Raw genomic sequence first — 57,671 nt, 5'->3', positions numbered from 1 at the left:
AGGCTCCGAGGCGGTGCGGGCGCGCTGCAGGCGCTCGGTGGTCAGTGTGCGCACTTCCGCCCTGCTTCCTTCTATGTGCCGCCCCAATAACTCGACTGCCCGGTCAGCCGCAAGATCGCGGATGGCGGCGAGAATCGCAATGTGTTCGTTGTAAGTGTCGTCGATGCAATCGCCGTATACGAGGTCGAGCCGCCGCACCACGCGGATGCGGTCGGTCACGCGCTGCATGGCGGCGCTCAATTCTTCATTGCCCGCGGCGAGCACAAGCGCCTCGTGGAACGCCTCGTCGAGCGCCACCATCTCCCGGCCGTCGCGAACGCGTTGTGCGCGAGGGACGTTCCAGATGCGGTCGAGCCGCTCAAGCATCTGCAAAGCAGTGGCGGATAGAGTTCCGTCAGCGCCAAAGAGCCTGGTGACAGAAAACGTCTCGATCAGCTTGCGCATTTCATACAGATCTTCGAAGCGCTTGAAGTCGATCGGCACGACTTCCCAGCCGCCGCGCACATAGCCGCGCATCAGACCGTCGCTTTGAAGACGTTGCAGCGCCTCTCGCGCAGGTGTGCGCGAAACGCCGAAGCGGTCGGCGATGCTGCCTTCAGTCATACGGTCGCCCGGAAGCAGGCGCATGTCGAAGATATCGTCTCGCACGCTGAAATACACGTGATCAGCGCGGGACGAGGGAGAGCGGGTTGTGTCTTTCACGCACGAGCCTGGGATTAACAGATCTTCCGGCAGTGACTATCGGTCACCGTCAAAAGATCCGTCAACAAGAATTTAATCTGCAGGCGGCGTTGTTGAACTGACGTTCGCAACTATATGCATGCACCGAACAGCCTGTCGACCAGATCTTCCTTATCCAGTTGTTCGATCCACCAATCCAGCGCATGTCCGCCTTTATCTTCGCGCCACGCGAGATAGCACTGCGTGTGCTCACGCACGCCGGCAATCCGTCTCCCGACGAGCTTCCCTTCACGTATGAGGCCGTCGGCCACGCGCTCAGGCAGCATGCCCACGGCGATTCCTTCGCACAGCGCGCCGACCTTGGCCGCCAGCGTGGGCACTACGATGACGGGTTGGCCGTCGTACGTCGCCACCGATTGAGGCTGCAACTCGCGCGATGTGTCGCTTATGACAGCGCCGCGATATGCGGCAATCGTGCCGCGGTCCAACGGCTCGGTTATCGCGGCAAGCGGATGATCCGGCGCCATCACGAATAGATGCCGCAACGCTCCAATTGGCCGCGCCGCGATATTCGCCGCGTGAGGCGGCTCACCGACTGCGCCCACGGCGAGATCCGCACGCCCTGTAATCAGCGCATCCCATACGCCGCCAAGCACTTCGGTGGACAGGCGCAACCGCGTGATCGTTTCCATTTCGTAGAAGCTGCGAACATACGGCCACAACGATTCGAACGGCAGGATTTCATCCAGACAGATGCAAAGTTCCGACTCCCAACCTCGCTGGATGCCTTGCGCTTTCATTTCAAGCTGTCGCGCCGCTTTGAGCAACTGACGCCCTTCTTCCACGAGTACCCGGCCGGCTTGCGTGAGTCTCGCGCGTCTTCCGCTGCGATCGAACAGTTCGACGCCCAGATCGCTTTCGATCTTCTGCACGAGATAGGTCAGTGCCGACGGTACTCTGTGCAGCAACTCGGCTGCTTCGGCAAACGTCTCTGTTCGGTCTATTACATCCAGTACTTCAAGCGCTTCAAAGGAGAGCTTTATCGGCATTCGGCATCCTCGGTCCCGCCCAGGTGTTGATACAGTGCATCACGATGCGCAGATCACGGCGGCACCGCTCATTGCAATTCGGAAAAGAAGACATGGAGTGCGACGTCCGTACATGCCGCTACGGCAGGCCAGACTGACTGCGACTCATGCGAGGGACGGGATTGTAGAGCGGATATAAAGAAGAAGCGACAAATACCGATAAAGCAGACAATTGCTGAAATAGCAGACAAATAGCCACGGCGGATTCCCGCTGCCGGAAACCCGCCGCCGGTGCTTCAGAACGAATGGCGCATGCCGATACGCACATCGGCCTGCGTGCTCGTGCTCGACGGCGTGAAGCTATAGCCGATCACCGCGTTCACGCCATCGGAAGCGCGCAGATAATCACCGGAGATATAAACGTCCGTGCGTTTGGACAGCAGATAGTGAAGCCCGAGCGAGCCTTGATTCCAGTGGTTTCCTTCAAATCGCGTGTGTTGATAACCGCCGTATAGCATCAACGCCGGTGTGAATGTGTACGAAGCGCCGCCCTCGTACACCTGCATATGCGACGTTTGTCCGAGCCCCTTGATCGTGGTGTAGGTGAAGTTGCCGCTCACCATCACGTTGCCGATCGTGTATGCGGCGCCGACTGCAAAGGCACCTTGCTTGTCGACGGGGAATGCGGAGGCACTGTACAGATCTGTTACCGCGCCGGTTGCAGGATCGACCGAGACGGTGGGCTGGCCGAGGAAAGTATGCGTGCCGATCATCGCATACGGATCGAACGCGTAGATACCGAACGGATTGTTCAACTGCGTATAGGCGGCGCCCATGTTGAACGCGCCGTGTTCATAGCGTGCGCCCACGCTCCATGCGCTTTTCTGGTGGAAGTCGCCCGCCGTATTGCCGAACGAGTACATGCCGCCAAAAGAAAAACCGGAGATGTCGTTGGAGAGATACTTGATCGAATTCGGCAGCCGGTCGCCGTTCATCCGGTCGAAGTCGCCCTGGTGAATCGCATAACCGCTCGCCCATGCCGATATGTTGTACAGGTAGGCGAATTCTTCCGTCATGTCGAGCTGGTTACCGAACGACAGCGTGCCCCAACTGTTCTTCAGGCCGACATATGCCTGGCGGCCAAACTCGGCACCGCCGAATCCGAGCTGTCCATTGCCCAGGTGGAATCCCGACTCAAGCACGAAGATGGCCTGCAAGCCGCCGCCGAGATCTTCGACGCCTTTGAAGCCGATACGGTTACCGTACGAAATGCCGTCGTCGAACTTGACCTGGTGGGAGCCACCGGCGTTGCTCACGTACGTGATGCCGGCGTCCAGAACGCCATACAGCGTGACACTGCTTTGCGCGTGGACAACCGTTGGCGCGCACACGGCGCTTGCTGCAATAGCGAGTCCCGAAAGACTGAAGGCATTTCTCTTCTTCATTGAATTCTCCCCTGCTCTTTGCCTGCGCAATTCGTTGGATAAAGCGATCCCTGCCGCGGCCAATAGCAGGCGCGCGGCGCTTCTCGCATGACGGGCAGTTCGAAACCGGCTGAGACCGATCGATATGGCCTGGCTGTTATTTGTTCAGCATGAAAATTCCGCCAAGCCCGCATCGACGCGTCAAGAATACGGTTCCAGATTTACGGCGAGTCGATTGGATGCGACATGAATCTGTCGCCTTGCGACCTTACGAGCGAACAACTGGCATTGCCTTTTCTACTTCACGCCAAGAGCCGTCTGAACGGCTTGCAGGCCATTCGCACCGCTTGCGGTATTGACGCCATCGAGCCACGACTTGAGCAGTTCGGGGTGCCGCTTGAGCGCTTCGGTTGCGGCTACGTCGACACTGGTCTTCTTTTCGAGTACTTCGGTGATTACTCCGTTCTCAATGTCGACGTTGAATGTCAGCTGCTTGAAAAGACGATCCACGTTAGGGCATTGTTGCGCATAGCCGCTGCGCGCAACGGTGTTGACCGTGGCGCCGCCGTAGTTCGGGCCGAAGTACTTATCGCCTCCGTCGAGATAAGTCAGCTTGAACTTCGTGTTCATCACATGCGGCTCCCACGCAAGGAACACGATCCACTTCTTCTCGCGCACTGCACGATCGACTTGAGTAAGCATGCCGGTCTCGCTCGATTCGACGAGCTTCCAGTTGTCGAGACCAAACGCTTTGTCATCGACCATCTTCTTGATGTTCTGATTGGCCGGCGCGCCCGGTTCGATGCCGTAGATCCTGCTATCGAACTTGTCGGCATTTTTGGCAAGGTCTGCAAACGAGTGAACGCCCGCCGCCGCCACGTAGTCGGGCACTGCGAGCGTGAACTTCGCATTGCTCAGATTCGGATGAACGACCACGATCGATTTTTCTTCTTCAAAGGGTTTGACGACCGGTGCTTGCGCGGGCATCCAGTTGCCGAGAAACACGTCGATTTGCCCTTTTTTCAGGCCCTGATACGTGATCGGCACAGAAAGGTTAGCCACCTTCTGTTTATACCCGAGCGCCTTCAGCACGATGCCCGTCATCGCATTGGTGGCGTCGATATCGGTCCATCCAGGCCCCGCCATGTTCACCTGCATGCACGATTGCGGCTCTGCGGCCGACGCGAAACTGGCTGCCGCGCATAGCAGCACAACGCTAGACATCGCCTGTTTGAATAGCTTGTTCATCATCGCGACTTTCCTGTGAGTGATTGAGTGAGAAGTAAGCATGTAGCGACCGTCAGCGCGCGACCGCCGGGAAGCGCGCCATTGCTTCGAGCGTGTCCAGATCGATGTGATTGCGCATGTAACGCTGACTGGCATCGACCCGAGGTTGCCAGTCCCATGAAGCAACTGTGCCTTGCGTGGTGGCGGCGAAATGAAAGCGGCGACGGCGCTGACTTTGCAGCACTTCATCGTGCAGCGCGGCAAGATCCCAGCGCGCGGCAATCTCGTCGCGCAATTCCTCTATCTGGGCGGAGTACTCGGCTTTCGACGCGAGGTTCACTCGTTCAAGCGGATCGGCTTCGACGTCGTACAGCTGGTCGGGGTCGGCAGGCGAGTGTATGAACTTGAAGCGCCCGCGCCGCAGCATCACAATCGGCGCAATAGCGCCTTCCGCAAGGTACTCGCCTACTGCTTCATCATGACCGCCATGCTCTCCTCGAAGATGCGGCACAAGACTGTGCCCGTCGAGCGAATCGGGCCATGCCGCCGGTTGTTCGCCGCGCGCCAGTTCGACCAGTGTCGGCAGCAGATCGAGATGCGACACGGAAGCCTTCACGCGATGCGCGTCGAATTGCTGCGGTGCGTGCACGATCAGCGGCACGCGGCAGCCACCTTCAAAAAAGGTCATCTTGTACCAGAGGCCACGCTCGCCGAGCATCTCGCCATGATCGGAAGTGACGACAATAATCGTGTCCTGTGCCAGCCCGGCCTGGTCGAGCGCTTCGAGAATCGCACCGAACTGGTCGTCGACATAGGAAATCGCGCCGTAGTAGGCGCGGCGTGCGTTGCGGATCTGCTGGTCAGTCGGCGGCGTGCGGTCGGTTTCGCAAACGTGACGCAAGCGCCTGGAGTGAGGATCGGCATCGTCGAACGAGTCGCGATGCGCGGGCATGTCGATATCGTCGTCCCGATACATGTTCCAGTACTTTTCCGGAATCGCGTAAGGATCATGAGGATGTGTCAGCGAGGCGACCATGCAGAACGGCCTCGCGTCTTTTCCCGCGTGCCGCTCACGGGCGATGTCGAAGAGCTTCTGGCGCGTCGTGAACGTGACTTCATCGTCGAAATCGAGCTGGTTCGTGCGCACGCACGGCCCGGCGTCGATAACGGAACTCATGTTGTGATACCACGTTGGGCGCGCCTCGAAATCGTCCCAGTTGGGCGTCCAGCCGAAGTCGGCCGGATAAATGTCCGTGGTGAGGCGCTCTTCGAAACCGTGCAACTGATCCGCGCCGCAGAAATGCATTTTTCCCGAGAGAATCGTGCGATATCCTTCAGCGCGAAGGTAATGCGCGAATGTCAGTGTTTGCGACGGAAATTCCGCGGCATTGTCGTACGCGCCGATTGCAGACGGCAATTTGCCGGACAGAAAAGAAAAGCGCGACGGCGCACACAGCGGGCTTGCGCAATATGCAGAATCGAATACCACACCCTGCTTTGCAAGGCGGTCGAGGTTGGGTGTTCTGGTTAGCGGGTGTCCATAAGCGGCGAGCGCAAATGGAGTCATCTGGTCGGCCATCAGAATGAGAATATTCTTTTTGCTGTCAAGCATGGAGCGCGCCTTGAATAGAATCATGGATGTCAGTGCAACTACCTATGCCGGTGCGACCGCAGACACAACTCGAAGCGCTGGTGGCGGTCCGCGTGCGGCATCTGCACCACTATTGCCGGTCAATTCGGCGCTGTGAAGACGGCAATTCGTTATGTGCCTATAAGGGGGCGTTATGTCGAGGCAGGACCGCTTGCCGCCAATGCAGGCATTGACAATGTTCGAATCCGCCGCGCGTCTCGCGAGTTTCACCGCGGCCGCGCGAGAGTTAGGTTCTACGCAGCCGGCAGTAAGCCAGCGCATCGTGCAGCTCGAAGAGACGCTGGGTGCCCCCCTTTTCGAACGCGGTCATCGCGGTGTCCGGCTTACCGAAGACGGCGAGCGGCTTTTCGATGCGGTGCGTCTTGCGCTCGACACCATCCGTCATGCCACTGCCGAAATCCGCGCGCGTCGCACGCCGCAAACGCTCACCCTATCCACCGACTTTGGTTTCGCCACCTACTGGCTGATGCCGCGGCTTTCGCAATTCAAGGCGCTGATGCCTGATGTCGACGTGAAGATCATCACGTCGCAGAGTGTGTTCGATCCGTCGCACGATCACGCGGACGTGGCGATTGCGTTTGGCGACGAACATGCGGACTGGAACGCGCGCAGCGTGATCAAGCTTTTTCCGGAGCGTGTGACGCCAGTGTGCAGCCCGGCGTTTCTCGCAGCACATCCACCGCTGATGTCGCCGTCCGAGCTGCTCGCGCTGCCGCTTCTACACCTTGAACCGACGCAGCCCGCGCGCTGGGTGTCGTGGGCCGACTGGTTCGCGGCGCACGGCCTCGTCGCTCCCGCTGCGCATCGCGGCATCACGTTCAACAGCTTCACCCTCGTCGCCCATGCGGCGATCATGGGCCAAGGCGTGGCACTCGGCTGGGCGCCGCTCATCCACGAACTGCTCGCCACCGGCCAACTCGTCGAGCTGTTCGACACCCCGGTGGTCACCGAGCGCGGCTACATGCTGGTCACGCAGCGCGCGGCAACGCCCGCAGTCGAAGCTTTCCGCCAATGGCTGCTCGGCGAATGCGGGCTCGACGCGGAATAGCTATCTGGCGTTCCGGTTCCATTGCCACGGCGATTCGCTTCTATCCGCGCCGCGTGTGAATTTGCTCTACTGCGACGATGCATGCCGCGCCCCGCGGCATCCCCCTTCGTTTATGTGGAGAGCGCATGTCCGCCGATTCCCGTCCTGATCAACTGGTTCTCACCGTCGCGTGTCCGAGCGCCGCGGGCCAGGTTGCCGCCGTTGTCGGCTTTCTCGACCGGCATCATTGTTATATCGACGAACTCACCGTTTTCGACGACGACCTCAGTGAGCGGTTTTTCGTGCGCTGCGTTTTTCACGGCGTGGATGCGAACGAGACGCGAAATATCGCGGCGCTCAAACGCGAGCTTGAGCCGATTGCCGAGCGCTTTCGTATGACCTGGGCAATGCACGACGTCAGCACGCGTCCCAAAGTACTCATCATGGTGTCGAAGCTCGAGCACTGTCTCGCAGACCTGCTATTTCGGTGGCGAATGGGCGAGCTCAAGATGGACATTGTCGGCATTGGCTCGAATCACCGCGATCTCGAACCGCTCGCCCAACAACACGGGTTGCCGTTTCACCATCTGCCCATCACCGCCGATACAAAACCGCAGCAGGAAGCGCGCTTGCTCGATCTATTCGAGACCTCCGGCGCCGAATTGATGATTCTCGCGCGTTACATGCAGATTCTTTCGGGCGAGACGAGCCGTGCACTCGCTGCACGCGCGATCAACATTCACCATTCGTTTCTGCCCGGTTTCAAGGGTGCGAAACCCTATCACCAGGCCCATGCGCGTGGCGTCAAACTGATCGGCGCGACTGCGCACTTCGTGACCGACGATCTCGACGAAGGTCCGATCATCGAGCAGGTTGTCGAGCGAGTCGATCATTCGTACAGTCCGGAGCGCCTGCTCGCCACCGGACGCGACGTCGAGTGCATCACGCTCGCTCGCGCGGTCAAGGCGTTTATCGAGCGGCGGGTGTTTATCAACGGAGATAGAACTGTCGTGCTGCAATAGTGCTGCAAGCACAAAAGAAAAACGCCGCTTTGATAAGCGGCGTTTTTTGTCTTCGATGCGAGGACAGCTAAAGCTCTGTCTACTTAACCCAGCTATCTACACGATCGCCGTGTGCGCTAATCCACGCGTCGGCAGCGGCGGTCGGCTTCTCGCCGTTCTGCGTGGCGAGCATCACGCTGTCGATCTCACCCGGCTTCCACTGGAACTTCTTCAGGAACGCGACGACGGGCGGCGCCTTCTTTTCCAGTTCCGGATTGACGACGCTGTCCACGTGCTCCGCCTCACCGAACACTTTCTTCGGATCTTCAAGGAACTTGAGCTTGTACTTTGCGAACATCCAGTGCGGCTTCCAGCCGGTTACGATGATCGGCTTGCTCGCCGCTTCCGACCGCGCGAGTTCCGCAGTCATTGCGCTGCCCGAACTCGGCATCAGCTTGTAGTCGAGTCCGTAAGCCTTGATTGCCTCGCTGGTTTTCTGCATCACGCCCGCACCTGCGTCGATACCGACAATGCGCGAGCCGAACTCCGCCTTTTTCGCTTCCAGGTCGCCGACCGTTTTCACGTCGAGATTGTCGGGCACGATAAGACCGATTTTCGCGTCGTTGAAATTCGGACCGAGATCGACCACTTTGTCCTTGAAATTGTTCCAGTACGCGCCGTGCGTGACCGGCAGCCATGCGGACAGCGTCGCGTCGAGGTCGCCCCGCGCCACACCCTGCCACATCACACCCGCTGCAACCGGTACGAGTTGCACCTGATAGCCCAGGCGCTTTTCGATCACGCGGGCGGCGACGTTCGATGTCGCGACGCTATCGTCCCAGCCTTCCACGTAGCCGATCTTGATGGTCGGCTTCGTATCCGCCGGGGCGCTTACGCTGGTTGCCGCCAGCGCTGCACTCAGAGTGCTCAACACCAGTATCTTTTTGATCAGTCTCATCGCCGTTCTCCCGTTTGCCGTCTAAAAACAACCCATTGAGCATTTAGAATCGCCAGCCAGAATTGCCCGGTAACGTTGTTTTGCGACACATAGTTGTCCGCACGCGACCTGGCTCTTCTGCTTGCTGCCGCGACTCACGGCAGTTTGTTCCTGACCGTTGGCGCCAGTCACTTCTCTACGACGAGATCGGTGAGCGGCTTGCTGCAGCAGAGCAGCACCATGCCTTGGTCGATTTCCCGCTGACGAATGCCGCCCGCGTGTTTCATCGCCACCTCGCCCGATACCAGCTTCACCTTGCAGGTTCCGCACATGCCCTGCGTGCACGATGCCGGCAGGCGCACACCCGCTTTCTTCGCAGCATCCAGCACATGCTGGCCGCTGTCGCACTCGATCTCACGATTGCTTTTCGTGAAGCTGACTTTGTAGCGTGTCTGCACTTCGGCCACGCCGGGTGCGGCAGCCGGCTCGAAAGCCGGTGCCTGTTCCCGGGCTTCTACAAAACTCTCGGCTGTTGCCGGCTCGGCCGCGTTTTGCAACACGTCGGCGACATGCACGGTAGCCAATTGTGCGGCGACCTCGCTGACCGTATCGAACGAAAAGCTTTCCTCATGATAATGGCCACGGTCGAAACCGCCCTCGTCCAGCAGGTTGCGTACTGCCTGCATGTACGGCGCGGGCCCGCAAGTGAAAATCTCGCGCTCGAGAAAGTCCGGTGCGATCAGCTTGAGTAAGGGCAACGTCAGAAAACCCGTGACACCTGGCCAGTTCGTGCGCGCGCCAACCCGCTCGCAAACAAATGCGGTACGAAAACGCGCGTGATTTGACGCGATCAGATCGAGTTCACGCGCGAAGATAATGTCGTCTGGCGTGCGGGCGCTGTGCACGAAGACAATGTCGCTGTCCTCGCCCAGTTCGTGATGCGCGCGACTCATCGACATCAGCGGCGTAATGCCTGAACCGGCCGACAGAAACAGCAGCTTGCGCGCAGGGTGGCGGGCGCACGTGAATTCGCCCGCCGGCCCCAGCACGCGAACTTCGCCGCCCACCTGCAGATTGTCGTGCAGCCAGTTCGATACTTTGCCGCCCGGCACACGTTTCACCGTAATGGAGATGGTGTGCGGACGCGTAGGCGGCGAGGAAATCGTATAGCAACGGTTGATCGATTCACCGTCGATATCCAGTTCGAGCGTGATGAACTGTCCCGGCTCGAACACGAAGGTCCGTTCGCCCGGCGCACGGAAGAAAAAACTCTTCACGTCATGCGTTTCCTGGCGCATATGGCAGCACACCAGTGTTTCGTCCACATCGCTGTTCCACCGCGCGGGCAGCGTGTCCCAGAAGCGCGGCTGCGTAACACGGCTTGTTGCGTATTGCGATGCCGGCTCGGTGCCGAGCTGAAACGTCGCCTGATCGCGCATCATTGTTTTCTCCCGCTCCTGGTTGCGATCGTGCGCTCAGCGCTTGAAGGACACGACTTTCTCGCCGAATGCGGACGGCTCCGCATCGTGCGCCTGCGGCGCGTTGCTGTAGTCTGCGATGCGGCCGATGTACCACTCGCAGAACTTCTCCACGAGACCCTCTGTGAACGGCGAATACGGACCCGGCTCGTAGGCGCTGCTCGTTGCGCCGCGTTGCGAGTATTCAACGAGCGCGCGGTCCTGATCATTGGTCGCGCGCCATACGGCCGTCAGGTTGTTGACGTCGTAGTCGATGCCTTCGCGCGCATCCTTGTGCACGAGCCATTTCGTGCGCACGAGCGTCTTGCCGGCCGAAAGCGGAATCACCGAGAAGCTCACAATATGATCGCTCATGAAGTGATGCCACGAATTGGGCTGCGTCCAGAACGACAAACCGCCAAGATCGGCCTGCTCGAAGCCGCCGAGCAATTTCTTCGACGCCACTTTCGCGTCCAGCGTCTGCGATTCGCCGTCCCGATCGAGCGGCAGACGTTGCGTGCGAAAACCGGTAACGAGATCCGCGAGCCGGTCGATTTCCGCCGACGGCAGCTTCATTGCTTCCCATTGCGCGGTACGGCGCGCAACTGTCTCTTCGAAAGCGGCCATACCTTCTTCGTTAGCCGGTGTACGTTGATAGCCGAAACCGTATTCGTAAAGCGAAATGGTCAGCTCAGGATGGTTCGCGACGCAGTGATAGCACTCGCGATTGTTCTCCATCGTCAGCTTCCAGTTGCCTTCCTCGATGATGTCGATCGACGCTGCGATCTTGCAGCCGGCCAGTTGATGCGGCGCCAGGTACGGCTCCATTGCCGCGCGCATGACGGAAAAGTCAGCGGGCGGATTGTCGGCCAGACAGATAAAGATGAGTCCGGCGAGGTTCTCGACGTGGACTTTCTTCAAGCTGTGTTTGCAGCGGTCGAACTGGTCGCCCATATGCTCGGCGAACATCAGATCGCCGTTCAGGTTATACGTCCAGCTGTGATACGGGCACACGATATTGCCGAGCGAACCCTTGTCGGTATTGCACAAGCGTGCGCCGCGATGGCGGCAGACGTTATGAAACGCCCGTACCTGCATGTCGTCGTCGCGTACGATCAGAATGGAATCGTGTCCGATTTCCACCGTGATGTAATCGCCCGGCTCGGGCACGTCCGGCTCAACCGCGACCTGAATCCAGTGCTTGCGGAAGATCACGTCCATGTCGAGCGCGAAGATGTCCTCGCTCGTATAGAACGGCGCTTCCAGCGTGTAATTCTTCTTGCGGCGTTCGATCATTGCGCGAACGTCTGCGGAAACTTTCATTGTGTGCTCCGTTGCGTGTCACGTCTGGCGCCGCGCCAGGCCCTCCTGGCCGCATGCTCGCCTGAACCGGAAATCAGTAATCCACGAGTTGATGCTCGCGCAAATACGCCAGAATCACTTGTGCTTTTTCGACGGAACTCCCTTCAATTACGACGCTGCCGCCGCGGCTTTCCGTCGTGGTTGCCGAGAGCATCCGGGCGTGGCCCGAGCGCTTCTCGGCTGCGGCGAGACGCACCGGCTTGCTGCTCGCGGGGCGAATAGTCCAGGCGAGCTCCGTTGCCTGAGCGGGTGCCGCACAGGCGACCGGGTGAATGGACCCTTCGCGCTGCCGTGCATAGGCATAGGTCGGCGTTGCGTTTGCCATCGGATGCACGGCGATCAGTGCGGGCAATTGCACCTCGACACGGCGACGCAAACCCTTGGGCATGAATTGCCGAACTTGTGCGCACCCGTCCTTCACGACGACATCGACAGCCGCGCCGACGAGCGGAATGCCCAACGCATTCGCCACCCGATACGGCAGCATGCCGCTGTCGAAAGCGCCTTCGGCTCGCGTGCCGGTCAGCACGAGATCGTAGCCGGGCAGACGCGCGGCAAGCAGCGCTGCGCCATCGGCTTGCGACCCGTCTGCGTTGGAAACGGCAAGCACTTCGACGGAGCGCGCGCCTAGAGCAAGATATTCCTGGAGCGCGGGATTCGCAGGGTCGCCGGCGTGCAGCACGTCGAGTGTCGCAGCATGCTGCTTTGCGAGCGTCAAGGCGAGCGTCAGTGCGGCCGCGTCGTTACGGCTGTAGCGCGCAACGCCGCTCACCGGATGTCGGCCCACGGAAACGAGAACGGCGATTTTCATGCGAGCGCTCCTTCCGCTACAGCCTTCGAGTTCAGTAATGCAGCACCTGTGCCGCGTGCAGTGCGCGCTGCGGCAGCCGCGTCATTGAGTGCCGCGATGGTTTCCTGCGCATCGGCAATGACGGTCAGGTTCGCACGCTTGGCGATGGGCGCGCTCGCATCCAGGTTCACCGCGATCACATGCCGGCAATCTTTGATGCCCTGCAAATGCTGCACGGCGCCGGATATGCCAAATGCGATATACACGCTCGCTTCAACGGTCTTGCCGGTCGCGCCGATCTGCTTGTCGCGTGTGAATTTGCCGTCGTCCACTGCGACACGGCTTGCACCGATCGCCGCGCCGAGCGTGGCCGCGAGACGCTCGAACGCAGGCACATCGCTGACACCGTTGCCTGCGGAGACGATGAAGTCCGCTTCTTCGAGCGCGAGCTGCGCGGCGTCCATCTCCTCGATACCGAGGTCGCGCACGATGCCTCTGGTGGCAGTCGGTTCGCCATCGAAACGCCATGCGACTCGCTCTCCTGCGCCGACGAACGGCAGCTTGGGATCGACCGCATTGGGCGCAAGCAATACCACTTCTGGCAGCGCACACGAAGCGAACGCGGTGTTCGCATGCGCATACGCGGCCACGTGAGACGCGTCGATTTCAACGACGTGTGTCGCGACGCTCGCATTTGCCGCCGCCGCATACCGGCGGCCAAGATCGCCGTCGCCGATCGCGTTGTCGGGCAGGAACAGATGCACTGGCGCATATGCCGCGACGCACGCGGCGAGCGCGTTCAATTCGTCGTCCGGTGCGAAATGGCGAGGATCGAACGAAGACAACTCGATCAGCTTGTCAGCGCCCAATGCGCCGGCGTCGCCCGTAAATTCGCCGAATACCAGCAGCACGACCTCGGTGGTGGCATCGGCGATCAATGCGGCGGCGGCCAGCGTCTGGCGCGCGTGATCGTCGAGTGCGCCACGGTCCGCGTGCGCCGCCACCAGCATCACATGCTGCGGCGTGGCGCTCGTGCGGCGCGGCTTCGGTTGTTCCCGATGCGAGGCGCCGGATGCGGCGAAATCCATTGCACCCGCCACACCGGTCACGCCCAGCGTGATGCGTCTGAGTCCGTCAACAGTAATCGTGAACGGGCGGCGCGGATCGATTCGTTTGATTGTGTTCATCGCGTTACTCCAGCGCTGCTGCAACCAGTTCGGCGACGTCCAGCACTTCAGGACGGGGCCCAACCACGCCTTCGAGCATCGCGGTGCAATTCGGGCAGCCCACCGCGACAATCTCGGCGCCGATGCCGCGCGCGTCGTCGATACGAATGTCCGGAATGCGCCGCTTGCCCGGAATGTCGGTCAACGGAGCACCGCCGCCGCCACCGCAGCAACGTCCACGCATGCCGTGGCGCTCCATTTCGACAACCTTGATGCCAATGCTCTTCAGCACGCGGCGCGGCGCTTCGGTCTCGCCGTTGTAGCGGCCCAGGTAGCACGGATCGTGATACGTGATCTTGCTGTCCGCGTAGGCGGCGAGCGCGCGCGGCGACAGCTTGCCGCTCGCAACCAGTTCATCGATCAGCGCCGTGTGATGCTGTACTTCATAGAAGCCGCCCAACGCGCGATACTCGTTGCGCAAGCTGTGCAACACGTGGGGATCGGAAGTGACGATCTTGCCGAACGAGTACTGCGAGAGCGTGCCGATCAACTTCTTTGCGAGTTGCTGGAACGTGGCTTCGTCGCCGAGACGCCGGGCCGTGTCGCCTGTATCGGTTTCGACGCCGCCGAGCACCGCATAATCGACACCCGCGCGGTTCAGCACCTTGACGAGCGCGCGCAGCGTGCGCTGATAGCGCATGTCGAACGCACCTTCGCCCGCAATCAGCAGCACATCCACGCGGCGCCCAGGCTGCGCGACCTGCACTTGCAGATCGACCGCCCAGTCATAACGTGCGCCGATGTCGTAACCGTTCGAACTGCCTGTTTCGCGCAGATTCGAGAGCGTGATCGGCCCCTTGCCCGGCACCGTGCCTTCCACGAGCGTCTGATTACGGCGCATATCGACAATGGCGTCGACGTGCTCGATCAGCATCGGGCACTCCTGCACGCAAGCGCGGCAGGTCGTGCATGACCACAGCGTTTCTGCCTCGATCAGGCTGGAAATCAGCGGCTTGCCAGGCGCACCGCCATGCTTGCCGACAGGAATGCCGGGCGTTGGGGAGCCTGCGTATTCGGCGTCCGTGCCGCCCACCATGCCCGTCACCAGATCCTGAATGAGCTTCTTCGGATTGAGCGGTTGACCCGCGGCGAATGCGGGACACGCTGCCTCGCATTTGCCGCACTGCACGCAGGCGTCGAAACTGAGCAACTGGTTCCAGCGAAACTCCACGGGCTTGCCCACGCCGTATTCTTTCGCGTCGAGCAACGGCGCCTTCAATGCGGTCGGCGGCACGATGTCGCGATCGTTACGCTCGGCAAAGCGCTCCTGACGCGGATGAAACGCGAGATGCAGCAGACCCGCGAGCGCATGTTTCATCGGACCGCCACGAGCGGCGCCGAATGTCATCGTGAACGCGCCCACTGCGATCAGCAGCGCGACGATGATCGCGAGCGCGCCCGACATCGCCCCGGCCGGCAATGCGATGAACAACAGGAGACCGAGCGCGAACGACCCGAGCAACAGCGGCAGATGATCCCACGGGCCGCGCGAAAGCCGCGCGGGTACCGCTTTCGCACCATGCCGGCGACGCCACACGAAAACCGCGCCGACCAGCATCACGAGCGCGGCAAGAAAGATCAGCTTGTCGAGCCACGGCGAATAGATCGCGAGACCGTAGTTGACGAACACGAGCGCCATCGCGAGGATCGCCCCGCCGGCAGTCGCCACGTGCGTTTTCGCAATGTACGGGTCGCGCGCGACCACATGATGCAGATCGACGAAGTAGCGTTTCGGAATCGACAGCAGATTCGCCCAGCCGTACGCGCCCGCCGCCGTGGCGCGACCCACGCGCCAATACGCGGCGCGCTTCGCGAGCGCGAAAGCCAGACCCGCCATCGACAACCACAACAGCACGGTGATGACAGACACGGGGCTCATTGTCAGAAGTCCTTGCAAAGGCGCAGCGCGTCGTAAATCGCGCCGTGAATGTTGTGCATGGAGATGCAGTCGCCGACGCGAAACAGCAGGAAGCGGCCATTACCGAGCTCTTCGGACAGCGACGGCTGCGGCTCGGATGCAAAGAGCTTATGCACGTCGACCTGCCCGCGATTGACCGACTCCGGCTTGAGCTTCCAGTACAACTCGTCGTTCGGCGTGCTGCCGTTCTCGATCACGACCTGATCGACCGCGCGCTCTTCCTGCTCCTCCGTGTACTCGTTGCGGATCACAGCGATCTTCTTGCCGTCTTCCTCGTACACTTTGTCGAGCCAGTAATTCGGTGTATGGACCACGCCCTGCGCATAGAGGCGGCGATAGAAAATCGGGAACGTGGTGCCGCCCACGTCGTCGGCCACTTTCACGTCGGGCGTGACGATCTCCACGTTCGAGCCGCGGCTCGAGATGAAATCGGCGACGCCGGCGCCGGCGTGCGTGCTCACGCCGTCGTACACGAGAACATTCTTGCCCGGCTCGACCTTGCCCGAGAGCACGTCCCACGAACTCACCGCGAGGCCTTCGTCGACGCCCCATGCCGCGACTTGCGACGTGAACGCCGAGCCGCCCGTGGCAAGCACCACGATGTCCGGTTTTTCGGCCATGATGGTTTTATCGTCGGCGGCAACACCGAGACGGCGGTCCACACCCAGGCGCTTTGTTTCCATATCGAACCAGCGGACAATGCCTGCCATCTGTTCACGCTGCGGCGCTTTTGCCGCGAGCATGATCTGGCCGCCCACATAGTCGTTCTTCTCGAACAGCACCACGTCATGGCCCCGCGACTTCGCGACCCGCGCCGCTTCGAGTCCCGCAGGACCCGCGCCGACCACGACGACCTTGCGCTTCGGCCCGTTCGTACGCGCAATGACATGCGGCATGGTCGCTTCGCGCGAGGTTGCCGCGTTCTGCACGCACAGCACGTCGAGCCCGTTGTACTGGCGGTCGATGCAATAGTTCGCACCGACGCATTGCTTGATTTCGTCCTCGCGGCCATCGCGGATCTTGATGACCATATGCGGATCGGCAATCTGCGCGCGTGTCATGCCGACCAGATCGACCATGCCGCTCGCCAGCAGACGCTCGGCCTGGCCCGCGTCGCGAATACTTTGCGCATGCATGACCGGGACTTTGACGACCGACTTGATGCCGGCTGCGAGATGCACGAAAGGCTCGGGCGGCAGCGCCATCGGCGGCATGCAGTTGGCGAGCGTGTTGTGCGTATCCGCGCCGGAGCCGATCACGCCGAGATAATCGATCAGGCCGCTTTCGCTCATTGCCTGCGCGATCTCTTTCAGTTGCTCGTGATCGAGACCGTCTTCGTGGAACTCGTCGCCGCACATGCGCAAACCCACGCAGAAATCGGGGCCCACTGCTTCACGCACTGCTTGCAATACTTCGACGCCGAAACGCAGGCGGTTTTCAAGCGAGCCGCCCCATTCGTCGGTACGAAAATTGGTGCGTGGGCTCCAGAACTGGTCGATCAGATGCTGGTGCGCCGCCGATATCTCGACGCCGTCCATGCCCGCATCCTTCACGCGTTTCGCGGCAGCCGCGAAGTCGGTGATAATGCGGCGAATCTCTTCCACTTCAATGATCTTTGCGTTGCCGCGATGCACCGGCTCACGCACGCCCGAAGGCGACATCAGATGCGGCCAGTGCTCGCCATGAAACGCCGAGCGGCGCCCCATGTGCGTGGCCTGAATCATGATCTTGGCGCCGTGCGCGTGCATGGCTTCCGCGAGCCGCGAGAGCGGATCGATGATCTTGTCGGTAGACAGGTTCACCGACTTCCACCAGCCTTGCGGACTGTCGATCGAGACCGGGCTCGAACCGCCGCATACGGCGAGGCCCACACCACCCTTGGCCTTTTCTTCGTAGTAACGGATATAACGGTCGCCGGGCAGTCCACCGGGTTCCGCATACACCTCCGCATGCGCAGTGCTGACAATGCGGTTGCGCAAAGTCAGCTTGTTCAGCGTAAGAGGCTTGAAAAGGTTCGGGTAACGCATCGCGATCGACCTCGGAATAAATGACTTCTAGTGCTATGCCGCGAGCGGCGACACTTCGAACACGCAATGGTCGTGGCCTTCCGCCGCGCATCGCGCTTCTTTCGACTGCGAAGGCGGACCCTTGCGTTGTGAATCGGGCGCCGTGTCGTTGACCCAGTCCATTGCTCCCGCGAACCAGCCGGCGAACATGTAGCAGAGCTTGCCGACTTTGCCCGGTTGCGCGAGCACGAACGACGAGTGATGCAGTTCGATACGCGCATGCGACGTGGACGGATCGCTCTCCGTGATCGTGAAGATGCCCCAGCCGCGTTGCGAAAGCCGCTTCAGGTAGTGCTCGAACACGGCCATGCCGGCGATGCCGTGCTGCTTGGCCTCCTTGTCGCACCAGAAGTACGCGGACTTATAGCCCGCCTTGTAGAGAATCTCGGCATACGTGTCGATGCCCAGCGCTTCTTCAACGGCGGTATGGTTGTTCGTGAAGAAATGGCGCGGCACGTACAGCATCGGTAGCGCGTCGGTGGTCCAGACGCCGGTGTTCGCATCGACGTCGATAGGCAGTTGAGGTTGCATGTGGAAGACTCCTTGTTTTGTGGGGCGAATCTGCGGGCTATGCGCGCGTGAAGCTCAAACCTTCCACACCTCACCGAATACGCGGACCCAGTTCTCACCCATGATCTTTTTGATGCGCGTCTCGCTCCAACCCGCGCGCTCCATCGCGGCGGTCAGGTTCGGAAACTCGCCGATCGTGCGGATGCCTTCCGGATTCACGACCTTGCCGAAGTTCGTCAACTGGCGATAACGGCCCTTGTCGTGTGTGATCCAGTCGAAGAACTCGGTGCTGTAGCCTTGCGTGAAGTCCGTGCCGATGCCGACCTGGTCTTCGCCAATCAGATTCACCACGTAGTCGATTGCCTCGATATAGTCTTCGACGGTGGCGTCCGGACCGCGCTTCAGGAAAGGCGCGAACATGGTCACGCCGACAAAGCCGCCAGCGTCCGCAATTTCTTTCAGTTGTTCGTCGCTCTTGTTGCGCGGGTGCTCTTTGAGTCCCGACGGGCAGCAATGCGAGTAGCACACCGGCTTTTTCGACGCAGCAATCGCTTCCGATGAAGTCTTTCCGCCGACATGCGACAGATCGACCATGATGCCGACGCGATTCATTTCCTGGATCACTTCACGGCCATAACCGGACAGACCGCCGTCGCGCTCATAGCAGCCGGTGCCGACCAGATTCTGCGTGTTGTAGCAAAGCTGAACCACGTTCACACCGAGGTCTTTAAATGCCTCGATATAGCCGAGGTTGTCCTCGAATGCATGCGCGTTCTGGAAGCCGAAAATGATGCCCGTCTTGTTCTCTTTCTTCGCGCGGAAGATGTCGTCGGTCGTGCGCACGAGCGTGAGAATCTCGCTGTACTCGCGGATCTGCTGCTTCATTTCGGCGATGTTATCGACGGTCTTCTGGAAGCTTTCCCACACGGACACCGTGCAGTTCACCGCGGTCACACCGCCCTTACGCATATCTTCGAACACCGAGCGCTCGAACTTGGAAATGTTCAGGCCGTCGATGATGATGCTGTTTTCGTGCAAATTGCTCATCGTGTGCTCCAGGTGTTCTCAGTAGATGGGGAAGCGTTCGCACAGCGCGAAAATTTCGCGGCGCACGCGTTGTTCGGTGGCCGCATGGCCTTCGGGGTGATCGCGCAGCGAATCGAGCACTTCCACGATCAAGCGGCCCACGTCGCGGAACTCGTTCACGCCGAAGCCGCGCGTCGTGCCCGCGGGTGTGCCGAGGCGCACGCCCGAGGTGATCGTCGGCTTTTCCGTGTCGAAGGGAATGCCGTTCTTGTTGCACGTAATGCCTGCGCGCTCCAGCGCCTGCTCGACCTGATTGCCCTTGAGGCCCTTCGGCCGCAAATCGACCAGCAGAAGATGGTTGTCGGTGCCGCCCGTCACGAGATCCACGCCACCCGCCTTCAGTACTTCGCCGAGCGCCTGTGCGTTGGCGAGCACGTTGTCGATGTAGGTCTTGAAGCCGGGTTGCAACGCCTCGCCGAACGCGACAGCCTTGCCCGCGATCACGTGCATCAGCGGGCCACCTTGCAAGCCGGGGAACACAGCAGAATTGATCTTCTTTGCGATGTCTTCGTCATTCGTCAACACAAAGCCGCCGCGCGGACCGCGCAAGGTCTTGTGCGTGGTGGAGGTCACTACATGCGCATGCTCGACGGGATTTGCGTGACGTCCGGCCGCGATCACGCCGGCGATGTGCGCCATATCCACCATCAGCTTCGCACCGACGCTGTCGGCAATCGCACGCAGCCGCTTGAAATCCAGCGCGCGCGGATACGCCGAGAAGCCGGCGATCAGCAGCGCGGGTTTATGCTGCTGCGCAAGTTCCTCGATCTGCTCGTAGTCGATCAGCAGCGTGTCGCGGTTGACGCCGTACTGCACCGCGTTGAACCACTTGCCCGACATGGCCGGCTTCGCGCCGTGCGTGAGGTGCCCGCCCGCGTCGAGCGACATGCCGAGCACCGTGTCGCCCGGCTTCACCAGCGCGAGCATGACCGCACCGTTCGCCTGCGCGCCGGAATGCGGCTGCACATTAGCGAACTTCGCGTTGAACAGTTGCTTGATGCGTTCGAGCGCAAGGGTCTCGATCTCGTCGACGTATTCACAGCCGCCGTAGTAACGCTTGCCCGGATAACCTTCCGCATATTTGTTGGTCAGCACCGAGCCTTGTGCTTCGAGCACCGCGCGTGACACGATGTTTTCCGACGCGATCAGTTCGACTTGCGACTGCTGGCGCTCGAGCTCTTTCAAAATAGCGCCGCGCACCGCCTGATCGCGCGTGGCGAGCGATTCTTCGAAGAAAGGATTCGGGTTCGACATGGAAGGTCCGTGGAATCGTTGACGGGAAGGCCCGGAAGCCGCGCTGACGCTTGGCTTGTGCGGCGCTTGCGCCCTGCTGCTACCGGCTTGCATTGCGTCTATTCTTGACGCTTGCATCGCGCGTCAATTTATGAATTCAGACGCGTTCTTTGCCTTTTCCGCCATGAGCGACCTTTTTCGACAAGTCGCCCGCGCGAGCCTGCCGATCTCGTGACCGGCGCCTCGGTAAGTACCCTGAGAGATGTCGCTCGCGCGGCCATGCCGAGGTCGAACGACCGTTCGATGCTGAAGGAATTCTGAACAGCAGCTAAACGCGATGCGCGGTTAAGGTGCGGGTTTTCAGCGTCGGTGGTGCTGCTGTGGTGCTGCTGTGTGCACTCGTGGTGCCGTTTCGCGAGCGTTCCGCGCACCGGCATCGACAACCAAGGGTTTAGCCTGATGGCATGGTAGTTGCGCTAGTACGCAAAATTGAAGAAGTCGCCGCTCCCCACGGCGACGCGACACTATAGATTCCAAGGAATCACTCCTCACATGTCCACCGATCGCACGGCGTCACTGTCGCATTTCGCCTTCATGCCCGTTCCGAACTTCACGATGATCGCGTTCACCAATGCGATCGAAGTACTGCGCATGGCGAACTACCTGACGGGACAGACGCTATATCGCTGGTCGATCGTGAGTCCCGACGGCGGGCCGGTGGCGGCAAGCAATGGTTTGTCGGTCGATACGGGTCCCGTCGAATGCGTCGGCCAACCGGATATCGTGTTCGTGATCGGCGGCATCGACGTGCAACACGCGACCACGCCGGCTCATTTGTCCGCATTGCGCCGTTTCGCCCGCATGGGTTGTGTACTCGGCAGCCTGTGCACGGGCACCTATGCGCTCGCGCGTGCCGGGTTGCTCGCGGGCTACGCCTGTGCGATTCATTGGGAGAACATGTCGGCGCTTAAAGAAGAATTCCCCGACACGCGTTTTCTGAAAGAACTGTTCGTGATCGATCGCGACCGTGTGACATGCACAGGCGGTGTCGCGCCGCTCGACATGATGCTGAACCTGATCGCTCCGCGCGTCGGCACCGCCCGTGTGACGCAGATCGCCGAGCAGTTCATCGTCGAACATGTGCGCGATACGAGCGCGCAACAGAAAATGCCGCTGGTCGCGCGACTCGGTTCGGCCAACAAGTCGCTGTTCGAAGTGATCTCGCTGATGGAGAACAACATCGAGGAGCCGCTGTCACGCGAGGAACTGGCGAGACTCGCCGGCATGTCGCAAAGGCAGTTGCAGCGCCTTTTCCGCGAGCATCTGGGGATGACGCCCACGCATTACTATCTGACGCTGCGTTTGCGGCGCGCGCGCGAACTGCTGCTGCAAACCGATATGTCGATCATGAACATCACGATGGCGTGCGGTTTTCAGTCCGCCTGCCACTTTTCGAAAAGTTATCGCGACGCATTCGGCACTGCGCCCACGCGCGAGCGTCGCAAGCAATCGCCTTCTCTGTCTTCGGCGCCGGTTATGGCGGCCTGAAAAACGCCCGTACTCGCCAGCGTCAAACAAAAACGCGTTGAACGGAGATCCGTTCAACGCGTTTCTTTATTGGCAGCCTCTAGTTTCTTGCGATGCTCACGCCGCCTTCAGCAAGCCGTGCGGATCGATAACGAATTTGCGCGGTGCGCCGCCGTCGAATTGACGGTAACCATCGGGCGCCTGGTCGAGCGACACCACAGTCACGTTGACGATGTCGGCAATCGGCAAGCGGTCCCACAAGATCGCCTGCATGAGGTTGTGGTTGTACTTCATCACCGGCGTCTGGCCCGTATGGAACGAGTGCGACTTGGCCCAGCCGAGCCCGAAGCGGATGCTGAGACTACCCTTGCGAGCGGCCGCGTCGACGGCACCCGGATCGTCGGTCACGTAAAGGCCCGGAATGCCGATCGCGCCGGCTGCGCGCGTGATCTCCATCAGCGAGTTCAGTACCGTGGCCGGCGCTTCCTCGTGCGAACCGCTGCTTCCATGCCCGTGTGCTTCGAAGCCTACGCAGTCCACCGCGCAATCCACTTCCGGCTTGCCGAGAATCTGTTCGATCTGTTCGCCAAGCGTCGCGTCTTTCGACAGATCGACGGTCTCGAAGCCCATCTTGCGCGCATGCGCAAGACGCTCCTCATTCATGTCGCCGACAATCGTGCAGGCCGCGCCCAGGAGGCGCGCCGACGCGGCCGCCGCCATGCCGACCGGCCCCGCGCCTGCAATGTAGACGGTCGAACCCGGCTTCACGCCCGCCATCACTGCGCCGTGATAACCGGTCGGCAGAATGTCGGACAGACAGGTAAGGTCGCGGATCTTCGACATGGCCTGCGCGCGATCGGGGAATTTCAGCAGGTTGAAGTCGGCGTACGGCACCAGCACGTACTCGGCCTGTCCGCCAATCCAGCCACCCATGTCGACATAGCCGTAAGCGCCGCCCGCGCGCGACGGATTGACGTTCAGGCATACGCCCGTGTGCTGCGACTTGCAGGTCGGGCAGCGACCGCAGGCCACGTTGAACGGCACCGACACCAGATCGCCGATGCTCAGCGTCTCGACGTCGCGACCCACTTCGATCACCTCGCCGGTAATCTCGTGGCCGAGCACGAGGCCCACCTCGGCGGTCGTGCGGCCGCGCACCATATGCTGATCCGAGCCGCAAATGTTCGTGCTCACGACCTTCAGAATTACGCCATGGCCGATCGCGCGGCCACGTGGATCGACCATCTTCGGATAGTCGATCGACTGCACTTCCACCTTGCCCTGCCCGAGATATACGACGCCGCGATTGCTGCTCATTGAATGTCTCCGTGTCTTGTGAGAGACGCGTGGATTGTGTGCCACGCGCCGTTCAACGAGCGTAGCGCCCGCTGCAAGCAATCACCTGCATGGAACGCGACATGGGTTTGGCCGTAACCGACATGGCCGCAGACGTCTGTTTTTATTGATTGACCGTTCAATATAAAAAACCTACCATGCGCCGATTGAATATGCGGCCTGCGCCAGTTGCGAGTCGTCCAATCTTCACACCATCACCATGCCCAAGCTCGGAATGCGCGAAATTCGCCGCGCCCAGTTGATCGACGCCACGTTGCTCACCATCGACCAGACCGGCCTGGCGGGCGCGACGCTGGCGTCTGTCGCCCAACGCGCAAGCATCTCCACCGGCATCGTCAGCCACTATTTCGGTGACAAGGACGGCTTGCTGGAAGCCACCATGAGGCACGTGCTGCGCGATCTGTGGCAGGCCACTTCGCGTCGGCGCCGCGCGGCGAAGGCCGACCCGCGTTCCAGGCTGCGAGCGGTAGTCGCCGCCAACTTCGATGCGGAGCAAACCAGCGCGCCCGTCATGAAGACCTGGCTCGCCTTCTGGTCGGAGAGCATGCACAAGCCGCATTTGCGTCGGCTGCAAAACGTGAATACGCGGCGTCTGAACTCGAATCTGTGCGCCGATTTTGCGAAGGCGATGCCGCGCGCAGCCGCAAGGCGAGCGGCGAGCGGGCTCGCTGCGCTGATCGACGGACTGTGGTTGCGCGGCGCGCTGTCGGGCGAACCGTTCGACACCAAAGCGGCGCTACGTGTGGCAAACGAATACATCGACCTGGTGCTGGCGGCGCGCGAATCGGCGTAGATCTGCCAGACAGGAACCAGCGATATCTTCACAAAGGAGCAAGTCATGGCGGTATTCGCAACGCAACGTCTCTATATCGGCGGCACCTATGTGGACGCGACCGGCGGAGAAACTTTCGACACCGTCGATCCCGCCAACGGCGAAACGCTCGCTACCGTCCAGCAGGCAAGTTCCGCGGACGTGGACCGCGCGGTGCAATCCGCTCGTGAAGGTCAGCGCGAGTGGGCCGCGCTCACGGGCATGCAACGTTCACGCATTCTGCGTCGCGCGGTCGACATTCTGCGCGAGCGCAACGACGAACTCGCCGCACTCGAAACGCGCGACACAGGTAAGCCGATTGCGGAAACGCAAGCCGTGGACATCGTCACGGGCGCGGACGTGATCGAGTATTACGCGGGCCTTGCCACCGCTATCGAGGGGCAGCAGTTTCCGTTGCGGCCGACGTCGTTCGTGTACACGCGGCGCGAGCCGCTCGGCGTATGCGCGGGCATCGGCGCATGGAACTATCCGATTCAGATCGCGTGCTGGAAGTCGGCGCCAGCGCTAGCTGCGGGCAATGCGATGATCTTCAAGCCGAGCGAAGTCACGCCGTTGTCGGCCTTGAAACTCGCCGAGATTTACACCGAGGCCGGCGTGCCGGCCGGCGTGTTCAACGTCGTGCAAGGCGACGGCCGCGTGGGCGCGATGCTCGCCGCGCATCCGGACATCGAGAAAATCTCGTTCACGGGCGGCGTGGAAACCGGCAAGAAGGTGATGTCGATGGCGGGCGCATCGTCGTTGAAAGAAGTGACGATGGAACTGGGCGGGAAATCTCCACTGCTCGTTTTCGACGACGCGAATCTCGAACGCGCTGCCGACATCGCGATGAGCGCCAACTTCTTCAGCTCGGGCCAGGTCTGCACGAACGGCACACGCGTGTTCGTGCAACGCAGTGTGCTCGAACGGTTTGAAGCGTTGGTGCTGGAGCGTGTGAAGCGCATTCGCGTGGGTGCGCCAGGCGACGCCTCCACCAATTTCGGCCCGCTCGTTAGCGCGGCGCAACTGCAGAAGGTGCTCGGCTATATCGATAGCGGCGTTCAGGAAGGCGCCCGGTTGATCGCGGGCGGCAAGCGCCTGAGCGAAGGTCATTTCGGCCAGGGCCAATATGTCGAGCCAACTGTGTTCACCGGCTGCCATGACGACATGCGCATCGTGCGCGAGGAAATTTTCGGTCCGGTCATGAGCATTCTGGTTTTCGACGACGAAGACGAAGCCATCGAGCGTGCGAACCGCACCGCTTACGGCCTCGCTGCCGGTGTTGTCACCGAGAATCTGGCGCGCGCGCATCGCGTGATTCATCGGCTCGAAGCCGGCATTTGCTGGATCAATACATGGGGCGAGTCGCCGGCCGAGATGCCAGTGGGCGGCTACAAGCAATCGGGCGTGGGCCGCGAGAACGGCATTACCACGCTCGAGCATTACACGCGCATCAAGTCCGTGCAGGTCGAGCTCGGTCCGTATCAACCGGTGTTTTGAGGAGCCAGCCATGACTTCGAACGAATACGACTATATCGTCGTCGGCGCGGGTTCGGCGGGCAACGTGCTGGCGTCGCGTCTCACCGAAGACGCCGACGTCACGGTGTTGCTGCTCGAAGCCGGCGGCCCCGACTACCGCTTCGATTTCCGCACGCAGATGCCCGCCGCGCTCGCCTATCCGTTGCAAGGGCGCCGCTACAACTGGGCGTATGAGACGGACCCTGAGCCGCATATGAACAACCGTCGCATGGAGTGCGGCCGCGGCAAGGGACTAGGCGGGTCATCGCTGATCAACGGCATGTGCTATATCCGCGGCAATGCGCTCGACTACGATGGTTGGGCCACGCGGCGCGGTCTGGAAAACTGGACCTATCTGGACTGCCTGCCCTATTTTCGCAAAGCCGAAACACGCGATGCAGGCCCGAACGCCTATCACGGCGGCGACGGTCCCGTGCACGTGACCACGAGCAAGCCCGGCAATAACCCGCTTTTCGCAGCGATGGTCGAGGCCGGCGTTCAGGCAGGCTTTCCGCGCACCGACGATCTGAACGGCTATCAGCAGGAAGGCTTTGGTCCAATGGACCGCACTGTCACGGCCAACGGCCGGCGCGCCAGCACCGCGCGCGGCTATCTGGATCGCGCGAGGGCACGCGCGAACCTGACCATCGTCACGCATGCGTTGAGCGATCGTGTGCTGTTCTCCGGCAAACGTGCGGTTGGCGTCGCGTATCAGCACAACGGCGCGACAGTGAATGCCCATGCGCGCCGGGAAGTACTGGTCTGCAGCGGCGCGATCGCATCGCCGCAACTGTTGCAACGCTCCGGCGTGGGTCGCTCCACGTGGCTGCGTGAACTCGACATTCCTGTCGTTCACGATCTGCCGGGCGTCGGCGAAAACTTGCAGGACCATCTGGAGATGTACATTCAGTACGAGTGCAAGGAGCCCGTGTCGCTCTACCCTGCGTTGCAGTGGTGGAACCAGCCGGCCATCGGACTCGAATGGATGCTCAACGGCACGGGCATTGGCGCGAGCAATCAGTTTGAAGCGGGCGGCTTCATCCGTACACGCGACGACGACTTGTGGCCCAACATCCAGTACCACTTTCTGCCGGTGGCGATCAATTACAACGGATCGAATGCGATCAAAATGCATGGGTTCCAGGCGCACGTCGGCTCGATGCGTTCGCCGAGCCGCGGGCGCGTAAAGCTCACATCGCGCGACCCGGCCGCACATCCGAGCATTCTCTTCAACTACATGGCCGATCCGCTCGACTGGCGCGAGTTCCGCGACGGCATCCGCATTACACGCGAGATCATGCGGCAGCCGGCGCTGGATCGTTATCGCGGACGTGAGCTGAATCCGGGCGCCGAACTGACCACAGACGCCGAGCTCGACAGTTTCGTGCGGGCGCGGGCCGAGACGGCGTTTCATCCTTCCTGCTCATGCAAGATGGGTTATGACGACATGGCCGTGGTGGACAACGAGGGCCGCGTGCACGGCTTGCAAGCGCTGCGCGTGGTGGATGCGTCGATCATGCCGATCATCACCACGGGCAATCTCAATGCCCCGACCATCATGCTGGCGGAGAAGATCGCGGACCGCATTCGTGGGCGCGAGCCGTTGGCGCGCGTGGACACACCTTACTTCGTCGCGAATGGCGCGCCTGCCAGGAAGCGTGAACGAGCGACCGTCTGACTTCCGCGTTCCGGATTCCGGTTTCCGGATTCAGGGTTTCCGCCCGGGCGGCGAGCTCTTGCCGCCCATAACTTTTTCTTGACCCTCTCGCAAGTTATCCTCGATTGTCAGCGCTCCGCGAAAGCCGGATAGTGCTGCGTCAGCACACCTGTCGATAACAATTCAAGGAAACCGCTGCATATGAAAGTAAAAGCCGTGAGCGTAATGGCGACCGCCGTCTTCGCGCTGAGCGCAATCGCACCGGCAAGCCATGCAGCCGGCGACACCGGCGACACCGACGACACCGATCACGCGATCAAAACCGTAGTGGACTCGGCAATCGAACCGCTGATGGCGAAATACCATGTGCCGGGCATGGCGATCGGCGTGATCGCGAACGGCAAGACCTATGTATTCGACTATGGCGTGGCGTCGCTACAAACAGGCAAGCCGGTCGCGCAGCGCACGCTATTCGAAATCGGTTCTGTCAGCAAGACATTTACCGCGACGCTCGCCGCCTACGCGCAACTCAACGGTCAACTGAAGCTGTCCGATGAGACGCAGAAATATTTGCCGTCATTGCGAGGCAGCGCGTTCGGCAAGGTGAGCCTTCTGAACCTGGGTACGCACACGCCCGGCGGTCTGCCGCTTCAGGTACCCGACGATATTCATGACAACGCCCAGCTGTTGCAGTACTTCAACGCATGGAAGCCCGCGTACGCGCCCGGCACTTACCGCACGTATGCGAATCCCGGTATCGGCACGCTTGGTCTGATCACCGCCAAAAGCATGGGCCAGGACTTTGCGCCGCTAATCGAGCAGCACATGTTTTCCGCACTCGGCATGAGAAGCAGCTATATCCACGTCCCCACGGCGAAAATGTCCGACTACGCGCAGGGCTATACGAAAGATGGCGCACCGGTCCGCATGAAAGGCGGCGTTCTCGCCGACGAAGCGTACGGCGTAAAAACCACCGCCGCGGACATGGTCCGTTTCGTTCAGGCGAACATGAACCTGATCGACGTGGACAGCAAGCTTCAGCGCGCGATTACGGCCACGCACACTGGCTACTTCAAGGCCGGCGTGCTCACGCAAGACCTGATCTGGGAGCAATACGCGTATCCAGTCGCGCTCTCCACTTTGCATGAAGGCAACGCGCCCGCCATGGCGGTCACTCCGACACCGGCCGCTGCGATAGATCCGCCGCTGCCGCCACAGCAGAATGTGTGGATCAACAAGACCGGTTCGACGAACGGTTTCGGCACCTACGTCGCCTTCGTTCCTCAGAAACGCTTAGGCATCGTGTTGCTTGCCAACAAGAACTTCCCCATCGAGGACCGCGTCAGCGCGGCGTATCGGATCATGTCGGCAGTCGTCGCGAGCGCACAGTAGCGACGAGAAGCGCGATGAAAAGTGCGATGAAAAGCGCGATCCCGCCACGGTGCAGCGAACAGGCAACCGCTGCGCCGTGGCGGGCGAACGCTGCTACTCGCGCGCCGGACTGAGCACACCATGCGCGTCGCTCTCCACGGCTTCCGACACAAGCGTCTCGAGCGCGAGTCCACGCGTTTCGATACCAAGTATCCACACGGCGGCTGCCGCGATGACGAAGCACATCGCGCCAAGCGAGAACACGCCGCCCTGGCCGAACACCGGCAACACGACGCCCACCACATACGGCCCGATCAGCGAGCCGACACGGCCAATTGCCGAGGCGAAGCCCGAACCCGTGGCGCGCGCGCCGGTGCCGTAGAGTTCCGGCGTATAGGTGTAGAGCACCGCCCACATTGCAAACAGAAAGAACTGCATTGCAAGTCCCGCGCAGATCAGCAACGTGGGCGTCTGGGCGTGGAGCGCGGTTTGCCCGTACACGTAGGCCATTACCGCACTGCCCGCAAGCGACGCGATGCAGGTCGGCTTGCGTCCCCAGCGTTCAACGAGCCATGCCGCGCAGATAAAACCCGGAATACCGCCGAGAGAGATCAGCACCGTGTACAACACCGACTTCGTCACCGCGAAGCCGGCCTGCTGCATCAGCGCGCCGAGCCATGACGTCAGACCGTAAAAGCCGAGCAACGCAAAGAACCACAGCGTCCACACCATGACCGTGCGACGCCGGTAAGCCGCGCTCCATATCTCGCGAAACGCGCCGGCGCCTTTCGTGGCCACTGGTTCGGCGAGCATGACCGGCGGGCGCAGGTGGCTCAGCCCCGCGGACTTCATGACTTTGACTTCGATGTCGGCGAGAATTTTGTCGGCGTCGCCGAGACGTCCGCGATGCTCGAGCCAACGCGGCGATTCCGGCACGATGCGTCGCACGACGAGCACGAACACGGCGGGAATCGCGAGCAACGCGAACTCAGTTCGCCAGCCGAAGGTCGGCAGCACGAAGTACGACACCACGCCTGCCGTGATGAAACCGAGCGGCCAGAAGCCGTCCATTAACGCGATCAGACGCCCGCGCGAAGAAGCCGGAACGAATTCCGACAGGAGCGTTTGCGCAATCGGGAACTCCATGCCCATGCCGAAGCCCAGCAGCACTCGATAAAAGATCAGCGCTTCGACACTCTGCGCAGTCGAACACAGATAGGAAGCGAGACCCCACAGCACCATGCTCCATTGAAACACCGGCCGGCGCCCGAAGCGATCCGCGAGCAAGCCGGCGACCGCCGCACCGCCCACCATGCCGAAGAAACTCGCACTCGCGACGAGGCCGGCGGTCGCCGTCGACAAACCGAACTCGGTCTTGATCGAACCGAGTACGAAGGTCATCGTGCCGAGGTCGACGGAATCGAAGAAGAACGCAATCGCGATAATGATGAAGATGGTCCGGTGATAGCCGGAGAACGGCAGCCGTTCGAGTCGCGCGGCGGCGCTCGCGCGAGACTGAGAAGCGGTAGGCATGGCATCCCCTGAATATTGCGGCGCGGCCGCGAGTGATGTTCCGATGAGCACATTCAGTAGACGCCGACATAAATCGGCTACATAGAAGAAATACGTCATCGGGATGGAACGGGGGCGTCGTTCAACAGGCGTGGCGCTGATAGGCCGTACCGGCCGCCGGCCGGGCGCGAGGCAACCGCTACGCGCTATACGCTATGCGCGCAGCCGCGCACGCGCCGCGCCTGCAACACGCGCGAGCGCGTCCGCGCTCAGCCGCGCGGCGATTTTCTGAACGTATTCGTGGTGGCGCGCCTGCAACGGCGCGCCCAGTTGCTGTGCGAGCAGATAGCGAATCAGCGCGATGCGCCGGTGCCGCAGCAGCATGCTCTGATCGAGCAGCGCGAGCGCGGCATCGGCATCGCCTTGCTGGCATGCGCGCTCGGTGAGGCGCGCAGTGACGACACGGGTCGACGTCATGTGAGACGGGCAGCGCGAAAGCCGCGAGCGGTCCACGGGAACAGCGCTCGCGGCGTTAACGCAGTCACGACATCAACGGCTCGGCTGCGTCGAGCATGATCTTCACGAAGTAGTCGGCAAAGCTGCGACGCACGATGATGTCGAAGCTGTCGGCGCCGGTGGGCACCAGCGTCATCGACGCCTTGAAGTAATGGCTTTGCGCACACTGCCCGTCGCCGAACAACTTGGGATGCAGATCGAGCGGACAGCCGCGCGAAAGCACTTCACGCGTGCGCGCGCCGGTGATTTCGAGCACCGTATAGCCGCTGCCGATATCCACCGCGGACGCGAACACGCCCGCAAACGCTGCGCCGAGCTTCGCCTGCAACGGCGCAGTGCGCGTTGCGTCATGCGCGACGGCCGAGCGCACGAGCCATTCGTCCGGTCCGAGCCAGAGCATCTCGTAGCCGTTGCCGCGCGCAATCGTGTTGGCTTTTTCGGACGGCGGGCAACCGAGCACATTCTTTACCGCCTGCACGAACGCGGCGTCGCGCGTATCGCCTCGCACGTTCACGAGTTCGAGAAACGGCCGCTCGCTCAATCTGAATGCCGTGCCTGCCGTTGCCTGATGCTTTTTCAGCAGCGCATCCACACCCACCAGCGGCGACTCCTGCCAGACGCCGGTTTGCCTGCCGACAGCACGGTCCACGACCGACGCCGCCGTTTTAGTTTCATTCCACATGTTGACGCGCTCCTTCGCTGTCGTAGAACACCGAGCTGGTGATCTTCGCTGCAATCTGTTTGCCGCTCGAAAGCGGGACCGTGACCGTTTCGCCGATCTTCTCGAGACCGCCCTTCACGACGGCCATCGCAATCGAGCGCTTGAGAATCGGACTGTAATAACTCGACGTGACGTGGCCGAGCATCGGCGCGGTATCGCCCTGGAACGGACCGGCGACAATTTGCGAGCCTTCCGGTATCACGAACGACGGATCGTCGGAGAGCAGCCCGACCAGTTGCTTGCGCCCCGGCTTCGCCGTGTCGGAGCGAGTCAGCGAACGCTTGCCCAGGAAGTCTTTCGACTTCGCGACGAGCCCGCCCATGCCGAGGTCGTAAGGCGTCATCGAGCCGTCCGTATCCTGACCCACGATGATGTAGCCCTTCTCCGCACGCAACACGTGCATCGTTTCGGTGCCATACGGCGTGATGTCGAACTCGGCGCCAGCGGCCATCAACGCTTCCCACACCGCGCGTCCCACATTGGCCGGCACGTTCACTTCATACGCGAGTTCACCGGAAAAGCTGATGCGCATCACACGCGACGCAGCACCCGCGACCGTGCCTTCGCGATAGCTCATGAACGGAAATGCGGCGTTCGCGAAGTCGATGTCGTGACACACCTTCTGCAAGACCTTGCGGCTGTTGGGGCCGACCACGGCGAAAGTCGCCCAGTGATCGGTGACCGACGCAAGACGCACGCGCATGTCCGGCCATTCCGTTTGCAGCCAGCGTTCGAGCCACGTCAGCACGCGCGCCGCGCCGCCCGTAGTCGTCGTCATCATGTAGTGCTGATCGGCGAGGCGCACAGTCACGCCGTCATCGAAAATCATGCCGTTTTCGTCGAGCATCAGGCCATAGCGGCACTTGCCGACTTCGAGCTTGCTCCACGGATTCGTGTAGACCCAGTTCAGGAGCTTTGCAGAATCGGGACCCTGAATGTCGATCTTGCCGAGCGTCGATGCATCCAGAATGCCGACGCTGGTACGCACCGCGAGCGATTCGCGTGCGACGGCCGCGTGCATGTCCTCACCCGCTTTCGGGTAATACCAGGGACGCTTCCAGTTGCCGACGTCCTCGAAAGCAGCGCCGTTCTCCACGTGCCATTCATGCACAGCCGTCTTGCGCACCGGATCGAGAAACTCGCCGAGTTCGCGGCCCGCGAATGTGCCGAACGTGACCGGCGTGTAGTTCGGGCGGAACGTGGTGGTGCCCGTCTCCGGAATCGTCTTGCCGAGCGCCTGCGCAAGAATCGCCATACCGTTGATGTTGCCGAGCTTGCCCTGGTCGGTGCCGAAGCCCATCGCCGTATAACGCTTTACGTGTTCAACCGACTCGAAGCCTTCGCGGGCGGCCAGGAAAATATCCGCCGCGGACACGTCGTTCTGGAAGTCCACGAACTGCTTCGGCCCGCGCGTTGCAAGCTCGCGTCCGCCGACGAGCCACAGCGGCTCCAGCTTTGCTTCGCTGATTTCGGCGACCTGAACCGGATTCGGCCGGGCGACGATATGGCCTGCGGCGCGCGCGGCCTCGATCCCTGCATCGACGGCGAAACGGATGCCTTGACCCAGCGTGAAATCGCCGTTGCAGGCGCCGACGCTCGTCTCCGCCTGCATCGCCTTGCCGGGCACGAAGCAGGCCTTCTCGTTATGCCAGTGCGCCTTGCCGCCCGACTGCGCGAACAGGTGCAGCACAGGGCTCCAGCCACCGGACATCGCGAGCAGATCGCACGGCAATTCGCTTTGCTTCGCGCCGGTCTTGCCGTTTGCATACGAAGCGATATCCACCGACGCCACGCGCAGTTTGCCGTGCGCCGCGGTGATGACGGCGCCGCCGATCACCTTCACGCCGTAGCGGCGGGCAAGCGCGGGCAGCGTGCCCTTCGATTCACCTGCGCGCGGATCAATCACTGTCACCTGCGCGCCGGCCGCTTTCAGGTCGAGCGCGCATTGATAGCCGTCGTCGTTGTTCGTGAAGACTACTGCGTTGCGGCCCGGCAATACTGCATAGCGATGCAGATAGGTCGAAACGGCTGAAGCCAGCATCACGCCCGGCAGATCGTTGTTGCCGAACACGATGGGCCGCTCATGCGCGCCGGTCGCGAGAATCACGCGTTTTGCGCGGATCTTCCACATCAGTTCGCGCGTGCCCTTGCGTTGCGACACGGGCAGATGATCGGTTAAGCGCTGGGTCACCGTGACGAGATTGTGGTCCTGATAACCGAACGCGGTGCTGCGCGTGAGAATCTTCACGTCGGGCATCTGCCGCAGTTCGTCTTCAATCTTGTGCACCCACTGCAACGCAGGCTTGCCGTCGATCTCCGCGCGGCACGACAGCAGCGAGCCGCCGAGTTCCGGCTGATCGTCGACCAGTGTCACGCGTGCGCCCGACAAAGCGGCTGCATGCGCGGCCGCGAGACCGGTCGGCCCGCCGCCCACGACCAGCACGTCGCAATGTGCAAAGCACTTGTCGTAGCGGTCGGCGTCGAGTTGCTCGGGCGCCTTGCCGAGACCCGCGGCGTCGCGAATCACTTCTTCGTACTTCGGCCAGAACTTGCGCGGCCACATGAAGGTCTTGTAGTAAAAGCCCGCCGGAATGAAGCGCGCGAACTTCTGATTGACCGCCATGCGATCTTTCTCGATGCTCGGCTTCGCATTCACGCTGTTCGCAACGAGCCCCTGATACAACTCGACTTCGGTCGCACGCGCATTCGGCACCGTGTAGGCGCCGGTTTCCAGTTGCACGACGGCGTTCGGCTCTTCCACTCCGGCCGTAACGATGCCGCGCGGCCGGTGATATTTCCAGCTACGCGCAACAAAATGCAGGCCGTTGGCGAGCAATGCCGAAGCGAGCGTATCACCCTGATAACCCTGATACTGGCGGCCGTTGAACGTGAACGTAAGCGGCAATGCGCGGTTGATGCGCCCGCCATTCGGGAGTCGGTCTTTCTGGCTCATTGCGTCTTGCCCTCTTGTGCCTTGCCGTCGTTGCTATCCATCTTGAGCAGCGGACGGTCGAACGTCTCGTAGCCCTGGATCTCGTAGCTCACCGTATCGCGCTGCGCCTTGAACCAGCGGCGGCAGCCTTGCGTATGCATCCACTGCTCACGATGCACGCCGCGCGGATTCTTGCGCATGAACAGGTAGTCGCCCCACTCCTTGTCGGTGAGCTTCTCGGTATCGAGCGGACGCGCAATGTCCGCTTCGCCGCCGCAGGAAAATTCGGTTTCGGCGCGTGGCCCGCACCAGGGGCATTCGATCATCAGCATGTTTGTCTCTCTATCCAGCGCTAGTGCGTTAGTGGGCGACGGCGGCGGCGCCGTGTTCGTCGATGAGATGGCCGGTGTAGAAGCGATCCAGCGAGAACGGCGCGTTCAATTCGTGCGGCTCGTCTTTCGCGATCGTGTACGCATAGGCCCAACCGGAACCGGGGGTCGCCTTGAAGCCGCCCGTGCCCCAGCCGCAATTGAAATAGAGGCCCTTCACGTCGGTCTTGCTGATGATCGGGCATGCGTCCGGCGAGACGTCCACGATGCCGCCCCACTGCCGGTTCATGCGCACTCGCGAGAACACCGGGAACATTTCGACGATGGCTTCGAGCGTGCCTTCGATAATCTGGAAGCTGCCGCGCTGTCCGAAACCCGTGTACTGGTCCACGCCCGCGCCGATCACCAGATCGCCTTTGTCGGACTGGCTGATATACGCGTGCACGGCGTTCGACATCACCACTGTGTTCACGACCGGCTTGATCGGCTCGGACACCAGCGCCTGCAACGGATGGCTTTCGAGCGGCAGGCGCACGCCGGCCATGTCGGCGAGCGTGGAGGTATTGCCCGCTGCCACCACCGCGACTTTCTTTGCCTTGATGAAACCCTTCGTCGTATCCACGCCCGTTACCTGGCTGCCGTTACGGCGAATTCCGGTGACCTGGCAGTTTTGCACGATGTCGACGCCCGCCTGGTCCGCGCCCCGCGCGAAGCCCCAAGCCACCGCATCGTGACGCGCGACACCGCCGCGCCGCTGAATCGACGCGCCCAGCACCGGGTAGCGGCTATTCAGATTGATAGTCGGCTCGAGTTCCTTGATCTGCGCAGGAGTGAGGAATTCGGCATCGACACCGTTCAGGCGGTTCGCATTCACGCGCCGCTCGGTGTCGCGCACGTCCTGCAACGTATGCGCGAGGTTCATCACGCCGCGCTGGCTGAACATCACGTTGTAGTTCAGATCCTGCGAGAGACCCTCCCACAGTTTCATTGCCTTTTCGTAGAGCGCAGCCGACTCGTCCCACAGATAATTCGAGCGAACGATGGTCGTATTGCGCGCCGTATTGCCGCCGCCGATCCAGCCTTTTTCGAGCACGGCGATATTGCGCACGCCATGTTCTTTAGCAAGGTAGTAGGCGGTGGCGAGACCGTGTCCGCCGCCGCCGACGATCACCACGTCGTACTCGCGTTTGGGCTCGGGGCTCTTCCACTGGCGCTCCCAGTTTTCGTGATACGACATCCCGTTGCGCAAGAGGCTGAATATCGAATAGCGGCTCATCGTTGGTCCTTGTGGGTACTGTCGGTGCTTATGGTGCTTGTAGTGCTCGTGTGCTTGATGCCTGGTGCTTCGTCACGACTCTGATAGAGCGCTGTTCAGCACTCGATGACGTTCACGGCCAACCCGCCGCGCGACGTCTCCTTGTATTTCGTCTTCATATCCGCGCCCGTCTCGCGCATCGTCTTGATCACGTTATCGAGCGATACGTAGTGCTGGCCGTCGCCCTTCATCGCCATGCGCGCGGCGTTCAGCGCCTTGATCGCGCCCATCGCGTTGCGCTCGATACACGGAATCTGCACGAGTCCGCCGACCGGATCGCAGGTCATGCCGAGGTTATGTTCCATGCCGATTTCCGCGGCGTTTTCGACTTGCGTCGGCGTGCCGCCCATTACTGCGGCAAGCGCCGCTGCGGCCATCGAACAGGCCACGCCCACTTCGCCCTGGCAGCCCACTTCGGCGCCGGAGATGGACGCGGTCTCCTTGTAGATGATCCCGATAGCCGCGGCCGTCAGCAGGAAGTTGACGATGCCTTCGTCATTCGACGCATGCATGAACTTCACGTAGTAGTGCAGCACGGCCGGAATCACGCCGGCCGCGCCGTTGGTCGGCGCGGTCACGACGCGCCCGCCTGCCGCGTTCTCTTCGTTCACGGCCATCGCGTACAGGTTGACCCAGTCGAGCATTGAAAGCGGATCGCGCAGCGACTCCTCGGAGCGCGAGCGCAATTGCCCGCACAGGTCGGCTGCGCGGCGCTTCACATGCATGGGTCCGGGCAATTCGCCGCGCACCTTGCAACCGCGTTCGACGCAAGCCGACATCGCGCGCCAGATCGCGAGCAGGCCTTCGCGCACTTCCTGTTCGGAGCGGGACGCGCATTCGTTGCGCAGCGTCACCTGGGCGATAGAGAGGCCCGTTTCGCGGCACACGCGCATCAGATCGTCGCCGGTGCGAAACGGGTACGGCACCTCGGCGCCCGCACGTACGCCGTTCACGCGATCGCCCTCCCGATTCACGACGAAGCCGCCGCCAATCGAGTAATACTCTTTTTCAACCAGCAACTGCCCATACTCGTCGAATGCCTGAAAACGCATGCCGTTCGGATGCACGATGCCCGAGCCCGGCGCACCCGGCATCAGCTTGCGAAAAAATCCAAGATGCTCGCGCTCGTCGAATTTCACCGGATGCTTGCCGAGCAGCGCGAGTTGCTTCGTCTCGCGAATCGCGAGCAAACGCGGCTCGATCGTGTCCGGGTCGATCAGTTCGGGCAGGTTGCCTTCCAGGCCGAGCAGCACCGCTTTGTCGGTGCCATGGCCCTTGCCGGTTGCGCCGAGCGAGCCGAACAGTTCGACTTTCACGCGGCGCACGAAGCCGAGCAAATTGGCGTCTTCGATATGCGACGCGAAGCGGCAAGCAGCGATCATCGGCCCGACGGTGTGCGAGCTGGAGGGACCGATACCGATCTTGAACAGATCGAATACGCTGACGTTCATGGCTAGCCTTGTGCGTTGCAATGCCTGGGTGGAGGGACTTACCTCGAAACAGGCCCTATTGCACCGCACGTCAAATTGGACCGATAGAATAAAAACGGCATGACAGTGGGATAGTGGCGTCAAGCGCACTGCGCGCCAAGCGTCGCGACGTATTTACGAAGGCTTCTGACGCATTTGCGACAGGCGCAGCCCCCTGCGCCTCGCGATGCTGACGACACGTATGATCAGTGCCCCGGTGCATCCCGGTGCTATGCTTGACTCAACCTTTTTTGCTCTGGCTGCATGCATGAACTCCGCTGAACCGCTTCCCCTTCAATCTATCGACGGCACGCCGAAGCAGCGCATCCGCTTTGGCATCATCCTGCTGCCGAACTTCACGCTGACGGCGTTTTCGGGTTTCGTCGACCTGTTGCGCCTGTCCGCGGACGAAGGCGACTTCAGCAAGCCCGTGCGCTGTTCATGGAGCGTGATAGGGGAAACCCTTGCTCCGGTACGCGCGAGTTGCGGAATCCAGATCACTCCGTGGGAAACCTTCGACAACGCCGAGCCGTTCGATTACGTCGTCGTGGTGGGCGGCCTGCTGCATTCGGGACCGGCCGCGAACGACGCAACGCTCGCGTTCATACGCCGCGCCGCGGCGGCCGATGCAACGCTTGTCGGCATGTGTACGGGCGTGTTCTCGCTGATGCGCGCGGGCGTGCTCGACGGTCATCGCATTTGCGTAAGCTGGTTTCACTACTGGGATTTCATCGAGCGTTTTCCGTCGGTGAATGAAGAGGCGCTCGTGGCAGACCGGTTGTTCGTGATCGATCGCCGGCGCATTACGTGTTCAGGCGGGCGCGCCTCTATCGACGTGGCCGCGGCCATTCTTCTGCGCCACTTCGAAACCGCAACGGTACAAAAAGCGCTGCGTATTCTTCTCGTCGACGACATGCAGAAAGGCAATGCGCCGCAGCCGCATCCGCCGGGACTTGCACCAGCGGCGCACCCGAAAGTGAAGCGCGCAATTCTGCTGATGGAACAGCACGTGGGGCGTTCGCTTTCACTCGATGAACTCGCGCGCAAGCTGGATCTGTCGCCGCGTCAACTGGAGCGGCTTTTCAAGGCCCAAACCGGCAAGGCGCCGCAGGCCTATGCGAAGCAGGTGCGCCTGCGCACCGCTGCCTGGCTGTTGACCAGCTCGGACAAGACGGTGGCCGACATTGCATCGAGTTGTGGCTTTTCCGATGCGTCACATCTGGGCCGCGAATTCCGCAAACAATTCGGCTTGCCGCCGATGATGTACCGCGAGCAACGCGGCACGGCGGCGGAAGCGGAATATGGTGCGGATTTCGACGAGACGTTTCCGGGGCGGGCGCAGGCGATTTGAGGCCCTGTTTCAAGGCGTTTTGTCGATGCCCTTTGATTTCGGCCCTTGTTTAATAGCCTGAAACCTTGCAACAGGTGGTTTAGCGCCGCATCAAGCGGCGCCAAAAGCCGATATCACTTCCCCGCCACATACGCCTTCACTGCCGGCAAACCATCCTTGCCGTCGAACGTCTTCACACCCGCGAGCCACTGGTCGAGCACTGAGGGATTCGCCTTCAACCACTCGCGCGCGGCCTTGTTGGGGTCCGTCTTGTTCATGATCGGCAGCATCACGTGATTCTCGATGTCGGTCGTGAAATGCAGGTTCGACACGAGTTTCGCGACGTTCGGGCAGCGTGTCGAGTAATCGGTCGGCGTGACCGTCATGACCTTGGCCTCGCCGTAGTTCGGACCGAACACGTCGTCGCCGCCGGACAGATAATCGATTTTCATCTGCACGTTCATCGGATGCGGTTCCCAGCCGAGGAACACAATCGGCTTCTTGTCGCGGATCGCGCGGTTCACCTCCACCAGCATGCCCGCCTCGCTCGACTCCACGAGCTTGAACTTGCCGAGCCCATACTGGTTGCTGTCAATCATCTTCTTGATCAACGCATTGCCGTCGTTACCCGGCTCGATGCCATAGATCTTGCCACCGAGCTTGTCGTAGTTCTTCGCGATGTCGGTGAACGTCTTGATACCCGCCTGATACGCGTAGTCCGGCACGGCAAGCGTGTACTTTGCGCCCGTCAGGTTCGGCGTCGGCAGCACGCTCAGCTGACCGGCCTTTTTGAACGGATCGATCATCGGGTCCATGGTCGGCGACCAGTAGCCGAGGAATACGTCGATCTGCTTGCTCTTCACACCGGCAAAGGTAATCGGCACAGAGGCGATCGTCTTGGTCGGCTTGTAGCCGAGTCCTTCGAGCACCGTCGATGCAAGCCCTGTCGTAGCGGCGATATCGGTCCAGCCGACGTCGGCGAAGCGGACGTCGCGGCATGTAGCGGGTTCGGCGGCGAAAGCCGAAGGAACGGACGACACAGACAGCGCGCACAACGACGCAGCCCACAAACGTTTCATGGCGTTTCCTCAGGGTGATTGAATGCTTGACTGGCTTATTACACTGACTTTTTCGACGCTGCCTGCTGCGCATCGAGGCACGTGCGAACGCACGTCACCGAACTTGAAGCACGAACCTCCTACGCCGACAGTCGCCGCTCGACGCTCGGCGCATGACCGAATTGCGCGCGGTACGCCTTGCTGAAATGGCACGGCGAATGGAAGCCGCAAACGGCCGTGACGCGAGCGATCGAAGCGTCGGTATTGCGCAGCAGTTCACGCGCTCGCCGCAGGCGCAACGTGAGGTAATAGTGCGTCGGCGATACGCTCAGGAACATCTTGAACATGCGCTGCAAATGGCGCTGCGACAGATGCACGAGCCGCGCGAGTTCGTCGAGCGATAAAGGCTCTTCGATATTCGCCTCCATCAATCGAACGACCTCGATGAGTTCGGCACGCGAGAAACCGACGCGGGCGTCGACGGGTATGTGCTGATAGTCGGTCGAGCCGCGTATTCTTTCCACGATGAACTGCTCCGACACCTGCGCCGCGACCGGATGACCGAGCCGCATGGCAACCAGTTTCAGCATCAGATCGAGCGGCGCGGTGCCGCCCGTGCAGGTCATGCGGTCGCGGTCGATCACGAAGAGCTCGTCGGCGAAACGCACATGCGGGTAGCTCTTGTGCAGCGGCGACATATCTTCCCAATGCACGGTACAGCGATAGCCGTCGAGCAGCCCGGCTGCGAGTAGCGCATACGGTCCCGTGCAAATGCCGCCGAGCGGTATGTTCTGGGCCGCCACGTCGCGCAGCAAACCGATCACCGTTTCGTTGACGTAGTCGCGCACCTGCCAGCCCGCGCAGACGATCAGCACGTCCGGCATGCCGGCTTGCTCGAGCGTCGTGGTGGGCTTCACCGTAATACCGTTGCTCGCCCGCGCCGGCTCGCCGTCCGGCGTGATCACGGACCACCTGTAATGCTCCGCGCGGCCCACGTAGTTGGCCATGCGGAGCACCTCGACCGCGCTCGTGAACGCGATCATCGAAAAGTTCGGCAGCGTCAGAAAGCCTACGTGCGCGAGCCGGGAAAGCGGCGAATCTGAAGGGGCCTCGACCTGGGTGATCGCGTCGCGCTTCATGTGCGGCTCAGCTGTGCTGCGCCGCCGGCGCGCGGCGCACCTTCATCACACTGCGCAAGCCCGAGAGAAGCGGCGCGCGCGCCATGCCGGGCGAGCGGCCAAAGCTCTCCGTGATACGGTCCAGAATGATCGCGAGCATCACGACAGAAAGTCCGCTTTCGAAGCCGAGCCCGATGTCGAGCCGCTGAATACTGGCGAGCACGTCGTTGCCAAGCCCGCCCGCGCCGACCATCGACGCAATGATCACCATCGAGAGCGCCATCATGATGGTCTGATTCACGCCGGTCATGATCGACGGCAGCGCATTGGGAAACTGCACCTTGTAGAGCAATTGCCACGGCGTGCAACCGAACGCCTGCCCTGCTTCGACGATCTCGCGGTTCACGTGCTTGATGCCGAGCGACGTGAGACGCACCGCGGGCGGCATGGCGAAGATCACCGTGGAAAGAATGCCGGGCACGCGGCCGAGGCCGAACAGCATAGCCGCAGGAATCAGGTAGACGAACGCGGGCATGGTCTGCATCAGGTCGAGCACGGGACGCACGATCATTTCGACGGTCCGGCTTTTCGCGGTCCAGATGCCGAGCGGCACGCCGAGCAGGAGGCTGATCAACGTGGACGACAGCGTGAGGCCGAGCGTGATCACCATCTGATCCCAGAACCCGGTGCCGTAGATCAGCAGCATCGCCAGCAAGGTGAAGAGCGCGAAACGCCAGCCCACCCGCCACAATCCTATGCCGACGAAGAACGCCATCAGCGCCCACATGGGAACGGCTTGCAGGCCTTGTTCGATCAGCGCTGCAAAACCCTCGATGACCTTGCCGATGGAATCGAAAGTCTTGGCGTCGTGGTCGAGCAGGTAGTGGACGCCGTGGTCGACCCAGGCGCCAAGTGGAATGACTTCAGACATGGGAACCTCGATGGCGCGTAAGAACGTGCAACACGTTCGTCTTGTTGACCGAACCACAGTAGGAGCCGTCTGCTTCGACGACCGGCAAAGGCGCGCGGCTCGCGACCACGCGTTCGACCACATCGTCTAGCGGTGTGGTGCGTCGAATGCATTCGACGTAGTTCAGTTTCGCCGACGCGCTGCCTGTTTCGTCGCGGCACACGAAGCCGCGAATCTTGCGTTCGCTGTCGAGCACGAACGCATAGTCGGCGCTGCCGTTCAAGGTGGCGGCCACGCTCGACGCGTCGATCTGCGGCGAATGCGAATGCATCAGCGGCACGGCGTCGGTCTGCATCAGGTCGCCGGCCGTCAGATAACGGCTGGTGTCGATGCCTTCGAAGAAGGCGCGCACGTAATCGTCGGCGGGATTCGTGATGATCTCCTGCGGCGTGCCGATCTGCACCACCTTGCCGCCTTCCATGATCGCGATGCGTGTGCCGATCCGCATGGCTTCTTCAAGATCGTGCGACACGAACAGGATCGTGCGCTGCTGTTCGCGTTGCAGATCGAGCAGCACGTTCTGCATTTCCTTGCGCTTTAACGGATCGAGAGCGGAGAACGCTTCGTCCATGATCATCAACGACGGGTTGACCGCGAGTGCCCGCGCAAGACCCACGCGTTGCTGCATGCCGCCCGACAGTTGTGCGGGCAGCTTCGCCGCGAAGGGAGCGAGGCCGACCTGCTCGAGCACGGTCATCGCTCGTGCTTCACGTTCTTTGCGGCTGACGCCTGCCACTTCGAGCCCAAACGCTGCGTTCGACAGCACAGTGCGTTGCGGCATCAGCGCAAACGACTGGAACACCATGCTCATGTCCTTGCGGCGCAGCGCGGTCAATTCGGCGCGCGGCACGCTGGCCACGTCGCGCCCATCGATCAGCACCTTGCCCGCCGACGGTTCCACGAGCCGGTTGATCAGGCGGATCAGCGTCGACTTGCCGGAGCCGGAAAGCCCCATTAGCACGAAGATCTCGCCTTCCTTGACTTCGAAGGATACGTTGTGAACGCCGACGATCTGACCGGTCCGCGCGAAGACTTCTTCTTTCGTCGCGCCGCCCGCCAGCATGGCGAGCGCCTGTTTCGGGTTAGTGCCGAACACCTTGCACAGCCCTTCGACCACGACCTTGGGGGAATTCATTGAATGCTCTCCTATGTCGGCCAGAGTTTGTGCAAAACACTTACCCTGGTCCCATGCAAAGCTGCGAGCGGACGTCGTCCGCGCTGTGCATACATAGTTGCCAGAAAAAAGTACGCCTAGCCGACTATTTGCGACAACCACATGAGGAAATACGACACTCATGTCGCACGGACGAAGTTTAGCCGCCGCAAAAGCCTTGATGGGTAAGGGTTTCGCCGATATGGAAAGCGCCAGGCGAAGATGTCGCTACAAGCCAAATGTAGGGTTTCGAGAGCAGAAAAAAACGCCGTGCGACGATCACATGCGCTGGTGTCGCCGCGTAACACCGAGTTTTCTCTGGCGTCTAGTCGCGTGTTATTCGTCAGTCGAAACGATAGTTCGCGCCACGCGCGCCGGAGAGAGCATTGCGCCGGACAGCAGCGATATCGCGCTGCCCGGTGGCACGAATTACGGGTTAATGCTTACTGGCTCGCGCCTGTGCCTATGCCCGCCTTCTTCTGCGCATTTTGCAGATCGGTCGGATAGTTCGGGTCGTTCCGCGACGGCTGATAGCCCGCGTCCTCCAGCTTCTTGAGCTCTGCATTCTTCTTTGCGCGAGCCTGCTTGCGGGCCGCTTTACGCTCGGCCTTGGTCGGCTTGGCGGCGCTGGCGCCGCCGGGTTGCGCGGTCTGTGCGTCTGTATCGGTCGTGGTTTGCGCGGCGGCGAGTGGCATACCGGCTGCGACCATCGCGGTAACCGCAAAGCCCAGCATGATCTGTTTGATGGCAACGCGCTTCATGGCTGACTCCCTCTTAAGTTGGCAAGTGCATTCAAGGTTATGTGCGACTCATCGTTCTTCGGCGGATCGTGCGCGATGCAACGCACGGTTCGCCGTTGAGAGCTTAATGCCAAACTGCATATGGCGCACTGATGCCTGCCAGTACAGACGCCACCGCCAGTTTTTCCAGCATGAGCGCGCGTGCTGAACTATTGTTTAAGCGCGCCGGGAGCGCCACGGCATTGCGTTTGTACAAGACAGGATGCTCTCAGTGAGCGGACACCGTTCACCGGCGCGTATTATTTTGCATGCAACGAAGCGACATCAACTTTTCGAGGATGGAGAAAACGTGAAAACAGTCAATCTTTTGAAGACGCTCGGCATCGCATTGTGTCTGGCAACTGCATCGAGCGCCTATGCGCAATCGAGCGATGCGGCGCCGTCCGACATGACGGACTCCTCCACTGCGCGCACAAAAGCGGTGAAAAAGACGGACCGCAAGCTCGGTCTCGACGTGCGCAAGGCGTTGGCAAAAGCGCAGGGCTTCGATGTGTCGAACGTATTCGTGCGGGCTCGCGGCGGCGCAGTGACGCTAACAGGATCGGTGCCTGACGGCGCCCAGATTCCGCAAGCCGAGGACGTGGCGAAAAGCGTCGCCGGTGTGAAGTCCGTATCGAACAAGCTCACGATCGGCAACCCGAACGGCGGCGGAGGCTGATCGCCCGAGTCGTTCAGTGGCATTACGCCTGATTGCATCGGACGACGAAGGGTTGCGCCTTGCACTGCTCCCGCGCTGCTGTCGCCTATGAGGCGCTACCCTTTGTCTTGCTACCCTTTGTCTTGCTACCCTTTGTCTTGCCCACCTTCTTCCTGGCCGCCCTTTATCCTGGTAAGTGAATCACACGCGCGGCTCTTCGCCTATACGCGTCGCCCATGCGACGACCGCGCATAACGCGCGAGCAACCACACGGCCGCTGCGCCCGCGGCAAGCAATGCCGTCTGCTGCGGATACATCGACGCCTGCGTGTACAGGCTCGACTCAAACACCCGGCGCTTCTGTTCGGAACGCTCGCGCAATGCACCATCGCCGCCGTTGTTGCCGGCCGCCGTGTGCGGCGGCTCCTGAGTCCGTTGCGACAATATGCCAAGACGGCCCATCACGCGGTCATACAGATTGGGCGCTCGACGCGCGAACGTGACCATTGCCGCCGATGCACCGCCGACATACAGATCGCGCACCGGCGTGGCCGCCGCATGCAGAATCGCCCTCGCGACAATATCCGGTGCATAGACCGGCGCCGGCAGCTTTGGCTGCACGTCGAGATGATTGCGGGCATGCTCGACAAACTGCGTATGAATGCCCGACGGCTTGATCAGCGTAACTGAAACCGGCACGCGCTCTTCCAGCAGTTCCATGCGCAATGCGTCGGTATAGCCCTTTACTGCGTGCTTCGACGCGACATATGCGGCCTGCAGCGGCAGCGCGACGTCCGACAGCTCGCTGCCCAGATTGATCAGCGCACCGCCGCGCTGCCTCAGGTGTGCGAGCGCAATCATCGAACCTTGCACGACGCCCCAGAAGTTCGTCTCGAACAACTCTTTCTGCTCGTCGATGGGCACGTCGGCGCAACGGCCGTAGATCGACGCGCCGGCGTTGTTGACCCACGTGTCGAAGCCGCCGAAGCGCGCAATGGCCTTGTCGGCGGCGGCCTGCAATTGCCCGGCGTTGCTCACGTCGGCAACCGCATAGTCGACGAGCGCGCCCTGATCGCCGAGTTGCCTCGCGAGCGCGGTCAGCGCTTCCTCGTCGCGGGCGATCAGCATCAACCGCGCTCCTTTGCTCGCGGCAAGACGCGCGGTAGCGAGTCCGATACCGCTCGTCGCCCCGGTGATGACGATGACCTGCTGACCGACCGGTTTGAGCTTCACTGTCATGGCGAATCCTCGGAAAGAGATGACGGGATCACGGCAGCGCACGTTTTTGGCGGCCTGTCCGGCGAGCTACGTCTGGATGCCGGAGCATCCGTCGTGCCGGGCCGCAGTGAGTCAACTACCGCTTGCTGCCGCCGCGCGCCAGTGTCACCGTCAGCACAACGACAGCAACGGTTATCGGAATGAATGGCGATCGAGAGCCAACGTAATATGCACGCCCTTAAATCTTAATCATCGAATGCTTCAATGCGCGCAGCTTGTAGTTGCCGCAGCGTGGAGCAGCCACAAGCGCCGCACTATTTCCAATAAACAATATCCCCAGCGAACTCCACACGTACATCATGGAAGCGCTGAACGGCGAAGTCGAATCTGGAGCCAGTCACATGTTCCGTAGAACCCTGTTACCCATTCCCTTTGCCGCACTGCTGACGCTCGCCGCTTGCGGCAACCACAGCATCAGTCCGGGCGCATCGTCGACGCCGGCACCGTCGGTGACGGCACAGGACGCCCTGGCCACTGCCACGCCGATCAAGCACGTCGTCGTGATCTTCGGCGAGAACGTCTCGTTCGATCACTACTTCGCGACTTATCCGCAAGCGTCGAATCCGGTGGGCGAGCCGCAATTCACGGCGGCTGCAGGCACGCCGGCGGTCAATAACCTCGCGAGCAACAACCTGATCGCGACCAACCCGAATGCGCTACCTACGTCGCCGAATACCGCAGGCCGCACGGTCGGTCTGGTGACTATCGCCGGGCTCGGTCTGCCCGCAGCGGATCTGTTGCCGTTCCGCCTCGACCGCTCGCAAGCGAACACGTCCAGTCAGAACCACGCATACGCCGCCGAACAGCTCGCCTATAACAACGGCGCAATGGACTCGTTCCCGCTCTTTACCGCAGCCGGTTCGACGATCGCGGGCAGCACCGGAGCATTCGCGACGAAGGGCCAGGTGCTCGGCTACTTCGACGGCAACACCGTCACCGCGCTGTGGAACTACGCGCAGCACTTTGCGATGAACCAGAATGCGTACACCGACACGTACGGTCCGTCGACGCCGGGCGCGCTTGCAGTCGTCTCCGGCCAGAACAACGGCGTAATCGTTTCGGGCGGCACGTCGGGCAACGCGATTCCGGATTCGGCTGGCGGCTTCACGATGGTCGGCGACCTCGACCCGACCGGTGACGTCTGCACGACCGCGGCGGGCAGCACGGTGACGGGCACGATGTCGTCGAACAACAAGAACATCGGCGACCTGCTCAACGCGAAGAACATCACGTGGGGCGGCTTCATGGGCGGCTTCAATCTGCAGACAGTCAACGCGAACGGCACAACGGGCTGCGCCCGCTCGACCTTCTCGCAGGTGCTCAACGCGACGAAGACCGACTACGTGCAGCACCACGCGTGGTTCCAGTACTACGCGAGCACGGCGAACCTTGCGCATACGCGTCCGTCTTCGACGGCCGTGATCGGTGCGGCCGATCCGCTCGACAACACCGCAACGCCGGTTCATCACCAGTACGACACCGACGACTTCTTTGCCGCGGTGAAGTCGGGCAACTATCCGTCGGTCAACTTCCTGAAGGCGCCGGCAGTCGAGGACGGCCATCCGGGCAACTCGGACCCGATCGACGAACAGGCTTTCGTCACGAAGGTCATCAACTTCCTGCAGCAGCAGCCTGACTGGAAGAACACCGCCGTGATCATCGCCTACGACGATTCGGACGGCTGGTACGACCATCGCTACAAGGCGCCTACGAGCTCGTCGTTCGACTCGACGACGCCGCAATCGGCAGGCGGCAAGACGGTGGCGGGCAGCGACAACCTGAGCGCGGCAGGCCAGTGTACGGCCGCGGGCGCAGTGCAGCCGCAGGGCGTGAACGGCGGCGCGGTGAACGGCCGTTGCGGTCCGGGTACGCGCACGCCGTTTATCGTGGTCTCGCCGTGGGCGAAGGCGAACTTCGTCGACGACACGCCGATTACTCAGGCATCGGTCGTGAAGTTCATCGAGGATAACTGGCTTAGCGGTCAACGCATTGGCGGCGGTTCGTTCGACGCCACTGCGGGCAGCATCATGAACATGTTCGACTTCGCGGGCTCGGGCAACAACGCGCCGCTCTATCTGGACCAGAACCTCGGTACGACGCTGGCGCAAGCGCCGGCAATCTGACCTGAGCTGGTCACGAGCCGTGCAGAAGCTTGCGATCAGGCAAGCGACGTTCATGCGATGCGCGAGTATCTCGCGCGCATCGCTGACGAACGCGGTGTCATGACGCAGAGCACGGCTTGCAGCAAAGCGTAGTCGGCGTCGAGCCAGTGCATATGTGCTGGCTCGATTTGCCCTTTTGATCGCATCAGAAGAACTATTGTCACGACCGCCATGAACCAAGCTCCAGACGCCGCCCTGCCGCCGACTCTTCCAGCGGGCGGCGAACCCGGTCCCGTTCTCACGCGCCGCTCAGCGCTCCGGCTGCTTGCGCGAAGCGCCGCCTGCATCGCTATTGCGGCCGTCGCGCTCAGCGCATATGCGCTTGTTTATCCGGAGCGGATGCCGGCCGCAGTCGGCGCGATCGTTGAAGACCTCACAGGCGCGAACCCTCGACCGGTGCATCTTTTGCGTCCGGCAAGCGCGCCGCTGAGCGCGGTGGCACTGCTCGGCAAGGAGATTTTTTTCGACCAGTCGCTGTCGGCTTCCGGCACGCAGTCTTGCGCGTCGTGCCACTCGCCGAAGAATTCGTACGCGCCGGATAACGCGTTTCCTGTTCAGCTCGGCGGCGCGCATATGACCGACGCGGGTTTTCGTCCGCCGCCATCGCTCACGTATCTCTATCGTCAGGCGCCGTTCAGCATTGGTCCCGACCAGGGCGACACGGATGTGCCGGTGGATCTGACGCAACTCGCTTCGCAGGCAAGCGGCGTCGCGCGCGCGCAAAAGACCGCTCTCGCCGCGCCTGCCGCTCCGGCAATGGTGCCGCAGGGCGGGCTCTTCTGGGACGGCCGCGCCGATACTTTGCAGGACCAGGCAATCGGTCCACTGACGAATCCCGTCGAAATGGCCAACAAAACGCCCGAAGACGTCGCGCGCAAGCTGCTGCAGACGAAGTACATCGACCAGTTCAAGCAGATGTTCGGGCCGGCCATTGTCGGCAATCCGAGCCTGCTGATTTCAGAGGCCATGTTCGCGGTGGGGCGTTATCAGATCGAAGATCCGTCATTCCACGCGTTCACGAGTAAGTACGACTACTGGCTGGAAGGCAAAACTCGCCTCACGCATGCCGAACTGCACGGCCTGCAATTGTTCAACGACAAGGACAAAGCGAATTGCGCGGGCTGCCACCTGAGTCAGCCGAGCAAGGACGGCTTGCCGCCAGTGTTTACCGATACGCAATACGAAGCGCTGGGTGTGCCGCGCAATCCGGCCATTCCCGCGAATAAAGATCCAAAGTTCTTCGATATGGGGGTATGTGGGCCGTTTCGTGGAGATCTCGCGAAACAGACGCAGTATTGCGGCATGTTCCTCACACCCACGCTACGCAATGTCGCGAACCGCAAGGTGTTCTTTCACAACGGCGTGTATCACGACCTGAAGCAGGTGATGGACTTCTACAATCTGCGTAATACGTCGCCGGAAAAGATCTATCCGCGCGATGCATCGGGCAAGGTGCAAAAGTACAACGATCTGCCGCCGCAATTTCACGCGAATGTAGATGTGTCCGACGCACCGTTCGATCGCAAATTCGGAGATCAGCCTGCAATGACGGATCAGGATATTCAGGACATTATTGCGTTCATGAAGACCTTGAGTGACGGGTTCGACGCCAAGGGATCGTGACTCTTCGCGCTGCGCGCGGCCATGCAAGCGCGCAGCGCCACGCGGCGCGTTGTTGTATGCTCTCCCGTTCCGCGATCTCTTCCCACTCTTCCCGATGGCCGATTTCCCGTTTCACGCCGTACTGTTCGATTGCGACGGCGTGCTCGTCGACTCAGAGCCGATCACTAACCGCGTACTCACCGAGATGCTGGGCGAGTTGGGCTGGCACCTGAGCATTGAAGAGACGATGCGTATTTTCGTCGGCAAGGCGGTGAAGGACGAAGCGCCGCTGATCGAAGCACGCACTGGCGTTGCGATCACGACCGACTGGCTGATGCAATTTCGCGCGCGCCGCAATGCAGCGCTCGAAAAGGAACTGACCGCGATACCGGGCGCAGCGACAGCGGTACGTTCGCTTCACGCATCATTGAAGGGACGAATCGCCGTTGCTTCCGGTGCCGATCGGATCAAAGTCGAATTGCAATTGGCCAAGGCGGAGATCCTGGACTGCTTCGAGGGACGCATCTTCAGCGGTCACGAAACACCGCGCAGCAAGCCGTTCCCCGATGTGTATCTCGCCGCAGCGGCGGCGCTGGATGTGGACCCGGCGCACTGCGCCATTGTCGAAGACACGGTGACAGGTGCGACTGCCGGCGTTGCAGCCGGCGCGACGGTATTCGGTTACTGCCCGAACGAATTCGGGCATAGCAGCGCTGCCGCATTGCAGGCAGTCGGCGTGGCTCAGGTGTTTCGGGACATGAACGACTTACCCGGTTTGCTTGCCGCGTGGCGCGGAAAGGCGTGAATCGGCCTACTCGAACGCTGCGTCGATCGGCACGCGATACCCCACCGCGAGGCGGTTCGTTTCGTTAGCCATGCCAACTACTGCGAGCAGTTCGCCAAACATCTCGTCGGTCATACCCGCACGACGAGCCGCGGCCGTGTGACTCGCAACGCAATAACCACAGTTGTTCGTCACGCTTACGGCCACGTAGAGCAGCTCTTTCATTAACGGATCGAGCGCGCCGGGCTTCATCACGTCTTTCAGACTGTCCCACGTGCGCGCGAGCGTCGGCGGATGCTGCGCGATGTACTTCCAGAAGTTGTTGACGTCGTCGACCTGACGCGTCTGCTTGATATCGTCGTACACAGCTTTGACTTCGGGCGATGCTGCGGAATACTCCACGGCTTTCTGCTGACTCATGGGCTCTCCTGTTGTGACTGCATGAAAGTGCGATTCGTGCTCAGTTCGGCATATGCGGCATCTATTGTGCGCGCATTTTGCCGAACTGGAATCGACTATTCCGGCATTCACACTGGCCCTGTCACCCTGGCGTACGCGTCGCTGCAACGACCGCTGCGGGGGCGGCTGCTTGCAGGTGTTCACCGCCATCGCGAGGCATCGGCTCCGGACGCGTGGAGCGCTCCGATTGCGCCAGCAACGTACCGACCGACGGGTCGATGGCGTCGGTGAAAGGCTTCGGATCCAGTCCGATTGCGAGCACCAGCAGCGCCATTGCGCCGAGCAACACGAATTCGCGCTTGCCGACATCTTTCAGGTTGCCAACACGCGCATTCGCAATCGCGCCAAAAATTACGCGCTTATACATCCACAACGTGTAGGCCGCGCTCAGAATCAGCGTAGACGCCGCCATTGCGCCGATCCAGAAGTTAAAGCGAATCGCGCCCATCAGCACCATGAATTCGCCGACGAAACCCGACGTGCCCGGCAGGCCGACATTCGCCATCGAAAACAACATCACGAACGCGGCGAAACGCGGCATGGTGTTGGCAACGCCGCCGTACTCGGCGATCGCAGCCGTTTTCGTGCGATCGTAGAGCATGCCCGTGCACAACAGCATCGCCCCGGACACCACGCCGTACGACAGCATCTGCACGATCGCGCCGGCCTGACCGATACGGTTGAAGACGAACAGACCGAGCGTGACGAGGCCCATGTGCGCCACCGTCGAATACGCGAGCAGGCGGCGCATGTCGGTCTGCACGAGCGCGAGAAGACTCGAATAGATCACCGCGACGAGCGACAGCGTGATTATCATCGGCGCGAAAAAGTGGCTTGCCTGCGGTGCAATCGGCAACGCGAAACGCAGCAGGCCGTAGCCGCCGAGTTTGAGCATGCCGATCATCACGGCAGCGCCCGTGGGGCCGTCGAGGTGAACGTCGGGCAACCAGGTATGAAGCGGCCACATGGGCACCTTCACGCCGAATGCCGCGAGGAAGCCGAGAAAGATCAGTACTTGCGGCATGGTGCCAAGGCGCGTTTCCCGCCACAGCGCGAGGTCGAAGCTATGCGTCTGGCTGTACAGATACAGCATCGACATCAGCATCATCAGCGAGCCAAGGAACGACACGAAGAAGAACTTCACCGCGGCATATGACCGATTGGAGTGCCCCCATGTGCCGATCAGCAAATAGAGCGGAATCAACGTTGCTTCGAACGAGACGAAGAACATCATGCCGTCGAGCGACGTAAACACGCCCTGCATGAAACCGGACAACATCAGGAATGCGCCGAAGTACTGCGCAGTGCGCTCGGTGATCGACTCCCACGAGGCGATCACGATGATGATCGTCGTCAGCGCGGTCAATGCGACGAGCCACAGCGAAATGCCGTCGACGCCGACGTGCCACGCGATATCGAAAGTCGGCGACCATCTGACGTTTTCGACGAATTGCATCGACGTCGCTTCGTTGCGGAAATTCGCGACCAGCGGAATCACGGGTACGAAGCCCGCAAACGCGCCGATCAATGCGAGCCACCGCGTACGGCCGCGAGCCGTGTCCGACCCGGCTCGCAAAACGACGAGGCCGGCAACGATAGGGATCCAGATAAGCAGACTAAGGAGAGGCAATGGCATGTGCGCTGTCGAAAACTTGAAGTACAAAACGCCGCACCAACACTTTCCATTTCGAAAGCATTGAAGCGAATATGTAGGGTTCGGGGCCAGCAGGGGCGACGTGTGCAGACTTCGCTCGACTACACGTTTACCCGCAGTCGAACGACGAGGTGGGAGATTACCAAGATAAGAATAGTTTTGCAGCGCAACATTGCGCTGATGCCCTAGACAATGACTTATTGCGGTCGCTTCTCTTGCACAAGCCGGAAAAATGTGCACCTGCACAAACGGGCTGCGGATTCTTCGCGGCCCCGCGAATTTCCCGCAGAAGCACGCTTTTGACGACCATTTGCGGTCAGTTCACGACGTGAGCAATGGCGATTTCGTCAACGAGGCACACGGAATGCGTTCGACAGCGCCGCGTATGGGTCTTTTCGCGCACCGATCTGCAGGGACCCGCTGTATTGGACAGAAATATTTTTTATGCAGGTGCAGGCGCGGAACGAGGTGCCGTGTCAGGAAAACCGTCGCCGATCGCATGCTTCACACGAGGAGCGGATGCGCCGACGCGCCTTACAGAAGCCGAATATACTTTGGCGGCCAACATATCGAAGGCCGCGCATTCAGCGAGCGGATGCAGCCGCGTCGACCTCATTCTCCGGACCTTGCATGGTGTTTTCTCACGAAGGTGTCGTTCCCGCGCTCGAGTGCCGCGGGCTTAGCAAGACCTACGGCGCGGGCCGCGTCGTGCTCGCAAATCTCGACTTCACGCTCGCGCCCGGCGAATTCGTCGCGATCATGGGCGACTCAGGCGTCGGCAAATCGACGCTGCTGAATCTGATCGCCGGTCTCGATCAGGCGGACAGCGGCGATGTGATGATCGGCGGCCATGCCGTGTCGCGTCTCGACGACAATGCCGCGACGCGTCTGCGCAGGCAAAAACTCGGCTTTGTGTTTCAGGCGTTTCACGTGCTGCCGCATTTGACGCTCGCGCAGAATGTCGCGCTGCCTCTGCTGCTAAACGAGTTGCCCTCTTCCGCGGCGCTCGACATGCTCGCGGCAGTCGGACTCGAAGGCCGCGGTGACGACTTTCCGCGGCAACTGTCCGGTGGCGAAATGCAACGCGTTGCTATCGCGCGCGCCCTGGTCCATCGCCCTACTCTGATCCTCGCCGACGAACCAACGGGCAACCTCGATCCCGATACCGCCCACGGCGTGCTCGCGTTGTTTCGTGCGCAAAGCAAGGCGACCGGCGCGGCCACGATGATGGTGACGCACTCGGAGGCCGCTGCCGCCGTCGCCGACCGCATCATGATTCTCAGCGATGGCGGCTTGCATGCCGCGTCGGAAGTGCCGGCGTCTTCACAGGTGCAACACGGCGCGCGAACCACTGCCCGTTCAACCGATGACGCCCGCTGACTCGCAGCGCTCCGCGCCCGGACGCGGACATCGCATACTCGCGCGCTGGCTGCTCGCTGCGGAATGGCGCAGTCATCGGGCACGCGCGCTGGTTGCGATCGCAACCATCGCGTTGGGTGTGGCGCTCGGTTACGCTGTGCAACTGATCAACAGCGCAGCCTTCAACGAGTTCTCCGCTGCGGCGCGCAGCCTCTCCGGCCAAGCCGATCTGCAGGTGCGCGGCGCTCAGCCGCTACTCGACGAGTCGATCTATCCGCGCCTCGCCACGCAAAGAGGTGTCGCGCTTGCGAGTCCCGTTCTTGCGCTAGACGTCACGGTGCCGGGACAGAACGCGGCTTTGCCCGTGCTCGGCATCGACGTGTTCAAGGCAAGCCGCATTGCGCCGGACCTGACGGGCGTGCCGTCGAGCGGACAGCCTTTCGACACGCTCGCGTCCGACGCCGTATTTCTCTCGACCGCCGCGCAAGAATGGTTGCACGTGAAGACCGGGGATCAGGTGGCGCTCCAGAGCGGCACGTCGATCGTGCACTTGCATGTGGCCGGCGGCATCGTGAGAACAAGGCCGGGTCAACGGCTCGCGATCATGGATATTGCCGCGGTTCAATGGAAGTTCGGCAAGGTCGGCAAGCTTTCGCGCGTCGACGTGCAGCTTGAGCGTGGTGTCGACCGCGAGCGCTTCAAACGCGATCTGCAAAATGAGCTGGGCAGCCAATGGGTCGTCGCCGAAGCGCGTGACGTCGAGAGCCGCACGGACCGGCTGTCGCGCGCCTATCGAATCAACATGAACGTGCTCGCGCTGGTCGCGCTTTTCACCGGGGCGTTCCTCGTGTTCTCGACGCAGGCGCTCAGCGTGGTACGTCGTCGCGCGCAGTTTGCGATGCTGCGCGTACTCGGACTGACGCGTGGCCAACTGCTGCGTCAGATCCTGCTGGAAGGCGCGCTGCTCGGCTTGCTCGGTTCGCTATGCGGCCTCGCGCTCGGTTATGCACTCGCTGCCGGCGCGTTGCGTTTTTTTGGCAGCGATCTCGGCGGCGGCTACTTTCCCGGCGTGCAGCCGCAGGTCGGCTTCGAACCAGTCGCAACTGCGATTTTCCTGACGCTCGGCATCGCCGTGGCAGTTCTCGGCAGCCTCGCGCCGGCACTGGAAGCGGCGCGCGCACGGCCCGCTTCCGCACTCAAGGCCGGTGCCGAAGAAGGGGCGCTCGCGCGGCTCGCCACGCCGTGGCCCGCCCTCTTGTGCCTGATTATCGCCGCGCTTCTCACGCAGGCGCCGCCGTGGTTCGACGCGCCGATTGGCGGTTATGTGGCCGTCGCGCTACTGCTGATCGGCGGAATTGCATTGATGCCGCGGGTCACCGCTCTCATTTTTGGCGTAGCGAGCCGGGGGTTCGCATCGCGCGCACGGGCCGGCGCGGCCAGTACGCTTGCGCTCGCGCGTCTCGCGAATGCGCCGGGTCATGCGTCGATTGCAATGGGCGGCGTGTTGTCGAGTTTCGCGCTGATCGTGGCGATGGCGATCATGGTGGCGAGCTTTCGCGTGTCCGTCGAAGACTGGCTGGTTCATCTACTGTCGGCTGATCTTTACGCGCGCGTCGCGGAAAACGGCGACACAGGCGGCTTGAGTCCCGCTGAACAGACGCGGCTTGCAGCGGTGCCGGGCATTGCAAGGGCGGCGTTCGCACGCACTTCACATATCACGCTCGACCCGGCGCGCCCGGACGTCGCGATTCTCGCACGCGAGATCGACGCAACCGATCCGGGTGCAAATCTGCAAATGACGGGACCTGTGCTTACGCCGCGCGACCTGCAAAGCGCTGAAACACCTGTTTGGGTGTCCGAAGCAATGGTGGATCTATATGGTTATAAGCCCGGGCAGCGTATTCGCTTGCCCATCGGCGAGCGCGCAAATGTGTTCGTGGTGGCCGGCGTATGGCGCGATTACGCTCGGCAGACGGGCGCGATCCAGATACGGCTTGCCGACTACCGTCGCCTCACCGCCGACACGAGCGCTACCGATGTCGCGGTTACCGTCGAGCGAGGTTCGAGCATTGAGCGCACGATAGCCGGGTTGCGTGCACTGCCTTTCGGCGCGAGGTTGGACATCTCGCAACCGGGCGCCATTCGCGCGCGCACGCTCGTGATATTCGACCGAAGTTTTGCAGTCACATATCTGCTGGAGGCGGTCGCTATCGTCATCGGCTTGTTCGGCGTGGCCGCAACATTTTCGGCGCAGACGCTCGCACGCGCTCGCGAGTTCGGCATGCTGCGGCATGTCGGCGTGACGCGCTCGCAAATCCTCGCGATCCTCGCGCTCGAAGGCGGCATGCTCACCGCGTGCGGTATCGCAATGGGTTTTGCTCTCGGCTTCGCGATCAGTCTGATTCTTGTATTCGTCGTCAATCCGCAGTCGTTTCACTGGAGCATGTCGCTGCATGTTCCGTGGACGATGCTGGCCACCGTTGCGGTCGTGATGCTCGCGTCGTCGTGTTCGACAGCGGTGATTGCAGGACGTGGCGCCGTTTCCGTGGATGCAGTGCGCGCGGTCAAGGAGGACTGGTGATGCGAGCTTTGCGCCGGTTATTGGCGCTTCAATCGATGGCGCTTCAATCCATGCATTTGGCGAACGCGGGGAACGAGGTTTCGGTCGCGCGTTTTCGTCGGACTCGGCCACGGGTTCCACATTTGTTCGTTGTCGGCGCGTTCGCCTTGTCGGCCAACATGGTCTTTGCCGCAACGCCGGAATTCGCCGCTGTCACGAAAGACCATCAGATCGTGCTGCCGATGGACACCGGCGCTCATGCCGATTTTCGCACCGAGTGGTGGTACGCCACCGGCTGGCTGACTACGCCCGATAATCGGCCGCTCGGTTTTCAGATCACGTTCTTCCGTTCGGCAACGGGACACGATGCCGCCGATCCCAGTGCTTTTGCGCCTTCCCAATTGATCATCGCGCACGCCGCGTTGAGCGATCCTGTACTCGGCCACCTCGTGCACGATCAGCGGATTGGCCGCGAAGGATTCGGCCTCGCCTATGCGAAGCCTGCGAATACCGACGTCAAGCTCGACACGTGGAAAATGGTTCGTGCCGCCGATGGCCGCTACGATGTCACCGCCGATGCCGGCGAGTTCGCGTTGCATCTCGAGCTAACGCCGACGCAAGCGCCTTTGGTTCAGGGCGAACATGGCTACTCACGCAAAGGCCCGCGGGCGGAACAGGCCAGTTACTACTACAGCGAGCCGCAATTGCGCGTGACGGGCAGCGTGCGGCGACCGGGCGCCAATGGTGATTCATCCCATGGAGACACTGCCGTGACGGGCGTTGCATGGCTCGATCATGAGTGGTCGACCACATTGCTCGACGCGAATGCCGTGGGATGGGACTGGCTGGGCGCGAATCTCTCCGACGGTTCGGCACTGATGGCCTTCAAGGTGCGAAGCCGCGACGGACATGCGATGTGGGCGCATGCGGCATTGCGCGAGCGCGACGGACGAGTCACGTCGTTCGCTCCGAACGAGGTCGACTTCACGCCCCGTCGCACATGGCGCTCGCCGCGCACGAACACGTCGTACCCGGTGTCGATGTCGGTGCGAACCGGTGCGCTGACATGGCAACTGGATCCGCTGATGGACGA

Annotated in this window: 46 protein-coding genes (1 of these 46 running past the window's edge); 15 read left to right on the top strand and 31 right to left on the bottom strand. The window is 61.5% G+C overall.

The genetic code is table 11. The annotated features are described in order from the left end of the window. From SB753_RS00230 to betC, 5 genes are all read right to left on the bottom strand, one after another. A protein-coding gene (locus SB753_RS00230) for a GntR family transcriptional regulator (protein ID WP_230985838.1) crosses the window boundary here: on the bottom strand, positions 1-627 show its 5' portion. 45 nt of this gene lie to the left of the window's left edge; the window shows 627 of its 672 coding nt (coding positions 1-627); the start codon lies at positions 625-627; its stop codon lies beyond the left edge, outside the window. A 185-nt stretch (positions 628-812) separates the two neighbouring features. After that, positions 813-1,730 (bottom strand): LysR substrate-binding domain-containing protein, encoded by a 918-nt coding sequence (locus SB753_RS00225; protein ID WP_410798407.1) that lies wholly within the window; start codon positions 1,728-1,730, stop codon positions 813-815. Positions 1,731-2,005: 275 nt separating this feature from the next. Continuing rightward, positions 2,006-3,154, bottom strand: a complete 1,149-nt coding sequence (locus SB753_RS00220) for a porin (protein ID WP_410798405.1) — start codon at positions 3,152-3,154, stop codon at positions 2,006-2,008. A gap of 276 nt (positions 3,155-3,430) precedes the next feature. After that, positions 3,431-4,384 carry a choline ABC transporter substrate-binding protein gene (locus SB753_RS00215; RefSeq protein ID WP_410798403.1) on the bottom strand — a complete coding sequence of 318 codons (954 nt, stop codon included), beginning with the start codon at positions 4,382-4,384 and terminating at the stop codon, positions 3,431-3,433. Between the two features lie 49 nt (positions 4,385-4,433). Further along, positions 4,434-5,972 (bottom strand): choline-sulfatase, encoded by a 1,539-nt coding sequence (betC, locus tag SB753_RS00210; RefSeq protein WP_410798401.1) that lies wholly within the window; start codon positions 5,970-5,972, stop codon positions 4,434-4,436. Positions 5,973-6,144: 172 nt separating this feature from the next. Here betC and SB753_RS00205 point away from each other — a divergent pair, with 172 nt between their 5' ends. Together SB753_RS00205 and purU are read left to right on the top strand one after the other, a co-directional pair. Beyond that, positions 6,145-7,059 carry a choline sulfate utilization transcriptional regulator gene (locus tag SB753_RS00205; RefSeq protein WP_088176242.1) on the top strand — a complete coding sequence of 305 codons (915 nt, stop codon included), beginning with the start codon at positions 6,145-6,147 and terminating at the stop codon, positions 7,057-7,059. Positions 7,060-7,184: 125 nt separating this feature from the next. Continuing rightward, entirely contained in the window at positions 7,185-8,060 is an 876-nt protein-coding gene (gene purU / locus SB753_RS00200) for a formyltetrahydrofolate deformylase (protein WP_410798400.1), read from the top strand. 79 nt (positions 8,061-8,139) lie between these two features. Here purU and SB753_RS00195 read toward each other — a convergent pair whose 3' ends face one another. The 10 genes from SB753_RS00195 to SB753_RS00150 all read right to left on the bottom strand — a co-directional run bounded on the left by SB753_RS00195 (position 8,140) and on the right by SB753_RS00150 (position 20,645). Beyond that, complete coding sequence (locus tag SB753_RS00195; RefSeq protein WP_020067508.1) at positions 8,140-8,997, bottom strand: glycine betaine ABC transporter substrate-binding protein; 858 nt, start codon at positions 8,995-8,997, stop codon at positions 8,140-8,142. 167 nt (positions 8,998-9,164) lie between these two features. Next, positions 9,165-10,418 carry a 2Fe-2S iron-sulfur cluster-binding protein gene (locus tag SB753_RS00190; protein ID WP_410798398.1) on the bottom strand — a complete coding sequence of 418 codons (1,254 nt, stop codon included), beginning with the start codon at positions 10,416-10,418 and terminating at the stop codon, positions 9,165-9,167. 33 nt (positions 10,419-10,451) lie between these two features. Continuing rightward, complete coding sequence (locus tag SB753_RS00185; RefSeq protein ID WP_410798396.1) at positions 10,452-11,756, bottom strand: aromatic ring-hydroxylating oxygenase subunit alpha; 1,305 nt, start codon at positions 11,754-11,756, stop codon at positions 10,452-10,454. A 73-nt stretch (positions 11,757-11,829) separates the two neighbouring features. Then, positions 11,830-12,606 (bottom strand): electron transfer flavoprotein subunit beta/FixA family protein, encoded by a 777-nt coding sequence (locus tag SB753_RS00180; RefSeq protein WP_410798394.1) that lies wholly within the window; start codon positions 12,604-12,606, stop codon positions 11,830-11,832. Then, on the bottom strand, positions 12,603-13,772 hold the full coding sequence (locus SB753_RS00175) for an electron transfer flavoprotein subunit alpha/FixB family protein (RefSeq protein WP_410798392.1): 1,170 nt from the start codon (positions 13,770-13,772) through the stop codon (positions 12,603-12,605). Before SB753_RS00175 ends, SB753_RS00180 begins: the two co-directional genes overlap by 4 nt. Positions 13,773-13,776: 4 nt before the next feature. Next, on the bottom strand, positions 13,777-15,690 hold the full coding sequence (locus SB753_RS00170) for a (Fe-S)-binding protein (protein WP_204521248.1): 1,914 nt from the start codon (positions 15,688-15,690) through the stop codon (positions 13,777-13,779). Between the two features lie 2 nt (positions 15,691-15,692). Beyond that, entirely contained in the window at positions 15,693-17,756 is a 2,064-nt protein-coding gene (locus SB753_RS00165; RefSeq protein WP_020067502.1) for an NADH:flavin oxidoreductase, read from the bottom strand. 33 nt (positions 17,757-17,789) lie between these two features. Beyond that, a complete protein-coding gene (locus SB753_RS00160; protein WP_020067501.1) occupies positions 17,790-18,326 on the bottom strand; it encodes a DUF5943 domain-containing protein in 537 nt (178 codons plus the stop codon). A gap of 54 nt (positions 18,327-18,380) precedes the next feature. After that, a complete protein-coding gene (locus SB753_RS00155) occupies positions 18,381-19,352 on the bottom strand; it encodes a dipeptidase (RefSeq protein WP_020067500.1) in 972 nt (323 codons plus the stop codon). A gap of 18 nt (positions 19,353-19,370) precedes the next feature. Further along, complete coding sequence (locus SB753_RS00150) at positions 19,371-20,645, bottom strand: serine hydroxymethyltransferase (RefSeq protein ID WP_088176235.1); 1,275 nt, start codon at positions 20,643-20,645, stop codon at positions 19,371-19,373. A 531-nt stretch (positions 20,646-21,176) separates the two neighbouring features. Here SB753_RS00150 and SB753_RS00145 point away from each other — a divergent pair. Next, positions 21,177-22,172, top strand: a complete 996-nt coding sequence (locus SB753_RS00145; RefSeq protein ID WP_020067498.1) for a GlxA family transcriptional regulator — start codon at positions 21,177-21,179, stop codon at positions 22,170-22,172. Positions 22,173-22,268: 96 nt separating this feature from the next. Here SB753_RS00145 and fdhA read toward each other — a convergent pair whose 3' ends face one another. Then, positions 22,269-23,468: a formaldehyde dehydrogenase, glutathione-independent gene (fdhA, locus tag SB753_RS00140; protein WP_020067497.1), complete on the bottom strand. Its 1,200-nt coding sequence runs from the start codon at positions 23,466-23,468 to the stop codon at positions 22,269-22,271. A gap of 238 nt (positions 23,469-23,706) precedes the next feature. Here fdhA and betI point away from each other — a divergent pair, with 238 nt between their 5' ends. The 4 genes from betI (at position 23,707) to ampC (ending at position 28,882) form a co-directional block, all read left to right on the top strand. Further along, on the top strand, positions 23,707-24,300 hold the full coding sequence (gene betI, locus SB753_RS00135) for a transcriptional regulator BetI (protein ID WP_410798389.1): 594 nt from the start codon (positions 23,707-23,709) through the stop codon (positions 24,298-24,300). Positions 24,301-24,345: 45 nt separating this feature from the next. Beyond that, positions 24,346-25,815, top strand: coding sequence for a betaine-aldehyde dehydrogenase (gene betB, locus SB753_RS00130; protein WP_410798388.1), 1,470 nt, complete (start codon positions 24,346-24,348; stop codon positions 25,813-25,815). A gap of 10 nt (positions 25,816-25,825) precedes the next feature. Further along, a complete protein-coding gene (gene betA / locus SB753_RS00125) occupies positions 25,826-27,511 on the top strand; it encodes a choline dehydrogenase (protein WP_408130573.1) in 1,686 nt (561 codons plus the stop codon). Positions 27,512-27,691: 180 nt separating this feature from the next. Next, positions 27,692-28,882 (top strand): class C beta-lactamase, encoded by a 1,191-nt coding sequence (ampC, locus tag SB753_RS00120; RefSeq protein WP_410798387.1) that lies wholly within the window; start codon positions 27,692-27,694, stop codon positions 28,880-28,882. A gap of 93 nt (positions 28,883-28,975) precedes the next feature. On the opposite strand, the gene SB753_RS00115 is transcribed toward ampC, so the two are convergent. The 7 genes from SB753_RS00115 to SB753_RS00085 all read right to left on the bottom strand — a co-directional run bounded on the left by SB753_RS00115 (position 28,976) and on the right by SB753_RS00085 (position 37,637). Beyond that, the gene (locus tag SB753_RS00115) at positions 28,976-30,394 is read right to left on the bottom strand and encodes an MFS transporter (RefSeq protein WP_027804536.1); all 1,419 of its coding nucleotides are present in this window, start codon (positions 30,392-30,394) and stop codon (positions 28,976-28,978) included. A gap of 192 nt (positions 30,395-30,586) precedes the next feature. Next, the gene (locus SB753_RS00110) at positions 30,587-30,850 is read right to left on the bottom strand and encodes a hypothetical protein (protein WP_020067491.1); all 264 of its coding nucleotides are present in this window, start codon (positions 30,848-30,850) and stop codon (positions 30,587-30,589) included. 64 nt (positions 30,851-30,914) lie between these two features. Beyond that, a complete protein-coding gene (locus tag SB753_RS00105; RefSeq protein ID WP_410798385.1) occupies positions 30,915-31,571 on the bottom strand; it encodes a sarcosine oxidase subunit gamma in 657 nt (218 codons plus the stop codon). Further along, positions 31,561-34,563, bottom strand: a complete 3,003-nt coding sequence (locus SB753_RS00100) for a sarcosine oxidase subunit alpha family protein (protein ID WP_408414583.1) — start codon at positions 34,561-34,563, stop codon at positions 31,561-31,563. The genes SB753_RS00105 and SB753_RS00100 overlap by 11 nt, the downstream gene beginning before the upstream one ends. Further along, positions 34,560-34,874 (bottom strand): sarcosine oxidase subunit delta, encoded by a 315-nt coding sequence (locus tag SB753_RS00095; RefSeq protein WP_020067488.1) that lies wholly within the window; start codon positions 34,872-34,874, stop codon positions 34,560-34,562. The genes SB753_RS00100 and SB753_RS00095 overlap by 4 nt, the downstream gene beginning before the upstream one ends. A 28-nt stretch (positions 34,875-34,902) precedes the next feature. Further along, positions 34,903-36,147, bottom strand: a complete 1,245-nt coding sequence (locus tag SB753_RS00090) for a sarcosine oxidase subunit beta family protein (RefSeq protein ID WP_020067487.1) — start codon at positions 36,145-36,147, stop codon at positions 34,903-34,905. Between the two features lie 95 nt (positions 36,148-36,242). After that, on the bottom strand, positions 36,243-37,637 hold the full coding sequence (locus tag SB753_RS00085) for an L-serine ammonia-lyase (protein WP_020067486.1): 1,395 nt from the start codon (positions 37,635-37,637) through the stop codon (positions 36,243-36,245). Positions 37,638-37,923: 286 nt separating this feature from the next. On the opposite strand from SB753_RS00085, the gene SB753_RS00080 reads away from it, so the two are divergent. Then, positions 37,924-39,006, top strand: coding sequence for a GlxA family transcriptional regulator (locus SB753_RS00080; protein WP_027804535.1), 1,083 nt, complete (start codon positions 37,924-37,926; stop codon positions 39,004-39,006). Positions 39,007-39,119: 113 nt separating this feature from the next. Here SB753_RS00080 and SB753_RS00075 read toward each other — a convergent pair whose 3' ends face one another. From SB753_RS00075 to SB753_RS00055, 5 genes are all read right to left on the bottom strand, one after another. Continuing rightward, positions 39,120-40,064: a choline ABC transporter substrate-binding protein gene (locus tag SB753_RS00075; protein ID WP_408130568.1), complete on the bottom strand. Its 945-nt coding sequence runs from the start codon at positions 40,062-40,064 to the stop codon at positions 39,120-39,122. A 119-nt stretch (positions 40,065-40,183) separates the two neighbouring features. After that, positions 40,184-41,182, bottom strand: coding sequence for a GlxA family transcriptional regulator (locus SB753_RS00070; RefSeq protein ID WP_087750793.1), 999 nt, complete (start codon positions 41,180-41,182; stop codon positions 40,184-40,186). Between the two features lie 7 nt (positions 41,183-41,189). Beyond that, the gene (gene choW / locus SB753_RS00065) at positions 41,190-42,092 is read right to left on the bottom strand and encodes a choline ABC transporter permease subunit (protein WP_087750794.1); all 903 of its coding nucleotides are present in this window, start codon (positions 42,090-42,092) and stop codon (positions 41,190-41,192) included. Beyond that, on the bottom strand, positions 42,085-43,266 hold the full coding sequence (locus SB753_RS00060; protein WP_020067481.1) for a glycine betaine/L-proline ABC transporter ATP-binding protein: 1,182 nt from the start codon (positions 43,264-43,266) through the stop codon (positions 42,085-42,087). The genes choW and SB753_RS00060 overlap by 8 nt, the downstream gene beginning before the upstream one ends. A 461-nt stretch (positions 43,267-43,727) precedes the next feature. Next, positions 43,728-44,045, bottom strand: coding sequence for a hypothetical protein (locus tag SB753_RS00055; RefSeq protein WP_020067480.1), 318 nt, complete (start codon positions 44,043-44,045; stop codon positions 43,728-43,730). A gap of 328 nt (positions 44,046-44,373) precedes the next feature. Here SB753_RS00055 and SB753_RS00050 point away from each other — a divergent pair, with 328 nt between their 5' ends. Next, positions 44,374-44,742, top strand: a complete 369-nt coding sequence (locus SB753_RS00050) for a BON domain-containing protein (protein WP_020067479.1) — start codon at positions 44,374-44,376, stop codon at positions 44,740-44,742. 200 nt (positions 44,743-44,942) lie between these two features. On the opposite strand, the gene SB753_RS00045 is transcribed toward SB753_RS00050, so the two are convergent. Beyond that, positions 44,943-45,959, bottom strand: a complete 1,017-nt coding sequence (locus SB753_RS00045; RefSeq protein ID WP_088176225.1) for an SDR family oxidoreductase — start codon at positions 45,957-45,959, stop codon at positions 44,943-44,945. Between the two features lie 380 nt (positions 45,960-46,339). On the opposite strand from SB753_RS00045, the gene SB753_RS00040 reads away from it, so the two are divergent. The 3 genes from SB753_RS00040 (at position 46,340) to SB753_RS00030 (ending at position 50,567) form a co-directional block, all read left to right on the top strand. Further along, complete coding sequence (locus SB753_RS00040) at positions 46,340-48,121, top strand: alkaline phosphatase family protein (protein WP_410798384.1); 1,782 nt, start codon at positions 46,340-46,342, stop codon at positions 48,119-48,121. A gap of 210 nt (positions 48,122-48,331) precedes the next feature. After that, positions 48,332-49,783: a cytochrome-c peroxidase gene (locus SB753_RS00035; protein ID WP_410798382.1), complete on the top strand. Its 1,452-nt coding sequence runs from the start codon at positions 48,332-48,334 to the stop codon at positions 49,781-49,783. Positions 49,784-49,877: 94 nt separating this feature from the next. Further along, positions 49,878-50,567, top strand: coding sequence for an HAD family hydrolase (locus tag SB753_RS00030; protein ID WP_408174067.1), 690 nt, complete (start codon positions 49,878-49,880; stop codon positions 50,565-50,567). 6 nt (positions 50,568-50,573) lie between these two features. Here SB753_RS00030 and SB753_RS00025 read toward each other — a convergent pair whose 3' ends face one another. Then, positions 50,574-50,966 (bottom strand): carboxymuconolactone decarboxylase family protein, encoded by a 393-nt coding sequence (locus SB753_RS00025; RefSeq protein ID WP_020067473.1) that lies wholly within the window; start codon positions 50,964-50,966, stop codon positions 50,574-50,576. A 121-nt stretch (positions 50,967-51,087) separates the two neighbouring features. Then, positions 51,088-52,641 (bottom strand): NADH-quinone oxidoreductase subunit M, encoded by a 1,554-nt coding sequence (locus SB753_RS00020; RefSeq protein WP_410798381.1) that lies wholly within the window; start codon positions 52,639-52,641, stop codon positions 51,088-51,090. A gap of 648 nt (positions 52,642-53,289) precedes the next feature. On the opposite strand from SB753_RS00020, the gene SB753_RS00015 reads away from it, so the two are divergent. From SB753_RS00015 to SB753_RS00005, 3 genes are all read left to right on the top strand, one after another. Continuing rightward, positions 53,290-54,039: an ABC transporter ATP-binding protein gene (locus SB753_RS00015; protein ID WP_410798380.1), complete on the top strand. Its 750-nt coding sequence runs from the start codon at positions 53,290-53,292 to the stop codon at positions 54,037-54,039. After that, the gene (locus SB753_RS00010) at positions 54,026-56,599 is read left to right on the top strand and encodes an FtsX-like permease family protein (protein WP_410798379.1); all 2,574 of its coding nucleotides are present in this window, start codon (positions 54,026-54,028) and stop codon (positions 56,597-56,599) included. The genes SB753_RS00015 and SB753_RS00010 overlap by 14 nt, the downstream gene beginning before the upstream one ends. A gap of 158 nt (positions 56,600-56,757) precedes the next feature. Then, positions 56,758-57,671: lipocalin-like domain-containing protein (locus tag SB753_RS00005; RefSeq protein WP_410799583.1), on the top strand; the 914-nt coding region annotated here is incomplete at its 3' end.

This window comes from Paraburkholderia sp. SIMBA_053 (genome assembly GCF_046534895.1).
Classification (GTDB): Bacteria; Pseudomonadota; Gammaproteobacteria; order Burkholderiales; family Burkholderiaceae; genus Paraburkholderia; species Paraburkholderia caledonica.
This window is presented reverse-complemented; position numbering and strand designations above follow the sequence as displayed.

What these genes read in the sequence shown, in the direction of transcription:
- SB753_RS00225 (WP_410798407.1), bottom strand. Translation starts at nt 1,730, where the DNA reads ATGCCGATAAAGCTCTCCTTTGAAGCGCTTGAAGTACTGGATGTAATA.
- SB753_RS00220 (WP_410798405.1), bottom strand. Translation starts at nt 3,154, where the DNA reads ATGAAGAAGAGAAATGCCTTCAGTCTTTCGGGACTCGCTATTGCAGCA.
- SB753_RS00215 (WP_410798403.1), bottom strand. Translation starts at nt 4,384, where the DNA reads ATGATGAACAAGCTATTCAAACAGGCGATGTCTAGCGTTGTGCTGCTA.
- betC (WP_410798401.1), bottom strand. Translation starts at nt 5,972, where the DNA reads ATGCTTGACAGCAAAAAGAATATTCTCATTCTGATGGCCGACCAGATG.
- SB753_RS00205 (WP_088176242.1), top strand. Translation starts at nt 6,145, where the DNA reads ATGTCGAGGCAGGACCGCTTGCCGCCAATGCAGGCATTGACAATGTTC.
- purU (WP_410798400.1), top strand. Translation starts at nt 7,185, where the DNA reads ATGTCCGCCGATTCCCGTCCTGATCAACTGGTTCTCACCGTCGCGTGT.
- SB753_RS00195 (WP_020067508.1), bottom strand. Translation starts at nt 8,997, where the DNA reads ATGAGACTGATCAAAAAGATACTGGTGTTGAGCACTCTGAGTGCAGCG.
- SB753_RS00190 (WP_410798398.1), bottom strand. Translation starts at nt 10,418, where the DNA reads ATGATGCGCGATCAGGCGACGTTTCAGCTCGGCACCGAGCCGGCATCG.
- SB753_RS00185 (WP_410798396.1), bottom strand. Translation starts at nt 11,756, where the DNA reads ATGAAAGTTTCCGCAGACGTTCGCGCAATGATCGAACGCCGCAAGAAG.
- SB753_RS00180 (WP_410798394.1), bottom strand. Translation starts at nt 12,606, where the DNA reads ATGAAAATCGCCGTTCTCGTTTCCGTGGGCCGACATCCGGTGAGCGGC.
- SB753_RS00175 (WP_410798392.1), bottom strand. Translation starts at nt 13,772, where the DNA reads ATGAACACAATCAAACGAATCGATCCGCGCCGCCCGTTCACGATTACT.
- SB753_RS00170 (WP_204521248.1), bottom strand. Translation starts at nt 15,690, where the DNA reads ATGAGCCCCGTGTCTGTCATCACCGTGCTGTTGTGGTTGTCGATGGCG.
- SB753_RS00165 (WP_020067502.1), bottom strand. Translation starts at nt 17,756, where the DNA reads ATGCGTTACCCGAACCTTTTCAAGCCTCTTACGCTGAACAAGCTGACT.
- SB753_RS00160 (WP_020067501.1), bottom strand. Translation starts at nt 18,326, where the DNA reads ATGCAACCTCAACTGCCTATCGACGTCGATGCGAACACCGGCGTCTGG.
- SB753_RS00155 (WP_020067500.1), bottom strand. Translation starts at nt 19,352, where the DNA reads ATGAGCAATTTGCACGAAAACAGCATCATCATCGACGGCCTGAACATT.
- SB753_RS00150 (WP_088176235.1), bottom strand. Translation starts at nt 20,645, where the DNA reads ATGTCGAACCCGAATCCTTTCTTCGAAGAATCGCTCGCCACGCGCGAT.
- SB753_RS00145 (WP_020067498.1), top strand. Translation starts at nt 21,177, where the DNA reads ATGTCCACCGATCGCACGGCGTCACTGTCGCATTTCGCCTTCATGCCC.
- fdhA (WP_020067497.1), bottom strand. Translation starts at nt 23,468, where the DNA reads ATGAGCAGCAATCGCGGCGTCGTATATCTCGGGCAGGGCAAGGTGGAA.
- betI (WP_410798389.1), top strand. Translation starts at nt 23,707, where the DNA reads ATGCCCAAGCTCGGAATGCGCGAAATTCGCCGCGCCCAGTTGATCGAC.
- betB (WP_410798388.1), top strand. Translation starts at nt 24,346, where the DNA reads ATGGCGGTATTCGCAACGCAACGTCTCTATATCGGCGGCACCTATGTG.
- betA (WP_408130573.1), top strand. Translation starts at nt 25,826, where the DNA reads ATGACTTCGAACGAATACGACTATATCGTCGTCGGCGCGGGTTCGGCG.
- ampC (WP_410798387.1), top strand. Translation starts at nt 27,692, where the DNA reads ATGAAAGTAAAAGCCGTGAGCGTAATGGCGACCGCCGTCTTCGCGCTG.
- SB753_RS00115 (WP_027804536.1), bottom strand. Translation starts at nt 30,394, where the DNA reads ATGCCTACCGCTTCTCAGTCTCGCGCGAGCGCCGCCGCGCGACTCGAA.
- SB753_RS00110 (WP_020067491.1), bottom strand. Translation starts at nt 30,850, where the DNA reads ATGACGTCGACCCGTGTCGTCACTGCGCGCCTCACCGAGCGCGCATGC.
- SB753_RS00105 (WP_410798385.1), bottom strand. Translation starts at nt 31,571, where the DNA reads ATGTGGAATGAAACTAAAACGGCGGCGTCGGTCGTGGACCGTGCTGTC.
- SB753_RS00100 (WP_408414583.1), bottom strand. Translation starts at nt 34,563, where the DNA reads ATGAGCCAGAAAGACCGACTCCCGAATGGCGGGCGCATCAACCGCGCA.
- SB753_RS00095 (WP_020067488.1), bottom strand. Translation starts at nt 34,874, where the DNA reads ATGCTGATGATCGAATGCCCCTGGTGCGGGCCACGCGCCGAAACCGAA.
- SB753_RS00090 (WP_020067487.1), bottom strand. Translation starts at nt 36,147, where the DNA reads ATGAGCCGCTATTCGATATTCAGCCTCTTGCGCAACGGGATGTCGTAT.
- SB753_RS00085 (WP_020067486.1), bottom strand. Translation starts at nt 37,637, where the DNA reads ATGAACGTCAGCGTATTCGATCTGTTCAAGATCGGTATCGGTCCCTCC.
- SB753_RS00080 (WP_027804535.1), top strand. Translation starts at nt 37,924, where the DNA reads ATGAACTCCGCTGAACCGCTTCCCCTTCAATCTATCGACGGCACGCCG.
- SB753_RS00075 (WP_408130568.1), bottom strand. Translation starts at nt 40,064, where the DNA reads ATGAAACGTTTGTGGGCTGCGTCGTTGTGCGCGCTGTCTGTGTCGTCC.
- SB753_RS00070 (WP_087750793.1), bottom strand. Translation starts at nt 41,182, where the DNA reads ATGAAGCGCGACGCGATCACCCAGGTCGAGGCCCCTTCAGATTCGCCG.
- choW (WP_087750794.1), bottom strand. Translation starts at nt 42,092, where the DNA reads ATGTCTGAAGTCATTCCACTTGGCGCCTGGGTCGACCACGGCGTCCAC.
- SB753_RS00060 (WP_020067481.1), bottom strand. Translation starts at nt 43,266, where the DNA reads ATGAATTCCCCCAAGGTCGTGGTCGAAGGGCTGTGCAAGGTGTTCGGC.
- SB753_RS00055 (WP_020067480.1), bottom strand. Translation starts at nt 44,045, where the DNA reads ATGAAGCGCGTTGCCATCAAACAGATCATGCTGGGCTTTGCGGTTACC.
- SB753_RS00045 (WP_088176225.1), bottom strand. Translation starts at nt 45,959, where the DNA reads ATGACAGTGAAGCTCAAACCGGTCGGTCAGCAGGTCATCGTCATCACC.
- SB753_RS00040 (WP_410798384.1), top strand. Translation starts at nt 46,340, where the DNA reads ATGTTCCGTAGAACCCTGTTACCCATTCCCTTTGCCGCACTGCTGACG.
- SB753_RS00035 (WP_410798382.1), top strand. Translation starts at nt 48,332, where the DNA reads ATGAACCAAGCTCCAGACGCCGCCCTGCCGCCGACTCTTCCAGCGGGC.
- SB753_RS00030 (WP_408174067.1), top strand. Translation starts at nt 49,878, where the DNA reads ATGGCCGATTTCCCGTTTCACGCCGTACTGTTCGATTGCGACGGCGTG.
- SB753_RS00025 (WP_020067473.1), bottom strand. Translation starts at nt 50,966, where the DNA reads ATGAGTCAGCAGAAAGCCGTGGAGTATTCCGCAGCATCGCCCGAAGTC.
- SB753_RS00020 (WP_410798381.1), bottom strand. Translation starts at nt 52,641, where the DNA reads ATGCCATTGCCTCTCCTTAGTCTGCTTATCTGGATCCCTATCGTTGCC.
- SB753_RS00015 (WP_410798380.1), top strand. Translation starts at nt 53,290, where the DNA reads ATGGTGTTTTCTCACGAAGGTGTCGTTCCCGCGCTCGAGTGCCGCGGG.
- SB753_RS00010 (WP_410798379.1), top strand. Translation starts at nt 54,026, where the DNA reads ATGACGCCCGCTGACTCGCAGCGCTCCGCGCCCGGACGCGGACATCGC.